Consider the following 57,671-nt stretch of genomic DNA (forward strand, 5'->3'; position numbering starts at 1 on the left):
TACAAGATAATTCAAGAATGATTATGTGCGTATCGTTAGCTCAAGAAATTAATCGAGTTTCTTGATGTGGGGAATAGCCCCTAACATCCGAATAAACACACCGGAGTTGTGTTTATTTACAATATAGGTTTTCCTCTTTTACATCACAAGATAGGGTATCAAATGGGCTCACTACCGACTGAATGTATCTTTGGCTTACGTGCGTATAGATTTCCGTAGTTTTGACGCTGTTGTGACCCAATAATACCTGGATCATCCTTAAGTCGGTTCCGGATTCTAGCAGGTGGGTCGCGTAGCTATGACGAAGCGTATGGACAGTGGCTTTTTTCTGAATTCCCACTGCTTTTTTGGCTCTTCTGAAGATCTGCTGAATGCTACTTTTACTGTAGGCCCCTCCCTTTTCACCCTCAAACAGGTAATCCTTGGGTTGATACTCCTGATAGTAAGTACGGAGTTCTTGCAGGAGATGCTTGGAAAGCGGCACCTGGCGGTCCTTTTTACCTTTACCTTGTCTTACCACTAATACCATCCGTTTGGAGTCTATATCCTTGATTTTAAGCCTTATTACTTCTGAGATTCTTAAACCAGAGGCATAAATGGTGGACAGAATTGCATGATGTTTTCTATTCCTTACCTGCTTCAGTATAGCTCCAACTTCATGCTTGGATAAGACCACCGGTAAACGGTATTCTTTTCTGGGGCGATCTATCTGATAATAAGTCCGGGGACGTTTTAGGATTTGCTCGTAATAATATCCGGTGTGGAGCACTTTATAGAATTGATGAGCTGGTTCTGATAGGAAAGTGATTTACCCTGACAGGATTCTACCAAAAACGCCCTGATCTGCTCTTCTTCCAAACTCCTTAAATCCTGGCTTGGAAAATAGCCCAGAAATAGCCTTAACATGCCTATATAGGTCTTCTTCGTACTTGGGCTATAGTTCATCTGCTCCAATCTTAATGCTACCTGAGACAGTATCTGATCCATAACCACTAAACTAAGCACTTAAAACCATTGCTGAATCATAGCTTTCGATTAGATACGACTATAAATGTTTGTAAACGTTTGTAAGCGTATAGCCTTTTAAACGTATATTTCGCTATACGTTTACAAACGACTAATAATTGGCTGTATCCAAGACTTGTGCCATCTGCCATAAACCTATCCAAGGCAGAGCGGATAAGAAATTCTGTTCTGACGCCTGTAGGGCCAATTTTCATAATCATCACAAAGTCGCTAGAAATGCTTTGATCAGAAAAGTCAATCAACAGCTGCTCACTAACCATAGAGTGCTGCTTTCTTTCATAAAAGATGATCCTCAAACTTTTCCGGTGATAGATAAGCAAATGCTGCTGCAAAAAGGCTTTGATGCTCAGTATCATACTTCCCGAAGGATCATATCAGGCAAAGCCTTCTACTTTTGTTATGATGTGGGCTATTCAGTACTCAATGCCGATCAGGTAATCCTGAGACTACTCCCCTCCTATCCAATGAATGATGGGATTGACGCACAAGTAGAAGAGCAGATAGTTGAGTATGGCTTTTGACATGTGGGATTGTAGGGTTAAAAGCCTAATGTATTTGAGTAAGAATTACGTAAAGTGCAATAATCGCTTATATGTTAACCAACCTCTACCCTATCCCTAAATGCGTTAAATTACTAATTAAGATCTCATTTCTCCTGTTGACCTAATATATTCTGGTAGAGGAATGGATTTCATAATAAATATTTTAGGAGCGGTAATGACAGTTAATTATTAATTTTTTAGACTGTATTCTACTTCACCTCAATTTCAGACTTAACGTACTTTTTTTCAAAGTCATTTAACTTACTCCTTAATTCTCTTGCTATATCTTCATAATCCGGTTCATCTATAATATTATGCTCCTCAAGGGAGTCTGCTCCTATCTTATAAAGTTGTTCAACCACAGGATGATTTTCGTGGTATCTGATATACTTATACTCAGGTGTGATGACAAATTTTGAGCGTATGGATTGATATTCTTCCGGATGTTCTACTTCTGTTGCAATTGGATAATTATCATCATAATTATTTTCACCATAAACCGCATCATGAATTGTGTGCTGTTCCTGGTGCACGATAGGCATGAAGCTGGTTCCAGGATAATTTTCAGGAATTTTAATTCCGGCTATATCCAGTATTGAAGGAGCAATGTCAACGTGAGAAATAAGTCCGTTTTCTCTTCTTAGCTCATCCTTTTTTGGTAAAGCAGGGTCAAATACTATCATAGGGGCTTTGACCGATTCTTCATAAAGTAATGCTTTTCCCATCAGTTGCCTGGAACCAGCAAAAAAACCATTGTCAGAGGTGTAAATGATAATGGTATTTTGGTCCAAACCTAATTGTTTGAGTTCAGCGCGTATTCTACCTACTGTATTATCAATACCTGAGATAAGCGCGTAATAGTTTTTAATAAATTCCTGGTATATACTGTCTACTTCAATGTGCCAATCATGCCGGTAGCCTACATGCTGACCGTAATAATCTTCGGTCCTCCCAAAATACCAGCGGGCATTGCGGCTTTTTTCTTTCACTACTTCAGGCAATTTTGCATAGTATTCAGGTACATCATTTACCATTCGGGGAATTTTCTTGCCATTATACTTTTTTCTGAATTCTTCAGCAGGACTAAAGGGAGCATGGGGAGCTTTAAAACTTATGGACAGACAAAAAGGCTTTCCGCTATCTTGTGCTTTTCTAAAAAACTCTATTGCCTGATACCCCATAAACTCTGTCAGATGTGAAGCATTCCACTGGTTTTGATAACCATTAAACTTGCCACCTTTGGGGTAATAGCTTCCCTGTCCCGGAAAACCGTTCCAAACATCAAAGTGATGGGTAGGCATATACTCCGGTTCATCCTGAAAATTCTGATTTTTAATCTTCTCCTCTTTCCCTACCGCAAAACCAAATTTTCCGATAAATCCGGTATAATACCCATGCTCACGTAAAAGTGCCGGATAAGTGCTGCTAAATTCATCCTCAGTGATGATATAATTGGTTGGGCGATCAAACCCCGACCGGTGAGTACCTAAATATTGCCCAGTCATCACTGAAGAACGGCTAGGCATACAAATAGGAGCCACATGATATGCGTTTTCAAACACTAAACCATCTGATGCCAAACTGTCTAAGTTTGGGGTAATAACATGTGGGTTACCCATAAACCCAAAAGCATCTGCCCGTTGGTCATCCGCCATCAAGAATACGATATTCGGCCTTTTCTTATTTTCTACGGTCTCGGACTGACAGGCATATAAGAAAAGGGACAATACAAATGACAAAAAGAGGGGAAAATTTCTCCCCAACAAGGCACTACGCAATCCAAAAAAACTAGTATTCATCAATTTTTTCAATGTAAACGTAATATGAAGGATACAATCTGCCCACTTCATCTCTAAGCATGGCTGTCATATCATATTTTCCAGCAGGTATATACTTTTCAAATGTGATTTCTTCTTCCTGCCCCTCAATCGGTTTACTTTCACTAATATCAGCCAGATAAAGGATAGCTTCTTCTATGTTAATCTCATTATTGCTGGCTGGCATGGGCTGATTAATTTCTAGAGAACCTTCTTTTGCAGGAACATTTTGGTTGATAGCCAGACCACTTTCGCGAGGATAACGCCTAAGACTTATTCTATATGTGCCTTTAGTAATAATCTCAAGTTTTAAGATCCCGGTACCACTTACCGCCTCCAGAGCCCCATGCTGGTGCCAGGCATTTTTGTAAGGATAGATGTGCATATCATGAGCACTTATACGAAGCGGGTTTTCAAACGAACTTCCGGCCTTTATGTACGCATAGCGTTGATTGATTTTTTGCTCTTGCAATGAGGTCCACCATGCATTATAACTTTCCCGAAGACGGGCTACCACTTCAGGATTTTCAGTAGCTACATTATTTTTTTGACCTAAGTCTTTACGAATATTATAAAGCTCTTCTCCGTTCACCAGCCGCCAGTTTTCATCCATCACTGCTGATTTTCTCCATTTCACAAGGTTGAGAGTGCGCTGAGAGTCAACAATCAATGTGCGCTGATTCCAGTCTTTTTCCTCTCCACGCAGTAATGGAGCAAAGCTTTTACCATCTATCTCCTTAGTTTCTGTCCAGGAAAGGCCAGCCAGGTCCACAAGTGTAGGTAAAAGATCTATATGGGCAAGTAATTGGTCAATTTCTTGGTTGCCCTCAATACCTCCTCCCTTCCAACGGATAGCAAAAGGCACTCTATGTCCCCCATCATACTCACTTCCTTTGGTGCCTCGGAGTCCTGCATTATAACCGTACTCCTGCCCATCTCTTGTTGAATAACCTGCTGCAGTACCATTGTCGGTCATGAAGATTAATATTGTATTATCATACAATTCCAGTTCGTTAAGCTTCTGTTCCAAACGCTTCAGGTTATCATCAACATTTGTGATCATGCCATAAAAACGTTTTTGCCTTTCCAGCAGCTGTCCTTCATCCTTATACATATTATAATACTCCTCAGGTACATGGAAAGGGCCATGTGCAGCATTAAGAGCAATATAGCTGAAAAATGGTTGACCCTGATTAGCCTCAATAAACTTCATGCTTTCATCAAAAAACACATCGGTACAGTAGCCTTCATACTTTTGTAGCTCACCATTATGCCAGTAGGTATCGTCAAAGTAGTTATTGCCCCAGTAGTCTGGCCCTTGGGTGATCCCTCCTCCCCCGTGCCTTACCACTTCCTGGAACCCCCGGTCCTCGGGTCTGAATGGATAATTATCTCCGAGGTGCCATTTTCCAAACATGCCGGTAGCATAGCCATTTTCAGCAAAAATCTGGGATAGTATTTTTTCATCTTCAAAAAGGAAACTTCTGCCGGCAATTGTATGCCAGGGACCCACCCGGTTGGTATAGCGTCCCGTCATAAGGGCTCCGCGCGTAGGTGAGCAGGTTGGTGACACATGAAAGTTACTCGCATATACCGATTTCTGAAAAAATTGGTCTATTGTAGGTGTTTTAATAGTTTCATTACCGTGAAAACCAATGTCACCATAGCCCTGATCATCTGTGATGATGATAATCACATTAGGTTTGTCAGAAGATTTGGGAGGAGTAAGCTCCCCTCCACTTGCTGTGTTCGTAATAAAAAAAAGTATTGCTAAAGCAGTGAATACTGCGCTGTGTAATTTCATAGGCTTTGAGAATTAATTAGCGTAAGGATGCTGTTAATATCCAAGGTTTTGTTCAAGATTAGGATTGTTTCTTATTTCAGGCGTAGGTATCGGGAATAAGAGGTCGCGCTCTTCTAAAACCTTATCATCTACAAAAGCATGTCCTACGTAGTCATTAAACTGTCCGTTGACATAGTCAAATGCTTTTCTGGTTCGTACCATGTCAAACCATATCTCGCCTTCAAAATACTGTTCGTGCCAACGTTCTTTCCATAATGCCTCTCTAAAGCTGGCTTGATCTAGCCCTGCAAGCGCGGGAATGCCAGCCCTTCTCCTGATTTGGTTCACTACCTCGTAGGCTTCGGGTGTAGGACCGGATAATTCATTAGAAGCTTCCGCATAATCCAGCAGCACATCTGCATAGCGAATGATTTGCCAGTTAAGTCCTGACTGAGCCGTGTTGAGGTGAGCATTCTCGTCAAAGAACTTATAGTTGTAGTAGTTTCCAAACTCTACAGTATCAGTTCTGCTTGATTCTGAGGTGTATTTTGTAAAGAAGAATACGCCTTCTTCAGCCCGCTGATCTCCGTTTTCATATGACTCAACAAATTCCGGTTGTGCATAAGTAAAACCCTGCTCTGAAGAATAGGCAGACACGCCCAGTTTAAAGGGAGGCAGGCCAATCTGTAGCGCGTCAGAAGGCTGATCCAGTTCATCAAATTGTACCATAAAAATATACTCCCCGGTGTTGTCATAGGCCTTCTGTCGGAAAGCATCATACGAATCAAATAAAGAATATTCCTGAGCGTCAATGACTTCTTTGGCCTTATCTCTGGCCAATGTATAGTATTCCGCTCCCATCTGAAGGGGATAACCCGCCATCGTTATATACACATCTGTCATTAAAGATTTTACTGCTCCTAAAGTAACCTTACCACTGTCATCATTAAAGGGCAATCCCGATTCTTCGGCCATTGTCAAGTCCTCTACTATTAATTCATAAACTTCTTCTACGGATGCGCGGCTCGGATTCAAATCAGGACTACTCAAATCAACGGGTTGCAAGATTAAAGGAACGTCTCCAAAAATTCTTGCCAGGTTAAAATAAAAGTAGGCTCGTAAAAAATGTGCTTCACCTAATAACCTACTTTTCTGAGTTTCATCCATCGTGATGCCGGGAATACGTAAAATTGCCATATTAGCATTGCCAATTCCCTGATAATGGCTATCCCAGATATTCTCAACCGAAGGATGGTCCGCACTCATATCCAGGCTCCTTACAATCTGAAAACTGGGAAATCCACCGTTTGCTGAAAAAGAAGAATTGGCTGCCCCTGTACGTAATTCTGTGATTAGCCAGGATTGTCCAGTATGCACCGGATACAGACTCTGGTAGGTAGCATAGACGATAGACTCCGCATGCGAAGCTTTGGTGAAATAATTATCAGTATTAAAATTAGAAGGGTCGTTTTCGCTGAGAAAACTTTCACAGGCTGTCCCAGTAAGCAACATTCCGCAAAGTAGCCACAGATTTGTAAACTTTGATATTTCCATGATTTTATAGCTTTAGAATTGAGTAAGAAATTAGAGGCCTATATTGAGTCCTAACTGAAAAACCCTTGGCTTAGGGTAGCTGTATAAATCTACCCCCTGAGCAAAATTCTCAGTTGAAGACGATACTTCTGGATCATAGCCAGGATAATCTGTGATTACGAAAAAGTTCTGTAGTGAAGCCTGAACTCTTACACTGCTAAGCCCCCATCTGTTTATTGTGTTGGAAGGGATACTATAGGCCAGCATCAGATTGCGACCTCTGATGAAGGATCCGTCATAAATCCTTCCTGTAGAGGTCTGGCGATCACGATAGGCAGCTGTGGGCCTGATTTCAGGTACAAAGGTATCCTGGTTATCTGGTGTCCAGGCATTCAATACTTCGGCAAACACGTTGGTAATACCTGTTCGGTCCTGAGAAGTAGCTTTAGTTCCGTAGGACACATCATTTCCGTACATGAACTGTATATCCAACATTAATTCAAAGTTTTTGTAATTTAAAGTATTGATAAAGGCCCCGTATCCATCGGGCAGACCGTTACCAATAATGACCCGATCCTGCTCGTTGATTGCTCCATCATTGTTGATGTCCTGATATCTGATATCACCAGGAAGGCGATTATAAGAGGCTGCTTCATCAGTTTGGTCAGTGTTCCAAGTACCTAGCTGAACAAAGCCATAAAAAGAGTTGATAGGCTCTCCTTCTCGGATAATTCGGTTGCCCGTCACTGGGTTACCTCCCTGGATTATGTCCTGACCTCCGGTAAGGTTCAACACTTTATTTCGGTTCATTGAAATATTAAAGATCGTGCTCCAGCTAAAATCGTCTTTTACAATATTGGATGTTCTTAAAGCAAACTCAACCCCACGATTCTCCATACTTCCAATATTACGGATGACAGTATTATAGGCGCTCGTTGCTGGTACAGGAGCATTCAGCAACATATCATCAGCCCGTTTGTAGTAGATATCCCCTTCAATTGATATCCTTCCATTCAACAAACCCACTTCAATACCAAAATCAAACTGACTATTCTTTTCCCATTTGAGATCAGGATTGGCCATTCTATCCAAACCAATGCCCGATACGCGTTCGCCGTTGATGATATAGGAGTAGTTACCCAAACCAGCCACCGTACGATAATTGGGTATTTCCGAGTTTCCAGTTATCCCATAACTTGAGCGCAACTTCAGATTAGAAATGAATGAAACGTTTTGCATAAAATTTTCCTCTGATATTCTCCAACCTATGGCACCAGAGGGGAAAAAAGCATATTGATTATCTTCCGAGAAGCGAGAAGAACCGTCCATCCGACCAGTAAGGGTAAAGAGATACTTACTATCTATGGTATAGTTTAATCTGGCAAAATAGGAGTTGAGGCTGTATGCGCTCGCATTGGAAGCTGGAGGTCTGGGATTTGAAGCGATCCCTAAATTGTTAAACTCAAAGTAGTCATCTATAAAATTCTCGGCGGATGCAGAAGTGGAGAAGGTATTAACTCGTTGCCAGGATGTACCTAACAAACCTGTTAGAGAATGTTTATCTGCTAAATGAGTGTTATATGTCAGATAATTTTCAAACTGCCAGGAAGTATGTCGTTCATCTGATGTTGAGGCAGTGCCATTTTCTGAAATAAATTGAAGGTCATGGCCAGCATAGTAGTTTACCTCCTGGTCAATAAGACTAACCCCTACCGTAGACCTAAGCTCCAGCCCTTCTGCCAGCTTAATATTAGTATATGCGTTTCCAACGGTATTGACACCATTCAGTAGCCGCTTGGTTTCATTGACCAATCGTACCGGCTGGGCTCCTCCTTCCATACCCGGGTAATCCAATGTTCTTCCAAAACTTCCATCAGGATATCTTACCGGAGTGATCGGAAGGGCTTGTAATACCGATCGGGTAGGACTAATTCCTCCTGAACCTACTGCTCTGGGCTGACTTTCATTCTGCACACTAATATTAACGGATGCCCCGGTTGTCAACCACTCTTTGATCTCAGTGTCAACCATCAAGCGTCCTGAAAAACGTTTCAAAGAAGATGTCAGCAGTATACCCTCCTGATTACGATAGCCAAGGCTCACCGCGAATGTATTGGTCTCATCTCCACCCGAATAGGATAAGTTGTGGCTATTACTAATGGCTGTTCGGAATCCTTCTTCCTGCCAGTCTGTATCATATAAAGGGTTGCCGGCGGCATCAAAAAGTCGTGGGTCTGTTCTTTTGGTAGCAGGGTCTACTGCGCTGGCTACTAATCCGTACTTTTCAGCATTCAGGTAGGCAATATCTTCAACCATTAAAAATTCTTCGGCGTTTAATAAATCTAGTTTGGAGCGCAATTTACCAACGCTGAATGTACCATCATACGTAAGCCTGCTCGTACCCCGATTAGCTGATCTGGTAGTTACCAAGACTACCCCATTGGCAGCACGTGCTCCATAAATAGCAGTAGCCGAAGCATCTTTAAGCACTTCAACAGATTCAATATTCCCGGGATCTAAAAAATCAATGGGGGAAGTGCCATTGGATAGATTAGTAACCGGTAAGATAACACCATCAATTACATAGAGAGGATCGTTTGAACCGGTGATTGAGGAATTTCCACGGATTCTGATCGTAGGTCTGCCTCCCGGACGACCGGAATTTTGCGTAACATTGACCCCAGATACTCTTCCTGCCAGTCCTTGCTGGAGGTTGGTCGGAGAAAGTTTCTGAAATACTTCTTTATCAACAGATCCTACAGATCCTGTCATATCAGATTTCTGTTGTGTACCGTATCCAACGACTACTATCTCGTCTAATGATTGCACATCCGGCATCAAAGATACGTTGATAGTTGCTCGCTCATTGATCTCTACCTCTTCAGATAAATATCCGATAGATGAAAAGACCAGCGTAGTCACATCATCACCTACTGAAAGCCTATAGTTTCCATTAATATCAGTGACGGTTCCCGAAGTAGTACCTTTAGCAAGAACATTAACTCCGGGGAGCGGCTCTCCGCTCTCTCCATCTTCAACTTTGCCACTTATGGTTTGTTCCACAACTTTTATTGATTCCAGCATGGATAATTGCTTTCTACCTATTCTTTCCAAAACCTCGGAATTTTCTGGTTCCTTGGTCTTCATTTTTGGAAGAATATGTTCTTCATTTTTTTGCCTGATGACATAAGATGCATCATCTAATTTTTTAAAAACCAATTCCAGTGGAGTTAAAAGAGAGGTGAGTTTAGTTTCCAGATCAGCTTTTTCCAACTGTGAATTTGCCGTTTTACCTTCAAGAAGTGTGGGATCAAAGTAAAAACGAACTTCATATTCATGCTCCAGTTCTTTAAGCACAAGTTTGAGGTCTTGTTTCTTGCCTTGTTCAGGAGCAAATGCGAATACTTTTATGTTAGATAGCTCATCGGAATCTCCTGCTGCGTCCTGAGCCTGTACAAATCCTCCTTCAAAAATCAATAGACAAAGAAGTATCATCATGCCAGGAAGATATAGCTTTCCCCTGGCACCTTGTGTAATAAGGTGAATCATAGTTTTAGGTTGTTAGATTATTGGATATTTATTTTTTAAATGTCAATGTATCATCTTGTTGAGTAATTTGGATTTGATGCGTTTCAGACAATGCTTCTAACAACAGGTTAATTTTTTGGGCACTGATCGTACCACTAAACAGCAAGGCTTCTATGCTTTCTTCTTCAAATATGACCTGATAACCATAATTGTCTTCCAGCAAAATTGCTATTTCTGACAATGGTGTAGCCTCAAAAATTAACTCATTATTTCTCCATGAGGTAAGCAGTTCAGGATTAACTATCTTCTTCTCAATCTGCCTGGAATTTGTATCATAGCTGACCTGCTCACCCGGCTCCATCAATACTTTCTCCTCTTGTACATGTAGCGCTACTTTCCCTGAACTCAATATCACTTCAGTACTACCCCTTCTTTCAGAAACATTGAACCGGGTTCCCAATACTTCTACAGCTGCTTGCGAGGTATGTACAATAAACTTTTGCCCATTACGGTGAGAAACATCAAAGAAACCCTCCCCTTCTATCCATACTGCTCTATTTTTCCCAGCCTCCTGCCAATCGGAAATATAGGAGAGACTGGAATTGGCATTCAGTGTAACTGAAGTACTATCCGGAAGTATGATACTGCGTGTTTCTCCAAAACCTGTAGAAACATACACTTTCTCCTCTTGTTGTCGTAATGTCCAATATCCCAACGCAGCAAGGATGATCAGTGCAATGCTTGCCGCTGCGTAGTACCACTTGAATGTAACTTGCTTTCTTTCCGTGCTTTCAGCTTGTGACACCGAGTGTTGGATCTTTCCCCAAATTTCTGCTTGATCCTGATGATCGGCGAGATCTTTCTCGCTGGAAAGCATACTTAGTATTTCAGCTGCTTTCTCTATCTCTTCCTGCTTCTCTGGATGTGTAATCATCCACTCCTCCCAAAAGTGACTTGCAGCAGGATCTTTTTTCTGAATCCAGCTTTGGAATGATTCATCCATCACAAAATCCTTGGCTTCGTAATGCTGATAATTGTTCATGCTTTTAAGCGCTATAAAAGGTGATCCTTTCTCTTTTATGATCAATACTGGAGAAGCACTCTTTTCTCACCATTATTTTTCAACTATTTTATCACTTTTTCAATCATTACAAGAAAATGAATTGATAGTTGAAAAATATCTAACAAAAGGAGAAATACATTAATACTAAGCTATGGGAATAAGGAAATGAATTAGCTCATTAGGGAAAAGAGTAGCATAAGATTTACATAAGGGGTGTTCTTTCTCAACACTTCAATAGCCTTTGAGATCAGATTATAGACTGAGTTTACTGTCAATGACATCGCAGACGAGACTTCATCGTAAGAAAGGTTTTCAAAAAATTTAAGATAAATAGCTTCCCGCTGCCTTTTTGTTAAAGTACTGATCGCTTTCCTGAGTTGCTGATGTTGTACATCTGAGATGTTTTCTTGAATCAGCAAAAATTCACTGGCTTGTTCTGAAAAATTAGTATCCCCAGCATCCAAAGCCTTGTAGCAGATATCGGTCTTAAAGTGATCCAGCAGAATATTCCTCAATGACTTGATAAGATAGTGGCGCACCGATACCGGTGTACTTAGTTTTTCTTTATGATCCCAGAGTTTAACGAACAGCTGATGTACTGCATCTTTGGCCTGTGGTGAGTTTCCGCAAAACCTGAAGCCATAGTTGTAAAGGGAAGAAAAATGAGTGTTGTAGATCTGCTCAAACGCTTTTCTGTCCCCTTCTTTGAAGCGGTCCCAAATTTCATGCTCTGCGTTTGGCAACATATTCATTTTAAAATTTAACAAAAATATGTCTTAATACAGCATGCAGTTTACAATCTGTTTGGTTAAATAGCAATATGAATATACAAACATGGAATAGATCAGAAAATTATAATCAGCTCTAATTGCAATTTTTCAAATCTAATTGTCCAAAGGCAGTAATCGCTTAAATGTTAAGAAGGAAGTTGGTTATTGTGGGATGACGTATAAAAATTATAACTAGCGGTTTAATGAATGCCCCTCCCCTAGCTATGAAATTTTTAAAAAATAAAGATACAGGATTTAAAGAAAATGTAACATCTTTATCACTTAACTATCTGACCTTCCCTTTTTTAAGAGTACGCCTTGATACGAGAATGAGGTAGATTGACTAATAATACTCCTCCTGCTTCCCCTGCCTCAGCGCTCTTTTCACTTTAAAAGTATTAATCCTATCAATAGTTACAAGTGAGAGAATTGGGATAAAAAATACTATCCATATTAGATTTATGGTATTGATAAGCTCCATTCAAAGGTTAGTATTGGAGTTAGCAGTGTATGTGCAAATTAAAAAAATATAATAATAAACTGGAATAGTTATTCATTACTCTTTTTTTCCAAAAGTTTGAGTATTAATGGCTAACGCTTTCTCCTTGCCTTAATCCACTCATCTTAAGCCAGTAAGTTTTTAATTAGTACTTGTTACAAAAAGGAAAAGTATTATGAGGTAGTCTTAAAACTTTAAGCAGTTATGAGAAATTTACTACACTACTAATCTCTTATAGTCTCCTTTAGAAATAAATCTTCTTGGGGAATTTTTATATCTGACTACTATTATCTCAATTCTTCTTTCACCTAATAATTCTATCAAACTATCTATCGTTTTAACCTTAAGCTTTCCACTTTCTAAGATTTCGGTAAGCAGCACATGACTGGATAAGAAGTTATTAAATTTAACATGATCCAAAATCCTTTGAGCATCATTATCTGAGAATTCATACAGGTATTTTACTATTCTAGGGTTTATTGTATTTGCCTCATTTGGCAGATTATGAAGCACTTTTTGAATGAATTTTGCTATATGGCTTGACTCTTCTTTACCAGGCTCTCGTATTCCAAACTTTTCGGACTGCTTGATAAAGAAATTCCTAATATAAAGGTCTCTCTCAGATTTATTTATTATCAGTAAGTGATGGCCTATCAATTTAGCTGCGTTATCAATATTTATACAGTCTTCTGGAAATAGACCTTCTACAAAAATATGAAACTGCTCTACTAACTTAAATACTCTAATCATTCCTGATAGACTTCGTGATTTTTTCTAAAAAAATAACCCTCATCAAATAAGATATAAATATACTTCGGAAAATTGTTAAGCATATAAGTTTATCACACTACACAAATATCAATGATTCAGTCAGATTTTGACGTAAGAGCCTTTGGTGCCATGATTAGAGAAATGCGTAATGATGTAGGTTTTTCGCAAGGTGATAATGCCAATGAAATAAGACTTAGTAGTGGAAAATATCGCTAAAGTGATAGATCATTCCACAATGAAGCATTCCTGATCATACTCCACGAAATATGCCTCAAAACTATTGCATAAAAATTTCTGCTTTCCGGTATGAGCTTACACCTCCCTACATGATTAGTCATTGGTATTCGGCAGTGTTGACATTCAATTATAGAGTTAGTATGACGCTACTCGCTATATGCCAGAAAGCCAAGTAGTTACATGCGGTTTTTTCGTAACGAGTTGCTAATCTTCTGTATTGCTAGGCTTTGTTATAGAAACGTTCAACTTTGTTACGGTCAGCATATAAATTTTCGTCATATTTCCGCTGTTTCACTCGGTTAGCCTTCGGGGGAATCACCGCCTCTGCTCCCATTTGAACGATCAAGGACAGAAACTCGTCGCTGTCATAGGCTTTATCAGCAATCACTGCCTCGGTAGCTTCTCCACTAATTAAAGCCGGAGCGGTACGCACATCATGAGCTTATCCCGGTGTCAAAATAAGCCGCCGAGGATTCCCTAACGCGTCTACACTAGCGTATACTTTAGTACTTTTACCTCCTTTGCTCTTCCCTATAGCTTCGTCTCCCTGTCGGCTACTTTTTTTGGCCGGCTGAATGGTGATGGAAACGCACCACAGTACTATCAGTCATAATCCAATCTAAATCAGGCTCTTGTAATTCTTCAAACACCTGCTTCCACACTCCTTTCTTAGCCCATCGGTTAAAACGCACATATACGCTGTTCCATTCAACGTACCGCTCAGGCAAATCTCGCCATGGTGCCCCACTACGTGCAATCCAAAGAACTGCATGAACAAAGAGGTGAATATCAGCCATTCTGCCAGGATCAGTTTCTTTACCCGGTAAAAGGGGAGCAATCTTTAGCCATTGATCTTCGAGTAACTCATATCTCCGCATACACTTTCTAGTCAAAGTTCTTAACTTTAACACTATATGTCAACACGGCCTAGAAGCGATTTCTGTGTTGAACAAAAATAATCTAAATTAATAAAATCTAAGAGTTTAAAGGCAGGATATTTATCCTGCTGCACTCCTAGCATAGTATTTTAGAATATTTTGTAGTATAACCATTTAAGCTGATCCTTGTATTTCATAAGAGTCATCATCGTTATCAATATTTAATTTTGCCTCTAATTTACCCATATCCTCACTGAGTTTCTGTTCTACTACTTTTGCGTATACCTGAGTCGTACGTAGACTAGTATGCCCTAACATTTTACTCACAGACTCTATAGGAACACCATTGGCTAAAGTCACAGTGGTGGCAAAAGTATGGCGAGCCAAATGAAAAGTGAGGTTCTTTTTAACCTGACACAAAACTGCAATCTCTTTAAGGTAAGCATTTGTCTTTTGGTTTGTATAAACTGGTAGAACTTTTCCAGTTACCCTCGTCATTGGATGATCCTGATACTTTTCCACAATGCCTTTTGCAATAGGTAATAAAGGCACTTTATATTGTTCGCCGGACTTCTTCCGTTTTCCGTGTATCCATAACTTCCTATCCAATCCTATCACAATACTTTGTGATGTTAAATGATATGCATCTGCATATGATAAACCAGTGTAACAACAAAAGATAAATATATCACGCGTCTGCTCTAGTCGTTCAATATTGAAATGCTTATTTGCAATCCTAAGTAGCTCTGCTTGTGATAAAAACCCTCTTTCTTTCTTTTCAAATTTGAGTTTAAACTTTATAAAAGGATCTTTATCTAACCATTCTTCTTTGACTGCAAGATTGACCATTTTTTTTAACCTTTCAATATGTTTCATTGCCCCGTTTTGAGTACAGGGTTTTTGATGACCATCCGGAATCCGATTTTTAATGTACTTTTCAAAATCCTTAATGAATTTGTAATTTAACTCATCAAGATACAGGTCTGAGGTATTTAATTTTTTCATAAGAAATTCATAAACATATCGTTGAGTGGTGTAATAGTTTTTCCGAGTGCCCCAAGCTAGCTCATCCTTCATTTCTTCATTATGATATTCAATTAATTCTTTCAGTGTTTTACCTCTTTCATCGCGCCCGATATAACGATTTTTAATAGCCTCAGCAGTAAGTAGCTTCCTTTCTTTTTCAATTTGATGATGGCAATCGAACAATTGGTTTCTTACTTGTTCTAAATAGATATTCAAGCTTTTAATGTCTTGTTTATTTCCTTTGGCTAGCCCCCTTCTTTCATCCCAGCGATCCAATAATACTTTTCTTTTGATTGACAAATCTACACGGTTACCATTCACTGTGATACGTACATAAATGGGAACCTCTCCCTTAGAAACACGGTGTTTCTTTACGAAAAATAAGATACTGAAGGTGTTTTGAGAACGCATAGTTAATATAGTTTAAAGTAAATTGAATTGAATTATGATTTCCTTATAAAAATAGACACATTTCATTAGCTAAAAAGCATCAAAAAAAAGCAAAAGATATTAGGTTAAAACATTGAATATCAACATTATATATATGTTTTTGTGTCCAAAATGTAGTTAGAAAAAATGGACCATGAAATGGACACATTTTCTTTGCTTTTATTTAGATATATTAGGAGGGTAAAAAACAAAAAACCCCTCAAATCCTGCGATTTAAGGGGTTCTGATGAAATTTGAATGTAAAACTGTCGGGATGACTGGATTCGAACCTGTAAATAAAACTTATAAAAATTTTTTTTTCTGATAACTAAAATCCTTTTAAATCCTCCTAAAAAGCTTATTCAGGAGGATTTTTGATAAAATAAGTATATTATAATTTTTATCCTGACAAGAAAATGTTTCTACATTGTTTCTACTTTTCTTTTCTTTGTAGAAACAGTAAGCATTTTTTACATCAATAAATGGCAACAGTAAAGTTTACACTATTAAGACCATATAAGAGGTCTACCGTAAAGGAACCGGAAAAAGCGAAAGCAGAGAATAAGAAGATTAAGGAGAAGATAAAGGAAAGGAAGAAACAGGGAAAATCTATTGATAGTCTCCTCAACCCTTTTGAAACCCGAATTTATGTGCACCTTATTCTAGACCGTTCGCACATGGTAAAGCATAAGACAGATGAAAAAATTCTGCCTAAAAAATGGGACTTTGGGAAAAGCAGAGCAAAAAACTTCCCTGGCAGTATAGAACTAAATCAAAACCTAGATTTACTCCAACACAATATTCTAAATGCCTACCGCCAAAGGAAACTTGATAATAAAGATGTCACCTGGGAAGAAATACAAGAATTATTCCTCCAGATAGTAAAAGAAGGAAAGCCCAAGACCCGCAAAAAAGACTTTTTCTCCTACTATCATGACTTTATAGAAGCAAAGTCAATGACTAACAAGAAAGGTACCTTAAGAGAATATAAGAATGTGTTAAGGGCATTGAATGAATTTAATGAGATGCATAACTATAAGCTCACTTTTGAAAAGGTAGACATGAGCTTTTATCAAAAGTTTCTAAAGTATTTAACTGAAGAAAGGCAAAATATGCAATCCGGTGAGATAGGCTTAAGGAATGATACAATTGGCAAGTACATAGCCACCATCAAAATGTTTATGCAGTGGGCTTATGAAATGAACTACCATAAGAATACCATTTACCAGAATAAAAGCTTTAACCCCTACCCTTTTAAGAAGGATAGAAATGAACGGCAACAAAACGGTAAAAAGGAAATAGTTACCATCACTAAAATAGAGATAAATCAGCTAGAAAAGACAGACTTCTCAAACAGTAAGCGAATGGAAAGGGTAAGAGACCTTTTTCTATTTGGATGCTTCACCGGCCAACGCTGGTCAGATATTGAAAACTACAGGCCTGAGGATATTAAAAATAATGCCTGGGAATTTGAAGCTCATAAGACCGGCAAATTTACTAGAGTTCCTTTTGTTGGGTATTGCGCTCCGGCTTTAAACGTCTTAAAAAAGTATGAGTTTGAACTACCTAAAATTACCAACCAAGAATTTAATAGGGTTATCAAACAAGTCTTTGCTAAAGCAGGCCTTGACCGTGAGGTAATTGTTAAAAGATATATCGGTAAAAAAGAAATTAAGCTTACTAAACCCTTATATGGTTTTGCATCATCACATATGGCAAGAAGAACGGCAGTGACCATGTTATTAGAATCAGGCATGAGCATGCTAATGGTTATGAAACTTACCAATCATTCTGATACCCGAACCCTGCTTAAGTATGAAAATGCCGGACATGACGCATTGGAAAAAGCTTTAAGTAATTATGAAAAACCTGATAGGAATACAAAGAATTTAATAACTAAAGTTAGTTGAAATGGGAAAAGAGCAGTTTGTAGAATGGTATAGTAAACTCACAGCGGAAGATTGCATTGAAAAGTTAACATTAATTCAAAATAAACTAAAAGAAATACAATTTCATCTCCCGGTTAGTTTAGAGGCAAAAACTATATACTTGCGCTATTTAAAGGAATTATTCAAACATGAAAATGAAAAAATAAGCACCCCTAAAAAGAAGGGATTTAGAGAATTAATGCTTGAAAAAATTAAAGAGTCTAACAAATCTGAAGAAGAAAAAAATGAGTTACTTAAATTTCATGCTCCAGAAGAAACAAATATAAATGACTTACAAGACATTTTTTTTAAAATGCTGAGTGAAGAGGCTAATGGGATGAGTGATGAAGAAAAAAACACTACTCATCAACTAACATTTGATATTATAATTCTTCTTAAATCGTATGATTTTTATCTTGAAGCCTGGATTAAAAAGGGGGGCATCAGGTTAAATAACAGAGCACGTAGCAAATTAATTAACGATTTAGCTCATTCAATAGATGCTTCAAAAACTTGGTCACGTTTGACAGGTGATAAGAACGACTATAGAGACTTAGATGATATCTTAAGTCATCTCACCACAGCGAAGCCTAAAGAAAAATATGAAGACAATAGATCAATAGTAGAAAAATACACTGACCTGTGGAAACCCGGAGCAATGATCAAAATCCATAACATACTTGGGAAGAAATTAAATGTAGATGATAAGCCTCTTTCAGAACCAAGTAGAAGGTCATTTCATGGATTTACTGGAAGCAGGTCCGAATTGGTTACTGCATACCTTATCATTAAAGAAAAAGGATACTTTTTAGAGAATAATAATACCATTATAGGAGAATGTTTTTTTGAATACTACGGTAAAAAAAAATTTAATCAAACCAGTGAGTACAGCAAAAAAGCATCATTTAAATTAGTTGATGAGTATGAAAGGTTAATACCACCTTATCAATCTAGCATAGATTTATAATTTTTTTATCCCAAATATCTAAGTTTGGGATATTTGGGACGCCCCTCTTTTTTTCATCAATCATCTTTGTTTTAACATTAACATAAATGATTATGAAAAATTTATTTCACGTTAACCTTAACTTATCTGAGGAGTTTGATGAACTCAAAGCTCAGATACCCGCAATTATTAAGTCCAGTATTCAGGAGGCATTAGAAGATCATCTGCAAGCTTCTAAGGAAAGGCCACTCACTACCACTGAAGTTGCCCAGGAGCTTAAAGTTTCAAGAATTACCATTAACAATTGGGTGAAGGCCGGTCACATCCCTTCTAAAGTAATTGGTGGCCGGAGATACTTCATTTTGTCTGAAGTCATGAAACATGCACCTAATCCTAAAAGAAAGAAATCAGTAACCTCTTAATTATCTTAATGATGTACATAAAAAGCATGCAAGAGGTCATTGAAAGTCACTTTTGCCAAAGGTATCGTTGTGTTGAAAACAATTATTCTAAAGCTATTAGTATAGACGATGGTTTTTTTTGCAAGGAAATCAATATGGTTTATGAAAAAAATATAACCTATTTATATAACCAGGACAATAAATTAATTTCTACATTTAGGCTATTTGTAAATGAAGATTTTTATGAATTATGGATTGGTGAAACAAACCATTATGGTCAACCTTTAATCATTGGTTTAGTTCTGAATGATAAACAAAAACAGCTTATGTTAAATGGCATTGAAGGAGACTTATACTTAGGATTTTCAATGTCAGACCTTATAGATTACCTCTTATATTTCCACAAGGTATTGCAGTTATTTAATAAGTCTGTATAAAAAGAAAGCACTACACACCTACACCTATCTTTCAGCACGCTTTCTTAATTATTTGAACATGATCGATTTCTTAAAAATGAGGCTTGATCCTAGCCTTGAGGAACAACTATTGTCTAATCCTCTGCTTGATTTTAAAAGACCTATCTCAGAATTAACAGGCGAAATATTTTATCCTCAAGTTGCTAGATATGAGAACTTGATATTTGAGTTTAAAAGCAAAGATTTTATTCTTTTATCCGGCAGTATTCATAAATATTGGCAAGACAATAGAAATTACAAGGACTTTTATTATACAGATTTATGCAATGCCGTTGATGATATTTGCAATAAGTTTGATATTGATCCTAAGCAAGCAAGAATTAATAATATAGAGTATGGTGTTAATCTGCAAAACTTACCTATCAGAACGTATAAAATTCTTGATAACCTATTGCGCTACTCAACAAACTCATTCAACCCGATGAGGAATAATAAACATATCCCTTTATCGGGTAAGGACTGCGCTATGAATCAATTCACCATCAAAGTCTATGATAAGGCAAAACAGTATCACTTAGAGCATCAGATATGCCGGATTGAAGTCAAAGTAAAGAAAATGGAACATTTGTTCAAGAAAAAAATCTTCATTCATACACTTGATGACTTAGTAGATAAAAGTTATTTAAATATGCTGGGTGAAGATCTCGAGAATACTTGGAACAAAATTCTCATGTTTGATACTAACCTAAAAAAATTGAAAGTGACTAAAGTTGAAAGTGCAAAATTAAAAGATTATGGCAATCTAGCATATTGGGAAAGACTACATAGAATCTCTCCGAAAAGCCATAATTACCACCGTGATAGAATGCGTTATTTAATTAATTTATTACCTAATCCTATTCAAGGCCAAATTGGCAAAATGATTAATACTAAATGGTTAGAACTATCTAACTTTGAGCATCAAGAATTAGCCAAAATGACCAACTTTAAAAAACATGAATTTAGCCAAAATGACCGTTCAAGTAGTAGGTCATTTTGGACGAAAAGAATGTAGGGGCAAAATGATAGTTTGGGACAAAGTGACCTACTTATTACCCCAATGAAAATCATTAGTAACTATCCCAACTTTCACAAAATTATCTAGCAATACAATACATGGCTTATAAACACATTAGGCTTATGACTTGTCCTTTTTCTTTTTGTCTGGCTTCAAGGAGGTCCAGTATTGATCGGGCCTCTTAAAAATCCAGTAGATGATATGCAGTCCAATAAATATAGCTATCCAATTCATAGGCTAAATGTCTTTGTTTTTGCCTATTCTGCCATAAAAAATCACTACGCCCATAAAGGCAAGTAGTGCAAGGCCATCAAGAATTGCTAAAATGTGAATGATATCCATAATTAATACTTTTCTTTTGAATCTTTTCTCATGTGATACAGTACGAATAAACCAAAAAGCACAGGAGCGAAAAGACTTGACATTACTAAAATATCTAATATGTCCATATTATAAACCTTCTCTTTTCTGTCGTTTAAATTCAGCTCTAAAGAAGAAAAAGAACACTACTGAGATAACAAGCGTAAATCCTCCCGCCCAGAGCGCTAAAAAGGTAGGTGCATCCATATCTAAAACTCATTTATCAACCTTAACCTAAGATAATAAAATAACAGTAGCCTGCAAGGCAGAGCTAAAGAACATACCTTCGGTATCCTAAACCTGATAGCAAAGAAGTCAATTCCCATAGCATACATCATTTAAAGTTAATATAGCTTTAATAGTTCGGCAATGGCATATCAAAGTTCTCATTCTTGAGTATACTCACATTGGGCAAATATTGTTATTATAAGAAAAATTATCAGTACCTATCCATTACAAAATCAGGCTTCTAAATACTTTCAAGCTAGGTTTTAGGCTTACTTACAGTACCCATTCCAAATTTTTTATAACTTTTAGTATAATTCCATTTATTAAAAACAGACCGTCCCGGTTTAGCGAAGTGGTTTCGGAAGGCTTAGGTAAAGGGGCCTGTATTATTACTAAGTCCATATAGGTAAATACATTCCATAAGAAATTGTGGTTCAGCTTTTTAACCGTAAAAGTGTATTAGATAAGTCCTGTATAAGGTATACCCCCCAAGTTTTTTAACATATCAAAAAGAGTATAATTTACTTGATGTATCAATTAAAATTGATAAATATTTATATATGCTATTTCAACATAACTCCCTCACCTTATTCGTAACAATATCATAAGATTCCATCTATATATTTTCTTAGATGTGAACCAGCTGGGGTCACAACTGTGTGCTGATTTTCAGGGAGTTATAATTTATAGCTTATCAGTGATAAAGAAGGCATATAAACCATCGTCTGGTATTGAGCCTCCACATACTTCTTTCACTCTTATTCTTCTTTATTTTTTCCAGTTAGTAATCTTTTGATGCTTTTATTATAAGTGTTTCTCTTGACCAGTATATTAGTTATATGCATTCTTTTGTAGAAAGAAGAGGAAAAGTTAATTCGCTTTTCAGCTACCTGTCATATCAGAGAATTTAATTAAAGCTACTGTTGATACCCCCAACGATCCTGAGTGGGATAATACTTTAAGTTTGTAGTAGCCTGTTCTTCTATTTTCTTTTTGGTTATCAATATCTCTAGCTTTTCACTTTCTTTCAGTGCTTTATCTCCATAGGTCTTATGCCATTTTAGACGTTGTCCTATAATTTCATTAAAGAGCAAAAAAGTATAGTGGAGATATGTTCTCAATTCATCAAATTTCAAAACATTCAAATCATCTCCTGGATTCGTACCATAATTCATAAAGTGAATTGTACTTCCGATAAAGTAATATAATGAGTGGGCTATAGCATTTCTAAGCTGTGGTTTATATGAATTTCTGAGAAGATCATAGAATAAAGGAGAAATGCTCTGTAGCCTATTTCTAATTTTTACCCTTACTGTTTTCTGCCTACTCTTTTCCTCATCAAAATTAAGGTGCCAATCGTAAGGTTCTCCACATGCCAAATTAGTAAGTTGATAAAAGTGCCGGATAATATAATCTGACTCCCAAAATTTGAGATAAGCATACAACCCTAATTGAATAGCGATGGATTCCTGTTCTTCCCACTCTCTTATCTGCTTAGTATCTCCAGATTTGGTATTACTTTTTATTATATCATTATCAACTATATAACTATCTTCATAGCTTTTTAAATAGTCATAAATTGCTTTGTAAGCCCAACCTATACCTTGAGGACCAATTACATATGGAGAAAGCCTTAATGAGTTACCTTCCAAGCTCTTATCATATGCTGCGTTTTCAATTGCAAGTAGCAAATCTTGTTCATGCTGCTGGTTTTCATAAGCCTTTTGAAAGAGCTGTGCTACTGCTGCTTCAACCTCAGGATGTAGACGATTTAGTTCTTCAACGATAAGCATGTCAGGTGCTATTTTATTGTCATCACCTTTGTACTCTCTTCCCCAAACTGGCTGATCACGCGGACGGCGATGCGCTGGTGCTCCTTCTTAACCTCTATGGGATGAGATTGGAAGCCGTAGATGCGGTCAAAGGCTTCATCGTCTATCTCAATCTTTAGAGTCTTTTCTGCGTTGCGCTTGGTAGATTGACGGGCCAAGTCGCTGAGCCCTTTCTCCCACTTTTGGAATTCCTTTTTATCGCCACCACAGAAGAAGACTTGCTTCACTACGAAGTTGCTGCCATCGTAATCATCATCTACCATCCAGTAGGCAATATCGGCCCGGCTGCGGGCTTTTACTTGGTCTTTGATGGGATCATATATATCCAGGCCAAGGATTTCTAGCTGTACGCTATCTTCTTTCTTGTGTAGCTTGATATCCGGCTCACCTATGGTAACAAAGGATGCGGCTTTTTTGTCTTTCTTCATCAGCCCCTCCTGCATGAGGTCATCGTTCATGCGGACTTTTGTGACCTCAAAACTGCCGACACTGGTGGTAACGTTCTGGTTTTGGATATCACTTTCAAAGCTAAAGCCTAGTATGATGAGCCAGTCACCATCTCCACGCTGACGGCACTCTTTAACAGCTTCATTGACCGCCTGCTTGCTCACCGTACCGAATTTAGGGCCTATATGGATATAAGCTTTCTTTTCAATTTTATCTGCTTGATAAAAACCCTCTGCATGAAGATAGCCACTGCTGAGCGGGTCTATGCGGACAAAGACCGCTTGCTCATTTCGGATACCATTTTTAACACCGGCAGATTTGAGGTGCTCAAAAACAGTTTCTTCAAAATTACCATCTCCCTGACTTTCTTTGGTGTTTTCAAAGATGGTATCATCCAAGCTTTCAGGAGGTAAAGGCTCAAAGTTTTGTAGTGTTTCTACTGTGAAAGGACCGGCAACTCGCATTTTCTTTTTATCCTCGTAGGGCTGATCGTAGAGGGTCTCGGTATCAAAAGGCTCATCATTGGCCAGGGCCTTAAGGGTAATATGGGGTACTTCTTCATACACAAACCCCTGCCGCATATCGCCTATTTGTTCTGACTCAGGCTTTGGGACAACTTTCTTTTTGATCTTACCCTCCTTTTCTTCACGCTGAACATCAACATCTGAATACAGATGGTAATACGGAAAAACGGCTGTCATCATGCGGGTTTTGGCGATATTGAGAGCAATTCGGGAGGTATCTATTGTGATCCACCGTCTACCCCATTGTTCAGATACATAGGCAGTTGTACCACTACCGCATGTAGGATCAAGAACAAGGTCACCTGGATCTGTAGACATTAAAATACATCGTGTAATTAGTTCCCTATTTGTTTGAACGACATATAACGATTCTGAGGCTCCCTGAAAACTGTCCCATAAATTATGAATTGGTTTTACAGGAAAATCATTAAAATATCGTATATAATTGGGAACTGTTTTAGGCTTAATCACTCTTCCTTTTTCTATCAGTCGCTTCATTCCACTTTTATTAGTACTCCAGCTTTTCTTCTGCGCTTTAATTATTTCACCGTTTAGTTCGAAGTCATAAAAGCACGACTCTGTATAACCGGAGGAGGTTAGTTTGTCCAACCTGAAAACATTTGATTTTTTAGGAATGGAATTAGGATTAGCCTTTTCTTCATCAGTCATTCTTCTATAGTTACCATCTTCATCCATCACCATTGAGTATGGAGAATTATTACCGAAAGTTTTATAATCATATAATTGTCTATATTTGTACGTATTATCTCCTTTGTTTTTCCCATACCAGATAATATAATCTGATACACCTGCTAAGCCATAACTCCCCAGAGGCAAAGTCTTCCGTACTGTAATCAAGCTTAAAAAGTTATCACTACCAAATACCTCATCCATAAGACTACGAACCAGATGCACATTTTCATCACTAATTTGTACAAAGCAAGAACCGCTTTCAGTAAGTAATTCTTTGGCTACTAGCAGGCGATCCCTCATATAGCTGAGGTAGGAGTGTATGCCCAGTTCCCAGGTATCCCTAAAAGCTTTAATCATTTCCGGTTCTCCACTTAAGTGGTCATCGGAACCATCTTTTACATTACGGTCGTTGAGCTTCATCTGCCAGTTAGATCCGTATTTAATTCCATAAGGCGGGTCAATGTAGATACACTGTACTTGTCCTGCCATACCTTCCCGCTCCAAGAGAGAACTCATCACCAGTAGGCTGTCTCCCTGAATCATGCGGTTACTCCAGCCATCCTGGTGGGTATAGTAGTCACTCACCTTCTCCAGTTCATCCCTTTCCAATGCATTGCCAAACAGTTCATTGGTTGAAAAGAGATCCATCTGATCTGGATTTTTCTTTTCTTCTACAATCCGATATAAGCCTTTGATAAGTGATTCAGGTGGTATATGCTCATGCCGGTAGAGGGAACGAATATCCACTTTCAGTCGGTCATCCTGCTCATCTACCCCGTACTTATTCATCCAAAAAAGTTCAGGGTCTTGTCCTCGGTTAACTACCGGGTTTTTGGGTACATTTAACTGTTGCTTTCCTCCACTTACCTTGGGGCTGGCACTTTCGTAACCCGCTTCTTCCTTGGAAGGTATATGGGCTCTTTTGTCGGCGGTATGTTTGTATGACTCTGACATTATGCTATGGCTGTTTGAGAAGTTGAGTTAATGATGTTTTTAATCTGATTTTTAATATCCCGCAAATCATTGGCTACCTCAATAAACACCCAGGGATCATACTCGTACTTATCCTTGACCGCATTGACAGCAGGTAGCCAACGGTTTTCTACAAACCACTTTTTGAGGGATTTATCAGTTTTATTGGCTCCAGTGATTTCAATAATGAGATTGATCATTTGCCCATCAGGGGCCTTGCAACGAGTGATAAAATCCGGGTAGTAGCGTCTTTCTTCAGCATCTTTGGTGTAGGGAATTGTAAAGCCCAAAAACTCATTTTTGACATAGCTTTTTACCTCATCTAATTCTTCAAGGGTCTTAGCAGCAATCTGCTCCCAACTATCCGTATCGGCTACCACATAGTTGACGTGGCTTTTTTGCGTAGGATATATCTCTTTAGTGGTATTGCCATTTACATAGCGGGTACTGCTAAAAGGATTGTAATAGTTGAAAACCGGCCGGATATATTCAGAAGTATTGATATGGGTATTGACTCCGCGAGCTATATGCTCGCAAATTGATTTGGGGGATTCAAAGTATACCAGTCGCTTATGCGTACCGGGATAATTCAGTACCTGAAGACGGGTATGGTACCATTCGCTGACGATGTCCCGTACCTGACGAAAACGCTGAATTGGAAAGCCATCAATATCACCAAACTGATGTCTAAGGAATTCTCTGGCTATTTGGTAAATAATCTCCTGATCCCGCATTTCCAGTACCGATTTCACTTCCAACTTTTCGTTACCTGGCACAAAAGCCGTTTCCATAATGGTCTCTGTCGGAAACTTTGAACCATCTATCTGGTAGCTTTCTAGATTAGAAAAGTCATATGCTATCTTTCCATCCTTGTTCTCTATGCGGTAGCTGTCAATATTTGGGAAAGTGATCTCATACTCTTCTTCTCGATCCGGTAAGGCACGAATATGGGTATAGTCCGGTGGATCACTAATCACAGTTTTGCCACTCTTGAACATTTTGAAGGGTACACCAATGATGTGAGCATATTCCGGGGGGAATTTCCATACTATATCTTTGGTTCTGCGAGTATTCTGCGGCAGTTGCTGCCCTGTTTTAGGATCATAAGGAACCAGATTATACCTTTTTCTTCGTAGGGCACGTCCTGCTACCTGTTCACAAAGGAGGTTAGAATTGAATGCCCTTAAACCCATGATATGAGTTACTGTATTGGCATCCCATCCCTCTGTGAGCATAGAAACTGAAACTACACAGCGGATATGTGAGCCCAGCTTACCAGGTTTGCCTACCGTGTTGACTACTTCCCGTAGAATTTCCGCATCAGAAATGTTTTCAGCGGAAGCTGATCCCTTTTGCCGTGCGTATTCCTTCCGGAACTCGGCAATTTCACTGGCAAAGATTTTCTTAAAGTCATCGTTTACCTGATCTGAGTTTTCTAGTGCATCGCTGTCAATAAGCAGAGTAGGAGCTTTTCGTTTTGGCAGAACAGTACCAGTTCTATCATCATAATTAGAAAGTAGAGGGTAATGGCCAGTAATACTTTGAATTATATTTCCCTCTTTGTCTGTCTTTTCATAACCAGCTACGAATTTATAGACTTCTTTGGAAACAGAGGTATTATTACATACTACAATGAATACTGGTGGCTCCGAGAAGAGGTCCATTTTTTCCTCAGCCTTCTTCTTTTCACCATCAAAGTAGTGCTCGTAGTGGTTGTAAAACTGATCCAATGCCCCTTTGACTAAAGGAGGTATTTTAGGAGGAGCTTCTATTCCTATCATTTCGCCCTTTTTCTTAGCTTCCTTCTTTTTACCTCTTTGCCCTTTACGTGGTAATTCTTCCTTTACATGATCATAAAGATTCCGAAGTTTTGCTCCTTCCAAATCCTGTGTATTATCACTTTCAGGTAAGAAGGGAATCTTTACCAATCCTGACTCAATGGCTTCAATTAATCCGAAATCAGACACTACCCAACCAAATAATTTGTATGATTGGTAACCAGACCCCTGTAGATAATAGGGTGTAGCAGAAAGGTCATAGACTGCCATGAGCTTAAATCTCTTACCAATCTCGGTAAGTCCAGTGTACCAGACCGCTGCTCTCTCATTTTCCTCTTGGGAATTATCTTCATCTGTCTTTTTACCTTTAGCTTTAGGTAGATAACAATGATGAGCCTCATCATTAAGCACCAGTAAACGCCCTCCCTGTTTAAAGTTGCCCATTAGACGTTTAATCACCAAGCTATAGTCTTCCTTTGCCTCCTGTTTTTTCCCTGAAGCATCCTTTTTCCCATCAAATGGACTTTTTTTGTTACCCTGGAGCGTTTTAGGCTCAAAGGCATGGTAATTAGTAATCACAATGCGGGAATTAAGATTGAGCAGTTGCCTCACATAATGATCTGGAACTAATCCTCTTTCTCGGTAGTAATCTTTTATATCCTGGGCGTTTTTATTTTCAGTATCTACCCTGAGCACTCCCAGACGGTCCCTAATCGTTACGCCAGGAGCCACCAAAAGAAAATAATCAGCGAAACGAGTATCATTACGATATTCTTGCCTATTGAAGAAGTGGTACAAGATTAACGCTCCCATCACCACAGTCTTTCCAGTACCAGTAGCCATTTTAAACGCGTAGCGTGGGAGATGCATAGAAGGATCATTACTCACAGCCTTACAATTCTTCTCTAGCCGATTGATTACATTCTGCCCTGCATTTGATTTACCAGCGACTTCATTCAGCCAGATAGCTGTTTCAATGGCTTCCCTCTGAGCAAAGAATAGGTTTTTGGTAACTAGTCTATCAGGATTTTTAAACCAGAATGTCAGAAGTTCTTTGGTAACACGGGTAGTATTGGTATATCCCCCATCACGCCATTGCTTTACCTCTTTTCGTACCAGATTAATCAATTCAGTCTCATACTGAGCAGCCAGATCATTGACCTCAAAGATTTTTCCCTGTGGTCCTTGTTTGGTAGGGATAGAATGAATGTCAGGAGCAAAGATTCTTCGTCCTTCCCTGATATCCTGGTAATTCAGCGCACCATTTTGATCAGTAGCATAGTGATATTTAGGTTCTTCGTAGGGACTGTTGAGTATTGGGTTGTTGTTTGACATTTATAAAATCTAATTATACATTAAAGCCGTTTAAATGAATATCCACTAAATACTTGGTTAATACTCTATTTGCCTAAATGGCAGATGAGTTAAATAAACGGATCATTTATAATAATTTCTAAAATTAGTAGATGACTTATTAGAAGTTAACCGAGTGAGGAATTAGAATCTGCCAATACTTCTTCTCTCTCACCTTCAAATGCAAATATTTCAACAATTTTGTCAATCATATACCTTGTTCTCGCATTGATTGTCTCGTGATTCCAGTAACTAATATTTGCTAAAGAACTTTTACCCCCTTTTATCTTAAATTGTAAATTATTTAATGATAACCCATTTCTATAGCCAATAAACAGTTCTTCTCCAAGTACATTTTTATGTGCTTTACTCTGCTTTTCAGAAAAAGATTTATTGGATAGATTAGAGTTGTAAGCAGATAGAGTCAAATTTCCTAATTTGTGTACCCATTCATATTGAATTGCTTGTGCCTTTTCCTTATCTCCACTTGCAATCATTTCAACCCAGCTGTTAGGAATATTTTGTCCTTGTGGTAAAATGTGCTCAATCGTCCAAATGTAATTATCATTATTTGGATTCCTTTTCCATAAATCCGGTGAATACTCTCTATTATGACTAATGCTATCTAACTTCCATAACAAATACCTTGTCATACCGGCATTATTAATGAAGATATCGTCTTCTAGCCATTCCTTGAGATCCTGTAATGTTGAAGGTTGCCCTTTCGCACTATTCATTTGCCATCCGATAATATCTTGGGAAGAAACCTTCTTAGAACTCTCTATCTTTTCTGCACACTTTTCTACAACTTCTATATTAATAGCATCAAGGTCTCTTGTGTTTGGATAATCAGTAATATTCCTTCGTGCATAATACTTAATTAGAAAGCCTAAAATTTCTTCTAGGGTTGAGTCTTTTTCTAGATATTGCTCGTTACTAAATAAAAACAATAATAAGGTAAATGAAGATGCTGCCTCTACTCTATTGAGCTCTGCAAGAAGGCTAGCAACATTAGATCTAGGTTCTTCAGTTATCTCAATAAACTTTCCATAGGTTTTACCCTTTGTCAAGAACTCATTCAAGGTAAATTGTACATCTTTCTTTATCAACCTTTCATATATTTGTAAAATATTGCTTCGCGTTGCTTTTGATATCCTGTCATGCTTAACTTCTTGATTTACTTTGAATGCATTATAGTATTGGCGTAAGAAACGAATCTGATTATCAAAATCTGGGATAAAGCTTAAGAGATCTTGCCATTTATCATAAGTTTCATCTATACCTTGCTTTTGCTGCTTTTCCATCTCAGCCAAAAGACTGTTTTTGATAATATCAATTGGAGAAAGAGGAACACCCCGATTATTTAGTGTCTCAAATAGGGTAAAAGCATCAGCTTGTGAATTAACAGATATATGTATAAAAATGAGTCTATTAAGTTTATCTAATAATGCATCTAAATCTTCTTTAGATTCAGGCAATTCATTATAGAAGTAGTCATATGCTTTATAAAACCTCCTATTTCCGGCAAATTTTGGTTGTTTTACATCTTTTAATATCCCGCAATCATAAAATATATACTTATAGTCATCTAAGTTATTATTTTGAGTAGAAGGCTGCACCCTTAAAAAGCAAGTGTACTTACCATCCTTAAAACTTCCTTCTTCATCTTTATAAACCTCATTTTTTTTCTTAATGAGTTTTTTCATTATGCTATCAAGCTTGATAGTAATATCTCTTAATTCTTCCTCATCCTCTTCCTTTTGATACTCATTGTATAATTCCTTATATCTATAATAAATTGCAGCGAGAAAAATACTTAAAGTGGTAAGCCTTTGCTGACCATCAACCACTTGATATATTTTTTCTTCTCCAGGCCTTAAGTTATTTGAGTGGTTTACAACTATTACTGAACCTATAAAATAATCAGGATCATTTTCTAATATATCTGTTAACAAAGTTTCCCAATGACCTCTGCCCCACACATATTCACGTTGATATTTTGGAATATGATAATGTTCTAAATTTCCTTCTATTTTTAATATCTCTGCAAAAGTTAATTTTACCGCGTTCATACCCTAGATTAAATCAATAAACATAAAGGCCAATAAAACGAAGACCACTTAGAGTAAGTACAATCACCCTCTTTATTTCTTCATTTTGCCTTCCAATATAGTGAAGAAAATGTGTTAAAAAATATTAGAAAATTTATTTTTCATAAACGTGGTGTAAGCCATATTCAGATATATATAAAGTATGGAGAATTTTGACCTGCAATACTGGAAGAAGTAAAACAAATTACATATATATTAAACAAAAGAATGCGCTTTATTTTTATCAGCCCTTTTTGCCATAAAGACTTTTTTATTCTTTGTACTCGGATGCATCCATATTTCTTCTAAGGAGGTCGTACACTTCCATTTGGAGGATTTTAAGCCATAATAGGATTCGTTTTTTCTTCCTCAATTCAGAATTATCGCGTGATGAGCGCAGTACAATAAATTGAAATTTTTGAATTAGCCTTTTAACTTAAATACAAAATTGATGCTCCTCCAAAATTTGTAATATATCACTTGAATTGTCAACTTAGTCATTTCAAATTGACGGAATGAATTATAGTAAATTAAGTGGTAGATCTAATCTACAATGCCTAATAGGGCACTAGGCTATATATGGTTTTTTTAAACCACGACGGAAAAGTATTAGGACGATCCCAATCACAAAGTATCACTAAAGGCATAAAAAACAACTGTACCAATGTAAACAGTATGCTTGCCAACAGAAATATTTTGCTATCAAATAGCAAGTAAAGCGCACAAAAGGTTGAAACTAAAATTACCAGATAGATAAGGGTTCGGTTAAAACTAGCCAGTGGCCAATAAACGACCTTTCTAACTTCATTAACCCAATTGTCATAGTTGCTTACCAGATAGTAAATTCCTTTCCCCACATTATAAAAAAGCAAAGGTGGTTTTAATACCTCGTGATTGTGGTCATCAAAAGATCGGGATGGGCCCAATAAACGATAATCATATGATGATAAGGGGCTTTCTAAATAATTATTTTTATGAATTAAAGATTGGTTTTGCTGAAAAGCATTCAAATCATCAAGGAAAGAGTCTTTGTGCTTACCCTTAAAATATGAAGTACTCAGAAATTTAAGTCCATAAGTTTGGGCAACAGCTTTAATATCATCTTCCAGGTATAATTTCTCTGGATTGTTTTTCCCAAATTGGATTAACAGTTTTAATGAAATTTTACCTAAGTCGTCAACAATTGATTCTGGAGCAAAACCTGCCTGACGAAGTGTTTGATAGTTAGTTTGGCTTGTTTCAGAAAGTTGATCATAACGATCCATTCGGGATAAATTGAGCGAGTTGAATAATGACTGGTAAGCTTCTAGGTTTTTTTCTTTTTGTTGTTCTAATTTATGCAGAAGAGATACTTCACTCATAGGTTTTAGGAGGTTAGTGGATAACGATTACTATTTGTAGACCGTTTTTACTTCATATAAGTAGCTTAATATGAAATCAATTAATAACATTTTCGTAGATACCGATATAATTTTGCTTCTCGCCCTCTATCTTTTGTTCTTTTTTGACTTTAGTGTACTGAGTTGGATAGTTATTTCTCTATTATCTATCACTATAGGCTTTGAGCTTTTTGTAAGCTGGTACAACTATCAGCTTGAAAAGCTAAACCAAGAGATCATACTAAAAAACGAGAAGAATAAATAAGTAACACGATTTAACTGTATATCAGTGCAGTATGATCTTTAAAGGTAAGAATCATAGGTGCTCACCAGGTAATAAATATTTGCACCAATATTGTAGAATAATAAAGGTGGTTTAGAGGAAGAAATACCCTTTCCTTCAAAGGTCTGAGGTAAACTAAATAGATAAAACCTTGATGAGTGAAGTAATTGAAAGACACGGCTTACACCACCATTTTTATCTTCTAATGAAGCCAAAAAATGAAGGAAACTCTTTATATCATTTATAAATATGCTTTTTTGGTCCCCCTGGAAATCACTCGTTTTTAAAAACTTAAGTCCATATGATAATGCTACTTCCTTGATATCTTCCTCTAAATAAAACTTTGCAGGGCTTTCTTTTTCCAAGGCTATTAATATGGATGAAGAATTTTTGCCTAATCTTTCTAAAATAGAATCTGGTTTAAACCCAGCATATAATAAAGCCTGTTCATCACTCATATCTTCATCTCCGGTCCATGATCCTTCATAGAGGGTCTTATCCTGTTCTATTGCTTGGTAAATTTCTTGGTAGGCATCTTGATTAGCTTCTTTCTGCTTATTCAAAAGCGATAAAATAGATATCTCCTTCATGGCCGCTAGGTTGGTTTATAATACGTTTGTTTTCTTTATCTCAAAAAGCCTTTATTCATATCTGCTTTATTTGCATGTATAACTACTTAATATAGTAAAGAAATCGTGTTGAAAAATATTGGAAAATTTATTTTTCCAAAAGCTGCGTAAGCCGCGTTTAGCTATCTATAAAATAAGGAGCGTTTTAATCTGCAATATTGATAAGAAGCAGAAACAAACTACAGCGAATTCTTAATATATGAAATCGCTGTAATTTTTTTTTCTCTCCTTATTGTCATAAAGACTTTTTATTCTTTAATGGTCTTCCCCTTTTTATACGCCTCTTCTTTACTATATCCGGCCTAGGTTTTGGATCTATTTGTTCTATATAAGCCTCAACCGCTATACGAAGGATATCATATACAGGAAATCCTGAATGGTATGATAAATCTAATATGCGTTCATGCTTTTCCAAAGAGATCCCAGTTCGTATACCTACAACTTTATTGGGTTTTTTTGGAATAGACGTAGGAAAACTCATTTCCTTAATGTTAGTATTAAAGGACCTTTTCTTCTCATTTTCCCTTAAATTTTTTTCTTGATTTTCAATGATTACATCAAGGCTTAGCCCTATCTGCTTAATATTTTCTTCAAGTTGCTGGCCATTTTTATGATGTTGTTCCATCATAATATTTAGCATTTGGATGTTGTGTTTGATTTTTTTTAGTTCTTCGTCCATAGTTGCGTTTTTATTCTTGATCATTTATACTCCCTATTTTAATAACTGTGGAGTAAAAACCCTCAAGTATATCTATTTTTTTCTACTTCTTATTTGATTTATAAGTGTTAGCAGAACGAAGTATTTGAAACCGTAAATAAATTTTAGGGGATATCTGAAAATTAATTTCTATGTATTTGAAATGATATTGTAGCTGGCACTAATATTCTATTAAAAATGATATGTTACTGTCAGCAGGCATCACAATAGTTATGAGGAAGAGTAAAGTGTCAGAATTTATTCATCAACACAAAAATGAAATCCATAGCGTGTTGTAAATCAAACTATTATTGAGTGTTTGGGTGACTAAAGAACCCAAGCTTGTAGTAGTTATTATAAAGAGCATTTATAAAGCGTATGAGGTCAGAGATAGTATTTGAAGAAATCACTAAACACTAAAATTAATATGAATGATACTATAGTAATTCCACAATTGAGTAACAGCATTATTGCTAAAGTTAGCAAACAGGGCATAACAAAGATTGGTGAAATAGATATACCATTTGATTCAAAGAGCATAGTTACTAAAAATGACTTAGTTGTTTCATTATGTTTTGAAACACAAACCCTGACTGTCCATGATACTGCCGGCTCATTATTGTTAGAGAAAGGAGATAGTCAATACAAGGCAATCAATGTAAAAGGTAACATAGTATATCTAGGGGGAGAATATAGAAGTAGGTACCCTTTTAAAGGTGAGATGTTTTCCGTATTAAATCTTGAAGATGTAAACCTCAGCCCTACTACTATGGATTTGCCCATAAAAGTAGTAGAGGGTAAATCTATTGATGATATTTTAATAAAAGGAAGCGATTTAATTCTTGTAGACAATGTTGTGTATCCCAAGTATCTGATTAAGTACGATATATCTACTCCTGAACATCCAACCCACCTTGAAACTATACAACTTCCTAGTGGTGCGCCCAATGACCACATCATCAAAGGAGATATCAATGAAGACTGGACAGTATTATTCTCCTCAGCTAGTTATCATGGAGGTAATAGCCAAAATATTTCAGTGAGTGGAAAAACAGAAGGGTATCTACACTTAAATAAATCTTGGTTGTCTATTATATCTGATGATCCTTATAGCAAGATATCGTACATAGACTTTTCTTTAGTCAATAATTATCTCTATGTCTTGAGGTCGGATGGCTTAGGATATATTGATCTAAACAAGAAGATATCCAATGAGGATTTTATCCCTATAAAAACTGAAAACTCAAACTTTTCAAGACTAATCAAATCTAGGTCTAACAGGCTTGTTGCAGTATATGGAAGAGGGTATGAGTTAATAGATACCCGATAGTATAGTAGGAATACTGTAAGCATATACTTTTTTAGTTATCAGCAATTTTGTTTCTACTATGTTTCTACCAATGCATAAAAAAAGCCCTATACTAATTGTATAAAGCTTTTTTTGTCGGGATGACTGGATTCGAACCAGCGACCCCCACGTCCCTAACGTGGTGCGCTAACCGGGCTGCGCTACATCCCGTCATAAGGTATCTTCAAACACCTTGTGATTTTTGGAGTTGCAAAGATAAGGCTTTCTCAAAATTTGCCAAACCTTTCATATTATCTTCTGATATTAATTCCTTAAAACCCTGATCAGTTAGGTAAAATTATTGCTCATCTTTTTTTACGATATTGGCAAAAAATATAGTTCTGATACATGAAAAAACATTTACTATTTATATTTCTGTTCTTTTTTTTAATTTCTGCATGTAACAGCAGCAAACAGGCATTAAAATTTCTGCAAAAACAAAAATTTGCTGAAGTAAAGCATACGCTGGATAAAGCTATTGCAAAAGATACCCTCAACGCTGACCTTTATTATGTGTACTCCCTTCTCTATACTGATACTTCTTACTCAGCATACAACATTGACTCATCTTTTTATTTTATCAGAAAAGCCATAGAAGACTATCAGGCTTCAGATGTTAAAAGCAAAGAGAAGCTGCAAAAACAAGGAATTGATAGCCTGGCCCTTGTGCAGCAAAAACTTTACAATGATACGCTTGCTTTTGAAAGAGCTCAAAACCTGCACGAAGTACAGTCTTACCAAAATTTTTTAGACACCCACCCTGATGCTCCTCAGGTTCAAATTCAGGAAGCTATACAAAATAGAAATCATCTAGCCTATAGGGCAGCGAACAACCTGGACACCTACGAGGCTTACAAAGAATTTATGGATACTTACCCTCAGGCTAAAGAATTTAACCTGGCCAAAGAAAGATATAATACTCTTGTATTTCGGGAAAAGACGCGCTCCGGAGATTTACAGAGCTACATTGATTTTTTAGAAGCATTTCCAGACTCACCGTTTCGCCCTCAGGCGGAAGAGCAAATCCTTCAAATAACTACTGCTTCAAATCAACTCAATTCCTATGAAAATTTTATAAAAAACTACCCCTCCAGCCAGCATATCCGCCTGGCTGTAAATTTATTTTACCACTTATACGTCGCTGCACATGATAAAGAAAGTTTTTTCAAAAGTTATAAAAATTACCCTCTTACAGATTCTTTAAAAAAAGCAGCCCAGTTTAGTGAACGTATGCTTGCGCCAATTTTTGAAAATCAGCATTATGGTCTATTAGATAGTAAAGGTAAGTATATCGTTGATACTCAATATAATCTGATTCCAACCCACTATTTTTGTGAAGGTGTTACTGACGAAATAATCCATCTGGCAACTGCCGATAAAGATTATGTTTTTCACAGTTTGTTATCCAAAGCGGGTGAGACAATATATGAGTACCAACTTCCCCGAAACAATATTGAATCTTCTGGAAATTTATTTAGTCAGAAGGTCTATGGTATGCAGGCTGGTTTGATGCTCATTGAAAATGAAGAGGGAAATTATCAATTAATGCACCAGGCAGGCCTTCCTATTTATCCCAAAGTAGACTGGACTTATCCCTTAGATACTGCGTTGTTAATACCCGCTATGCCTTCAGAAGCTGTACCTTTTCAATTTATCAAAATTGAAGAAAATGGTTTATGGGGACTTATCAGTTTTAGTGGGCGGGTACTCTTAGAACCAGTCTACGAGGAAATAGAAGAATATGGAAACTTCATCGTACTGAGTAAGCAGGGCCTAAAAGCTATTACAACCAGAGAAAAAATTATCAATTCTGCCGATCAAAACGGATTGGAATTATCTTTTCGCTATGAAGATGCTGCTTTACTTGACCAGCAACATATTGTTGCCTTTTCTGATCAATATGAAACAGTGCTAGATGTTAATCTCAACACTGCCGTTCCCCTTGCCAGACAAAATATTATACGCCTGATCAATGGAAGTGAGAGCCCGAACAAAAAGTGGTTGTTAAGAGAGAACAGAACTGAAGCTTATGTCAAAAATGACACCTTACTCAACCGAAATACTGCCGTATACTACCTTTATGATAAACAGAATCTTTCTGATCAGCCTGAAATTACTTATCAAAAAGCTTATTTTAATAAACGCTGGTTGGCATTGAAGAATAAGCAGGGATTTCATTTGTTTGATTCACAGACAGATAATGAAAAAAACGTATATGACTCTGTCAAACTAGTTGGCGAAAGCTTTGCTCTATTGTTTGAAAGTTTTCAGGATGCCAAAGACAGTGTAAAAGTATTATTTCAGAATGGTGGTAAGCTTGCATTAGTATCACCTGAAAGGATTACTTTTTTGTTGCTTAGGCCAGGTAGCACTACCAATGAAAAAGAAAATGAATACCTGCTGATATCTCCAAAAAATGGCCCTAAAGAAGTCTGGAGTCAGTCTGGTAAACGCATTCTGACTGGTAATTTTTCTAACCTTAACCTCTACCCTTCGGGCTTATTTGTGGTGGAAGAAAGAGGTAAAAAAGGTCTACTGGATAGTTTGGGTAACGAACTTGTTCCTATACGTTATCAGGGAATTAGTAATTACAAAGACAGTACTCTAGCCATTTTTCAAAACAAAAGATTTGGTATCTACCGGTATCCCAGCAAAACGATGATTGAACCCCGATATGAAGCTATGCTTCAGTCTTATGGGTCGCCAGTATATCAAAAAGGAGACTCTTCATTCTACGAAATTTTTATAGCCAGAAAAGATGATGCTTATGGGCTAATTAATCAAAATAATGTCCAATTAACAGACTTTACTTTTGATGAGGTCAGGTATTGGAATGATACATCTGCTTTTGTAAAATCCGAGGATGAATGGATGATCTACCGCTTCTCCCCCTCTGAAGAGTTTGACGATGAGAAAGAGTATATTTTATACGATGGAATTAGTGACTTTGACATAGTACAATCAGACGCTCAGGAAAAAGTCATCAAAATATATAAAGATGGAGGCTATGGGATTCTTAGTAACCAAAGAGGGGAGATTCTCGCCCCAACTTATGATGATATACGCCTTTTTGGAAGTATTACAAATCAGGAGGACATTATTTACTATTCAGAAAAGTATGTGCCTGAAGCTGATCTTTACATCATTATCCACCTGGATTATAAAGGTAACATTATCAAGCGTCAGGCACTTACCTCAGAGCAGTACGATATGGTTTTCTGCGAAGAATGAATGCTAGTCGTAAACTTCAATCTTACCCTTCTTGATCCTCGTCAAGAATGACTGCATATCCTTTTTGACCAGTGGTAGAAGTATATAACACCCTATAAGATTGGGCAGTGACATTGCTATGAGAATACCATCAGAGAAAGCTAAAACACTAGCCAGATTGGTTGAAGCTCCAATTACAATAAAAGCACAAAAAATTACCTTATAGCTGGTAACTGAAATATTACCTTCTCCAAACAGATATGTCCAAGCCTTTAGGCCATAATAGGACCATGAGATAATCGTAGAAAAAGCAAAGAGAAGCACGGCAATAGCAAGTAAGAAAGGAAACCAGTCAATAACGGTTGAGAATGCAGTAGAAGTGAGGGCAATTCCATCAGCAATGCTCTCGTCTTTATAGGCACCGGAAATAACAATAACTAAGGCAGTCATTGTACATACGATTACAGTATCTACAAAAGGCTCTAAAGATGCAACGAAGCCCTCAGTTACCGGCTCGCTAGTTTTTACAGCAGAGTGGGCAATCGCAGCAGAACCCACACCAGCTTCGTTAGAGAAGGTTGCACGCCTAAGTCCCCATACTAAAGTACCTATTAATCCACCACCCGCAGCTTTTCCATTAATAGCACCGTCAATAATGGCAGCAAAAGCATCGGGCACCTGTTCAAGATTAATCAGAATCACTACAATAGAAGTGAGCAGATATAAGCCGCACATAAAAGGAACAATTTTTTCGGTAACGTTGGCAATACTTTTAATTCCCCCTATAATCACCATCGCTACCAGTATGGCTAAGATAAGTCCGAAAACCCAGGTATTTTGAGCAATGAAAGAATCACTGCCACCGGAGATGTTGATAAACTGTTGGGCAGCTTGGTTAACCTGAAACATATTTCCTCCTCCAAAAGAGGCAAAAATAGCCATGAAGGCAAATAAGGCAGCCAGAAATATACCCATTCTTCCTAACCCTTTTTCTGCAAGACCTTTTCTCAGGTAATACATAGGGCCACCGGATACACTGCCATCAGCATGAACATTTCTATAACGTACAGCTAAAGCACATTCTACAAACTTAGCAGACATACCAAATAGGCCAAAAGTAATCATCCAGAAAGTAGCCCCAGGTCCGCCAACTGAAATCGCTACAGCAACCCCCGCGATATTCCCCAAACCTACTGTCCCTGAAAGTGCAGTAGCAAGTGCCTGAAAATGCGTTACTTCCCCAGGGTCACCTTCATGTGTATATTTTCCTTTTACGATGTCAAATGCTGTACCAAAGCCTCTTAGATTGATGAAGTTCAGATAAAAAGTGAAGATAATAGCGGCAGTGATCAGCCAGGCTACAATAAAAGGAACTTCCACCCCTTGTATTGTAATTAGCGGAAAGAAAAACACAGTACTAATAAAATCGGCTGCTGGCGCAAATATACTGTCAATGATCTGGTCTATACTTTTCTCTTCTATATTTTGATCCTGGGCTAAGGCAGGAAATGTTCCCCAAAGAAACATCATACAAAGAAGTAGAGGCTTACGCATAATTTGATTATTACTTAATGATTGATTCAGATTGTAAAAGACAAAATAAAGGTGCTTCATTTTAAATAAAGCACCTACAAATTAGGGTAATTATTAAAGATATGCTAATTAATATTTTTTAAGTCTTTCAACAAACCAATTAATCATGAAGCAGAAATTTTCTCAGTTTTTTTTAAATGTTTTTCCAGGTAAGCCAAGCCTTCTTTAAAGGTATGAGGTTGGTATCCAAGCTCTTTTTTCGCTTTTTCAATAATAAAACCAGTTTTAGGGGGGCGTCTGGCTGGCTGCTTAAATTCACTAGAATCAGTTCTACTAATTAGAGACTTGTCAAGGTTAAAATGCTCAGCCACCATAATTGCCAGTTCGTAGGGAGTAAAGACTTCTTCATCTGAAATATGAAAAATTCCCTGGGCTTTCTTTTGAGCAATTAACCAGCAGGCTTGCGCCAGATCTTCTGCTAGTGTAGGTGTTCTGTATTGATCATCAACTACCTTTATACTTTTTCCATTCTCCAAACTTTCTTTTACCCAAAGTACAATATTACTTCTGCTCATACTTGGTGCTACTCCATACACCAGTGCAGTTCTTACTATAGCATGTTTAACCTCACTTTGCTGTACCAGCAGTTCTGCTTCTACTTTAGATTTGCCATAGTAATTCACTGGAGCTGGACTCTCATCTTCCGCTAAAGGCCCATTAGAACCAGAAAATACAAAATCAGTAGAGAGATGAATAAAAAAAGCATTAATTTCCTTTGCCGCCTCCAACAACCATTCAACTGCCACCACATTAACTTCCCAACACTCACTCTGATTTTGTTCGCAGGCGTCTACATTGGTCATTGCAGCAGTATGAACAATTACGTCAGGTTTTTCTTCCTCTATTATCTGATTTACCTGTTCTCTGTCTGTAATATCCAATGAGCGAAAATGATACTCAGGAAGATCATAATAGTTTACATTTTCACCTCTTGAAGTAGCAACTACTTCAATACCTTTAGCATGAGTAAGTAGAGCAATTAGTTTTTGCCCCAAAAGTCCATTTGCACCGGTTATTAATATTTTCATAGTGACGAATTTAAAAAAGTCTAATCTGTTGATGGATACTGATATCCGTATTTCTTTGTAATCGCTTTCTTGGATAACTCTTCAACATCCACTGTCATGTAAATTTCCTTTGTAGGCTTATCCATTGCACCTGTAGGTTGAGCAGCGATTGAATCTACGATGCTTAACCCATCAATAACCTCACCAAAAACTGTATAAGTATCATCCAAATGAGGAGCGCCGCCGATAGTGGTATATGCCTTTAAACGTTCTTTTGGATACTTTCGGTCCACTTCAATATTTAATTCTTCTTCTACTAACGGTTTCAACTCAACCATCTTTCTGGTATAAGCTTCAAAATCACCACTCTGATATAAGCCAATAAGCTCTTCCCCTACCTCTTTATAACCATCATTTTTAATCAATTGCTGTATACCTTTACCGAGCTTGTTCATATCGGTAAGTAATTCATCCTCTGAATATACAGTGCCCTGAACAATATAAAACTGACTGCCACTGGATGCCCGCTCAGGGTTGATCTGATCTCCCTGTCTTGCTGCTGCTAAAGCTCCTTTTTTATGAAAAAGAGTATCCACAAATTCAGCAGGTATGGTATAATCAATGGAATCTTCTTCAGCATTATAGCCTGGGCTAGTACTCAAATCTCCTCCCTGTACCATAAAATTTTTAATTACACGGTGAAAAGTAGTACTATCGTACTTACCCTGTTGTGCTAACTCAATGAAATTTTCTTTATGCTCGGGAGTTGAATCATAGAGAACAGCATGCATATCTCCGTAAGGTGTATGGATGGTCACTAAGTAATCTTTCTCTGCACTACAGGCACTTATTATCCATATCAGACATAAAAAACAGACGAAAATATATTTCCTCATTAATAAAAATGTAACAGCTATTTAAAATACAAACCTAACAAATATTCATTTGTTTTTTAATTTTTTCAAGAACTAAGTCTCCTCCATTCTCAAGAATTTTTACTGCAAGTTGTTTCCCCAGCACCACAGCATCCTCTGCTTTTCCGCCAACACTATGTTTTATTAATTCTTGTCCATTCAGGCTAATAACACCACCAGTAAGCTGTAACAAGCCCTTTTCAAGATTTGCAAGTGCAAACACCGGGATACTACATCCTCCCCGGAGAGTCTTGAGAAATGATCGCTCTGCCACTAATCTTGATTCTGCTTCAGGGTGACTTACAAGTTTTTTTATAAGGTGCTTTTTTTCATTTTCCATGCCAGACAAAACTTCCACAGCTACACTTCCCTGCCCTACTGCTGGTATAAAGACTTCAGTGTCAAATTCATAAACTATATGGTTATGGTAATTCATTCTGTGTACACCTGCGTATGCCAGTAACATAGCGTCACATGCACCTGACTCCATTTTAGAGAATCTTGTCTGCAAGTTGCCCCTTATTTCCACAGTTCTGACATGGGGATAATAGTGTTTTAGCAAGGCTTTTCTACGTGCTGAAGATGTACCGACAACCCATTCTTTCTTATCATTTGCTAAATCCACTGGCTGATGACTTACCAGTACATCATGTACTCTCTCTCTTTCAGTAAAAGCCACAAGCTCAAATTCTTTCGGTAACTCAGATTGCATATCCTTAGCACTATGTACTGCAATATCAATTACTCCATCAAGAAGCTGTTGCTCAATTTCCTGAGTAAACACTCCTTTTTCTCCGATTTCAGCAATAGTAACATCAAGCTTCTTATCTCCTTTGGTATCAATTGTTATTATTTCAGTTTCCACACCGCCCTGCTGAAGCTTATTTGCTACATAATAGGCTTGCCACAAAGCCAGCTTACTTCCTCTAGTACCTATTTTTAACTTCATATCTTCTAATTTTTTAACGCCAAATTGTCTTCACTCTACCGCAGTATTTGGCCTATCTTCAGCGAAATATCCAGAAATACAATTTTTGGATTAGCGTTTCTCATCAGATGATAGTATCCCTGATTGAAGAGTTGCGTTATTTTTTCAATCTTATCAAACGTCATCACTTTACTAAAATTGGTAATGAACTTAAGTTCCTCTCCCTGCAACCTAATCAACACTTTATCTTTTTTGAGCATTACTTCATCATTACTATCATCGGGAGGACCTTCGGTGGCTATTACCATGAGTGTTTCACGAAGCATACCCAAACCATATTGCATCAAGCCTTTTTGAGCCTCTTTACCCATTTTTTGCACCTGATCCATCATATGGGTTAGTTTGCTGTAATCCTGAACATAACAAATACGCATCCAATCTCTGAAAAACTGATGACTATCCTCTTCTACTTCTCCTAAAAGCTTAAGCGCCTGATTTAAGTTTCCATCAGCCAATGTGGCAATCTGCCTTAACTGCAACATTCTTTTATCCTGAGGTTCTTCAATGCCCTCTCGCTTGGCTAAACTCAGCATTAGCTCTTCATCCGTAAAAGCTCTGATATTTACAATCTGAGTACGTGACAGGATGGTTGGTAGTATCTTTTCTACATCTTGGGCTACCAAAAAAAAGAGCGTATTGTCCGGAGGCTCTTCCAGTATCTTCAGAATTCCGTTGGCTGCAGAAGGGTGTAAAAGCTCCGGAAGCCAAAGGATGACTATCTTATATTTCCCTTCAAAAGACTTTAAAGAAAGTTTTCTGATGATATTTCGGCTTTCTTCTTTAGAAATATTGAGCTGTTTGTTTTCTGCTCCAAAATATGAGCTCCAGTCTACTGCATCTCCATAGGGGTTTTCAGCCAGGAAAGTACGCCACTCTTTGATGTAGCTATCGCTCACCACATCCTTCCCTGAAATATTTTTGGTTGCACTGACTGGAAAAACAAAGTGTACATCCGGATGAATAAATTTGTTGAGTTTTTCAAAACTGGGCTTGTCCACGCTTAGCTTATTCACTTCCTCAGAAAACATTCCGCCATCAGCAGAAGTCAGAGTGTGACTGTTAAGATAAGTAGCAAAAGCTACTGCCATTGCCAGATTAGCACTACCCTCCGGGCCTAAAAACAGCTGAGCATGCGCCACATGACCTTCTTGTGCTGAATGTATCAGACTCTCTTTGATTTCTTTCAGGCCACTAATATCTGAAAACTGCATATTGAAGGTGTAAAACTTAAATTCCGAAATTAATAAACAAGTACTAATTCAAGAACCATTTAAGAAATAAAAAAAGTCTTCAGATAACTGAAGACTTTAAAATTTGATGACGTTTAATACTAACTCTTGTCGCGCTTATAACGCTTGTTAAATTTCTCTACACGGCCTGCAGTATCAACATACAATTTCTTACCAGTATAGAAGGGGTGAGAAGCAGAGCTTACTTCAACCTTCACTACGGGATACTCATTACCATCTTCCCACTTTACAGTTTCCTCTGAGTTCATGGTAGAACGAGTGATAAATTTAAAATCGCTGGACGTATCATGAAATACGACCTTTCTGTATTCTGGGTGGATATCTTTTTTCATAGCCTTCGTTTTTTCTATGGTTTTAACGGATTTTGCCGTTATCAAAGTTCATTTTCTCAAAAGAGTTGCAAATATAAAAACTTTTATTCGGCAATCATAAGTATCTCCCTAATGGTTTTATCAATTTTTGGTGAAAATTTTCATCTCCCTTATGGGATATTCATAAACTTATGCACCTGCAACGAAATTCTCCATTGGGGATGGGCTTTTACATAGTTAATAATTTGAGGAAGTACTTTGTCTGACTTGCTCCATTCCGGTTGGAGATACAACTGACAGTCAGGACGCATCTTTTCAGCAAATTGCTCGGCCCACTGAAAATCACTTTTGTTATAAATGATGATCTTCAGTTCATCCGCTTTTTGATAGATTTCCGGCAAAGGTGCTTTAAATTTCTTAGGAGAAAGACATATCCAATCCAGATCACCACTTAGGGGATGTGCTCCTGAAGTTTCAATATTAATGGTAAAACCTGCTTGATGCAATGCATCACACAGTGGACCAAGATTGTGCATAAGCGGCTCTCCTCCGGTGATCACTGCCAAACGGCCAGGGTACTGAGTTGCTTCTTTTACTATATTTTCAACAGAGATTTGGGGATGCGCAGCTGCATCCCACGATTCTTTTACATCGCACCAGACACATCCTACATCACAGCCTCCCAAACGGATAAAGTAAGCGGATTTGCCCTGATGGAATCCTTCTCCTTGTACGGTATAGAAAGCTTCCATCACCGGCAAAATGTCTACTTTAATATTTTTACTAACATCAATCATGGTCTCACCTTACCTTCAAACTCTCAAATCAGACTTGAACTTACTAATAAACTTGCTTCTTCGCTGCCAGCATGGTGTTATAAAGGAGAGAAGCTCTCGTCATTGGACCAACGCCACCGGGTACGGGTGTGATATAACTGCATTTTTCAGCTACTTCATCAAACTTGACATCACCTTTCAACCCAAAGCCTGATTTTTTGGAAGAGTCTTCTACCCTGCTGGTTCCCACATCAATTACCACCGCGCCTTCTTTTACCATATCCGCAGTAATAAACTCAGGTTTACCCAGGGCAGCAATCAGTATATCAGCCTGTCTGGTAATCTCAGGAATATTAGGTGTACGGCTATGACACACGGTTACCGTCGCATTTCCGGGATAAGCTTTTCTTGACATCAGAATACTGACTGGCGTACCCACAATATCACTTCTTCCCACTACTACGCAATGTTTGCCTTCAGTAGGGATTTTGTAGCGCTTGATCAACTCCAGTACACCATGAGGGGTAGCACAAACATAGGCTGGTAAGCCTTTAGTCATTCTACCGATATTGATAGGATGAAAGCCGTCTACATCTTTTTCAGGACGGATAGCAAAAGTAATTTTTTCTGCTGCGATATGGTCAGGAAGAGGAAGTTGTACAATCAACCCATCAATATCATCATCATTATTGATCTCTTCCACTTTTGCCAGAAGCTCTGCTTCAGAAATATCTGCATCGTAACGAATGAGGGTGGATTTGTAGCCAATCTGCTCACAGTCTTTGACCTTCATGCGCACATAAGTATCGCTGGCAGGATCTTCACCCACAAGTATTGCCGCCAGATGGGGGATTTTCCCTCCTTCTTTTTTGATTTTTTCTACATCTTCGGCAAGTTCCTGCCTGATTTGCTGAGCGGTCTGCTTACCGTCAATTAAAGTCATATAATTAGGTTAGTTTATAGTTTCGGCTAGTCAAGCTTAAGTACTGCCATAAAAGCTTCCTGGGGAATTTCAACATTTCCTACCTGACGCATGCGCTTTTTGCCTTTCTTCTGCTTTTCCAGGAGTTTACGCTTACGGGTAATGTCACCGCCATAACATTTGGCAAGCACGTTTTTCCGCATGGCTTTTACCGTTTCTCGGGCAATAACCTTTTGACCAATCGCTGCCTGAACGGCAATTTCAAACATCTGACGAGGTATCAGTTCTTTAAGTTTTTCACACAAACGTTTTCCCCATTCGTAAGCTTTATCGCGGTGTACTATGGCAGAAAGCGCATCTACTTTATCTCCATTGAGCATGATATCCAGCTTCACCATATTAGACTGGCGATAGCCAATTGGATGATAATCCAGCGAAGCATAGCCTCGGGAAAGTGTCTTCAGTTTATCAAAGAAGTCAAAAACAATCTCTGCAAGAGGAAGCTCAAAAGTGAGTTCAACCCTATCCTGAGTTAAGAAGACCTGGTTTTTGATCATGCCCCGCTTATCCATACACAGTTCCATAATATTACCAATGTACTCTGACTTGGTAATAATCTGTGCTCTGATGTAGGGTTCTTCTATGTGTGAAAGCTCAATAGGGTCGGGCATTTCAGAAGGGGCACTTACCTGCCTCATCTCACCATCTTTCATGACTGCATGAAAACGTACAGAAGGCACAGTAGTAATGACTGTCATATCAAATTCTCGCTCCAAACGCTCCTGTACGATCTCCATATGAAGCATGCCCAGAAAGCCACAGCGGAAACCGAAGCCCAAGGCAGCAGAAGTTTCAGGTTCCCACACCAACGAAGCATCGTTAAGCTGAAGCTTTTCCATGGAAGCACGTAACTCTTCAAACTCAGAAGTATCTACCGGATAGATACCAGCAAATACCATCGGCTTTACATTCTCAAAACCACTGATTGCTTTATCACAAGGTTTATTGACATGGGTGATAGTATCCCCAACTTTAACTTCCTTGGCCACTTTAATGCCCGAAATAAGATAGCCTACGTTTCCTGCACCTATTGTATCAGCGGGTTGCTGCAGAAGCTTCAGCACGCCAATCTCATCAGCTTCGTAGGTCTTGCCGGTATTTACAAATTTTACTTTATCGCCTTTGCTGATCTGGCCATTGAAAATTCTAAAGTATACTTCTACGCCACGGAAAGGGTTATAAACCGAATCAAATATCATGGCCTGTAAAGGGGCTTCGGGGTCACCTTTAGGATGAGGCACTCGCTCAACAATAGCTTCCAGGATTTCTTTTATGCCGACTCCCTCTTTAGCGCTGGCCTGTATGATATCTTCTCTCTCACAACCTATCAGGTCAATGATTTGATCTCCTACCTCTTCCACCATTGCTCCGGGCAAATCAATTTTGTTCAGTACAGGAATTATTTCTAAGTCATGTTCTAAGGCCAGGTAAAGGTTGGAAATGGTCTGAGCCTGCACACCCTGGGCAGCATCAACAATCAGCAATGCACCTTCACAGGCAGCAATAGAACGAGATACTTCGTATGAAAAGTCTACGTGACCAGGAGTATCAATCAGGTTGAAGATGAATTGCTCTTCTTTCTGTCCTTCCTTTTGATATTTGTAATTCATCTGAATGGCGTGGCTCTTAATGGTGATACCCCGCTCGCGCTCCAGATCCATATTATCAAGTAATTGCTCCTGCTTCTCCCGCTCAGTGATAGAGCCGGTAAATTCAAGCAGACGGTCAGCCAGGGTACTTTTCCCATGGTCAATATGTGCTATAATGCAAAAGTTTCTGATGTTCTTCATGTACAATTCGCCACTGTTAAGATTTACAAAAATAGCAATAATTTATTCCTGTAATAATGCGGATCAGGAGTTAATTGAATTTGCCTTAAAATAGTTCAACAGCGAATGAGGAGGGCTTGTTCCAGCGAAAAATAACTCTCGCTCATATGATGTAGATATTTAATCTTTTCGGTTTCAAATTATTCAACCAAAACGTATGAATTGACGTATAATCTAAAAGTAGTTAAGCAGTGAGATAGATTGAGGCGAGAGATTTAACGTTGGAGTAAGTTAGGTTTAGTTGTTTAGTAGTTTTAGCACGCCGTTCCCACGGCGTGCTTTTTTCATTTCATGTACTGCTTCCACCAGTGCTGAAACACCAATAGAGCCCACAAAGTAGCATGCACGTCCCCTGGATCTTTAGAAAAAAGTTTTTGCTTAAGCGATTTAATGCCTTCCAGGTCAAATACGTTCTGCTCAGCGATAAAATCGTCTGATAATAAATCTTCAATCGTACTTCTCAATTCTGTGCGGAACCAGCGGAGCAAAGGCACTTCAAATCCATGTTTGGGCCTGCGGTAAAGTTCTGAAGGCAGTAAATCACGAAAAGTATCCTGTACGATGCGCTTTTTCATCTGCCGATTAATTTTTGAATCTTCGGGAAGACTGAAAGCATACTCCACCACACGATGATCCAAGAAAGGAACGCGCACTTCCAGTCCATGTGCCATGGACATCAAATCTACCTTGGTGAGCATGTCATTGGGCAACACCAACTGCACATCTGTATAAAGCCACTGATTTAGCGTTTCGTTTTGATCATTAATGGCCTGTGTCAAGGTGGCTGTACGAGCATCGTGCTTTTCAAAATCCAGCTTTTCCAATACACTGCTGCTCAGCAATTGCGCTGCTGCTTCTCCCTGCAGGTAAGTTGCCCATTTCAGGTATCGCTCTTTTGGACTAAGCTTTAAGCCTTCGGCAAAACGTTCCAGTTGACGGACTTTGTTGGCAATGGGATTGTTGCGGGATTTAGGAAGGTTTTTCCAAAAACTCTCCAAACCTCCCACCATTTTCTCTGCCATACCCGCATGCATTACTCTCCAGGCAGCGTGATGTTTATTATAACCGGAAAACACTTCGTCAGCCCCATCACCCGAAAGCGCTACGGTTACTTTCTTTTTTGTCTCTTTGCTCAAAATATAGACCGGGATAGCAGACGAATCGCCAAAGGGTTCATCTATATGATCCAGAATATCAAAGAGATGGCTGTAGAGATCGTAATTACTTAGAGAAAAAACCGAGTGGTTGGTTTGATATTTATCCGCTACCAGTTGGGCGTATTTTGTTTCGTCAAAAAAAGGCTCATCCCGGTAGCCAATGGAAAAAGTATTGAGCTTTTCTACATGCCGACTCGCCAGTGCTGTAATGACTGAAGAATCAATACCCCCACTCAAAAAAGAGCCAAGAGGTACATCGGCTACCAGTCTTCGCTGCACAGAAGCATCCATGAGTTCGTACAGCTTTTTCTGCTGCTGCTCATAGGTCAGTTTCTCTGGATTCAGACGGCTTTCATCAAAAGGAATTTGGTAATACTTTCCTTCCTGTACTCTTGGCTCATGGGCCTTGGAGACTTCCAGATAATGACCCGGTAGCAGCTTCTGCACACCTTTCAGCATGGTAGCCGGAGCATGGGTATAGTTAAACTGCAGATATTGATAGAGAGAATTTGTATCCAGCTCTTTTTCTATGCCGTAGGCCAGCAATGATTTCATCTCTGAAGCAAATATTACCTTATCCTCATCAGCATAATAAAGCAATGGCTTGATCCCTAAACGATCACGGGCAATGAAAAGATGATCACGCTGCTCATCATAGATAGCAAAAGCAAAGAAACCATTCAGCTTTTCCAAACAGGCTTTTCCCTCATGTATGTACAATTGCAAAAGTACTTCGGTATCGGTAGCCGACTGAAAATTCACACCTTTCTGTTCAAGCTCTTTCCGTAATTCTCGGTAGTTATAAATCTCACCGTTGAATACAATGGTAAAACGCTCGCTGCTATCTTTCATGGGCTGGTTTCCACTGGCGCTGGTATCAATAATGGAAAGACGCCGATGCCCTAATCCTACTCTATGCACTGAAGTACTTCTGCCAAAATCCGGTCCGCGCTTGCTTAGCTTATCCGTTGCTGCCGCCAGATTAATCATATGAAAACGCCCTATCTCATTGAAGGCATAAATGCCTGTGATTCCACACATAGTTTAAATTGAAGATTGCAGACTGAAAATTACAAATTGAAGATTGAGAATTGCAGATTGCAAATTACGCATTAAAAATTTCTAAGCCTATAATAAGATTGAGAGCAGATAGAATGATTTGTGTAAAGAGGATATTACTTAACAAGTGCTTTGGCAAGGCCACGGATAAAAGGTATTTTGGGCACGGAGTTGGCCACCAAAATTTCTTCCCAGAATTTTGTTTGTTCATCCAAAAATCTGAAAACTCGCTGAGGTGGATTATTGCGAAACAAATGTGTAAAAACATCACTTGATGGATGTAAACCAAGTGCCATCACGTTCAGTAAGGTACTGTCGTATACCATAAAACGCTGCTGCCAACTGTCAGCTTTTCGGTGTGGGCTTTTACCGTTTATCAATCGCTTCACTATCGCCTTGCTGTCCTGCTGTATGCGCATAAAAGTATAGCCGGTAGAAGGTTTGGTGACTCCCCCTGCTGTTCCAATATTGACAATATGCTTTCCTTTTGAAGATGGATAAGGCATATCTGTCATGGGGATAACGCCAAATTCCTCGTGCTCAATAGTGTAGTCATCTAGTTGATAATAGGTTCTTAAATAATCAATCAGAGCTTCATCGTAGCTTTCTTCTTTGAGCAGCTCATGAGAAAACAGTGTGTATTCTACCAAAGCAGTTTTGCTATCCGTAGGCAGCACATACACAAAACGGCAATCTCCCCGCTGAGCTACTCTGAAATCCATTAAAGTAGCTTTAGAAGTATCAAAAAAAGTGTAAGGAGTTTTGATGACCCAACCTTTGAAATGCTGTAAGAGATAATGGTAATCACTGGCATTTTTTTTCTCATCTTCAGACCGTATGCTACTGAAAATCCAGTTTGCGCTAAAGTCTCCACATTGGGTTCTAACGATTCCACCGTGCGCTTCATCTTCAATAGATAAAATTTCGCTCTGTAGAAAATGCACTTGCTCAAGCTGATTGGCTTCTTTTTTTACATACTCATAAAAATCTATGCCCCTGATCATTTTATAGGCATAAGGAGTAAGTTCAAGGGTTTTGGAAAAGTCTGAGCTGAAAAAATCCACCTGACTCCACTGGGAAAAGACAATACTTTCAAATGGGCCTTGCCCTTCCTCCCAAAAGCACCAGGTACGATCGTTACTATCCTTATCTGATCTATCAATTACCAGGAAAGATTTTGCTCTCAGGGGAGTTTGTAAGCAGTGGTAAAGCAAACTTAAACCGGCAGCTCCGCCACCGGCTATAATGTAATCATACTTGGATAAAAGATTCATGAGAAGTAAAATCCAGCTATTGGAACAAGGATTCGTTAAGCTTGTTATGTCAAACCTACTAAATTTTACCGCTTAAACATTTAACTATCTGCAAAAGGTAAACTATTCACAATATTTCTTAAGGAAAAAGTCTGCCCTATCATCTCCCAATGCCCTGGCCTGCTTCCAGTCGTTACAGGCATTTTCATCTCCTAACTGATAGTAAGCAGTGGCACGGCCTTTATAGTATTCTGCATTTTCAGCATCAAATTCTATCGCTTTACTAAAATCCTGAACTGCTCCTTCCACATCTTCCAGTAAAATTTTAATGTTGGCACGGTCATAATATGCAGCGGCATCATTGGGTGTATGCTCAATTACTTTGGTATAATCTTCCATGGCACCTTTATAATCCTCTAACTCTTCCTTTAGATAGGCACGGTTATAATACACGTTCACATTGGTGGGATCAATTTTCAGTGCTTTGTTGAAATCTGACAAAGCATTCTGAAATTCGTACATATAGGTATAAGCAGTCGCTCTATCAATGTATAACTGTGCGTCTTCTTTGTCCATCGTAAGGGCATTGGAAAAGTCAACACTGGCCTGCGTATAGTTTTCGCGCTTAAAATGAGCTTTCCCTTTACGGTAATACACTTCTTTTTCCTGGATTCCTCCTTCAATGACCAATTCATAATAACCGATCGCTATCGCGTATTGCTCAAGTTCAAAATAGGCATCTGCCATGTAATACAATATTCCGGTAGTAGCGGCTTCAGCCACTTCTACTTTGCGCAGATCATTTTTTGAAGCCTCAAAATTCCCCAGTTTAAAATGTGCAATACCTCTATTTTCATAAGCAAGCGTATATACACTATCCAAAGCTATGGCCTGATCAAAATCAGGAACCGCCTGTTCATATTGTTTTAGTAAAAATTTGGCTTTACCTCGGTTGTTAAAGATAACCGGATCGTTCACTCCATTTTGAATTGCTTTATCATAATCGCCCAAAGCAGCCTGATAATCTTTGAGCCTGAAACGGGTATTGGCTCGCACGGCATAGGCATCGCCAAAGTTCGCCTGTCTTTCTATCGCATTGTTCAGATCCTGCAGCGCCTCTTCAAATGCTCTATCTTCATAGCGTGCAAAGCCACGACGATAATAGGTAAGGGCATCATTAGCTCCCATTTCTACAGCTCTGTCCAAATCCACAATGGCTTCTTTATATTGCTTGAGAAAGAAACGGGCATTTCCCCTGCATGATAAAGCAGTTTCGTTCACTAATCCCTGCTCAATGGCTTTGTCAAGGTCGGCGATCACCAGCTCATAAGTTTTAGCTTTTTCTTCTTCGGTGATAGTTTCGGCCAGCTGATACTGACTTACACCCCGACTAAAAAATGTTCGGGCATCTGCCACATTATTTTCAACAGCAAGATTCAGTTCTACCAGCGCTTCTGCATAAGCTTGAGTTTCGTACAATGAAATTCCCACCAGCCTGGCAATATCCTGGTCCTGGCTATCCAGGCTGCGGGCTTTTTGCAGGTCGCTGATGGTTCCGGCATAGTCCTCCGTTACAAAGCGTGCGTACCCCCGGTTAACATAAGCTTTGACATAATCTGCCTCTCTGCTGATGGCCTGATCGTAGTCGGCAATCGCTGAGCTATAATCTTGGAGCATAGCTTTGGCCTTTCCCCTATTGTTGTAGATGACAGGCGCTTTTTCCTCATCTTCGCCTCCACCGTTAAGCAAAGCCTGATCGTAAGCAGCCACCGCACCTTGGTAATCATCAATCAGGAATTTGGCATTACCAAGATTGTAAAGACTAAGTAAATCTCTCGCCCCTTTTGTTACCGCCAGATCAAGATCTTTAACTGCGTCTTTGTAATTATCAGTGGCATAGTAGGCATTACCACGATCGCTATACACTTTAGCATCATCTGCCCCTTTTGCTATCGCCTGGGTAAGGTCCGCGATGGCTCTTTCATAATTGCCTAAAGCCGCATTAACGTAACCACTGAATTCAAAAGCTTTACGGGTGTCGGCACCTAGGCTAAAAGCTTTGCTTAGATCAGCCAAAGCCTCTTTGAATTCACTGCTATAATAATAAATCTCACCTCGGTAGAGATAAGCCTGGATTTCGCTTAAGCCCATTGTAATGGCTTCGGAAAGATCTTTTTCAGCCTGCTCATATTCGGCAATTTCAAAGTTGGCATACCCTAAATACTGATACAATCTCAGGTCGCTTACTCCCATCTCACTAGCCTTTTTCAGACTTTCAACGGCCTTATTTTGTTCCTTAAGCATATAATAGGCTACTCCTTTTTCCAGATGAGCCTCAGCAAAACGACTTTTCTTTTGAATAGCTTTTTCAAAATCAGGCAGTGCCTTAACTGCCTGTTGTGCTGCCAGATAGGCCTTTCCTCTTTTTAGATAAAGCTCCGCACTTGAAGCTCCGTAGCCAATAGCTTTTTCCAGATCTTCCAATGCCTGGTTGGTTTCTTTCTGTTGCAAACGAAGTGTAGCGCGGTTGATATAGGCCAGCGTATCTTTTGTTCCCAAACTGATCGCCTGATTAAGATCGTCTATGGCAGAAAGATCTTCTAGCGAAAATTTAGCGTTGCCTCTCATCAGGTATACTTTTTCGCTGCTTTCGCCCTGACTGATAGCTTCATCCAATGCATTGACTGCTGCCTGATAGTTTTTCAGTGCGTATTCTGCTTTTCCCAGATTAAAGTAGGTAGGGCCATCGCCCTTGCCTTGTTCAATAGCCTGCTTCAAATCCGGTAGTGCGGCACTGTATTCCTGCAGATAAACTTTGGCATTTCCCCGACAATAGTATAATTCCGGCTCTTTCTCACCTTTCTCAATAGCGGTTGAAAGCTCGGTAACAGCTTCTTTATATTGCTGTAGGTAATACTTGCTCTTCCCGATACCTGCATAGGTTTTGCCATTGTTATCTCCCAGAGACAGCACATTTTCATAATCCTGAAGCGCCTGCTGATATTTTTTCTGATCGTAATAAATATTTGCCCTTGCAAAGAACAGCGATGCTTCATTGATACCTCCGGTAATGGCCTTATTGAGATATAGAAGTGCGTTTTCCCAATCTTCTTTCTGATAATAAGCCCGTCCCAGCATACCCTCTACCTGCGGAGAGCTACTTGCTTTTGCCAAAGTACTGATGGCCTGATCAAACTGCTTTTCGGTAAAATAGGATGCTCCCAAAGCCAGAAAAACTTTTTCATCGGTAACCCCCAGTTCTATTGCTTTCTCCAGCGCAGTAATCGTATTCTGATGCTGTACTTTAGCAGCATAAGACAGACCTAAAAATTTATAGAAGTTTCCATCCAAAAGGGCTTCATTTCCTGTAGTTTCAACTTCTTTGAGATCCTTAATGGCCTGATCATATTGCTGCAATGTGAATCTGGCATAGCCTCTTTTCTGCAAAAGTGCAGGGTCATTTACACCTCCCTGCTTTGCCTGGTCCAGAGCTTTGATAGCCTCAGCATAGCTCTTTTTTTCATAAAGCGCTACCCCACGATACATTTCATGCTCCGGTTCCAAAATACCTAAGGCAGCAGCTTTGTTTAGATCGGCCACTACGCTTTCCCATTGTTGAAGTTGGTAATAAGCGGTAGCACGGTTAAGCCATGCTTTCTGGTAACTTTCTTTAATTTTAATGGCTTCACCAAAATCACTAAGTGAAGCTTGCGCATCTCCATCCAGCAATTTTGCCTTTCCCCGATTATTGTACACAATCTCATCCTTCTGCCCTTTGGCAATCGCCTGATCATAATCCTGTATAGCTTCAGGATACTTCTCATACATAAAGTAAATATTTGCCCGATGTACATAGGCTTTGGGGGCAGTTGTACCTTCATCAATTGCCTTGTTCAGGTCGCTTATGGCATCTTTATACTCCTGCTTCTCATACAGGCAGAGTGCCCGGAAGAGAAACACCTCCGCATTATAAGCTCTGAGTGTAACTGCTTTGTTCAGGTCTTCCAGCGCTGCATCTAATTTTTGAAGTTGATAATTGGCTATTCCCCTACCCTGATAGGCTTCAGGACTTTCTGAGCGGGCAATGATGTGCTGGGTAAAAGCCGTTTTGGCCTCAACAAACTGATGTGATTTTAGTAGCGAATTTCCCTGAGCCAGATAATCTACCGAATCCTGCAAGAGATGATAGGCTTGCAAAGGAGACAATATACCCTGAAAAACTACTGTAAATATGAGTGAAAAAAGAAAACGCTTAATCATAGCAAGAATTTATCCTTTGTTTCCTGTCAACGGTTAAGGTCAAATTTAATTTTTCAAATGCTCCCTCTTTGTGTAAAAAAGCGTTTTTCTGTGCCTCGTAAGTTTAATGATTGGATTAAGGGCTAAATACAAAAAGCCCTGACCATTACTGGTCAGGGCTTCTGAAATTTTGATACAGTTCGCTTGTGTTAAGCTTCTGCTACCGGATCTACGTGAACGTATGAACGGCTTTGTGATCCTTTTTTGAATACTACAGTACCGTTAGTCAAAGCAAATAATGTATGGTCTTTGCCTATTCCAACGTTTTTCCCAGGATGATGCTTGGTACCACGCTGTCTTACGATGATGTTACCAGCTACCACATCCTGACCACCAAATATTTTCACGCCTAAGCGTTTACTTTCTGAATCTCTACCGTTCTTCGAACTACCGGCTCCTTTTTTGTGTGCCATGGTATCGTGATTTTATGGTTAAACTTTTTATTATTTCATTAACTTCTTAGCCTGACCTACCCAGTCTTCACTTTTGATAAGTTCGACAGTCAAGCCATCAATGTCAGCCAGCTTTTCCATATCTTCTTCTGTCAGCTTACTGATTTGCTCAAAAGTTTTGTAACCTTTGGCATTAAGCTCTTTCTCAAATACGGGACCGATGCCACTGATTTCTTTCAGGTCATCTTTCGTCTGCTTGGTAGAAGGGTTCATCAGTGCTTTAGCCTGTCCCACCCAATCTTCACTCTTGATGAGGTCAGCAGTTACACCATCAATATCAGCCAGCTTTTCCATATCATCTTCGGTAAGCTTGCTGATTTGAGCAAAGGTAGTGTAACCTTTAGCGTTCAGCTCTTTTTCAAACACAGGGCCGATACCACTGATTTCTTTCAGGTCATCTTTGCCGCTGTCTTTGGCTTTGGTCTCCTTTTTAGGAGCTTCTTCTTTGGCAGGAGCAGGTTTAGACTCAGTTTTCTTGGCTGATGCTTTCTGACCTTTGGCAAGGATATCCTCAATCAAAATTTTGGTATATCCCTGGCGGTGACCCTGCGTCTTCTTGTATCCTTTTCTTCTTTTCTTCTTGAATACAATAACTTTGTCACCACGACCGTGATCCAGGATTGTTCCTGTTACTTTGGCACCACTTACAATGGGCGTACCCACTTCAATGCCATTATCATCTCCTAAAAGGAGGACACGATCAAACTCGACGGAAGCGCCAGTCTCTCCTGCCACTGATGGGGCATACACGAACTGGTCTTTTGCTACTTTAAATTGCTTTCCGGCTATATCAACAATTGCGTACATTATGATTTACTTTTTTCAATTGAGGCGCAAATATAGAAGTTAGTCTTTGTTAATACAAATCAAAGCTGGCTTTCGTTTAGCCTTTTTTGAAAAATAGTACAACATTTCTAAATTTCATAAGAGATATGCTTCCTATACTCGATCAAAAGTGTAAATTCTTCTTAGTTTGAGTTTTTCCAGACTATATCAATGACAATTGGCGGGCCATTGCCTCTGCTTCCTGCTTGGTGTACGCCAGTTCCTGGTACTTTACCATCAGATCTCTTTTTTTGACAGCCTCTCCCCTGGCTATGTAGCGAGGAGAAACCACATAAACCGATTGTGCTTTCTTACGAAGAAAATCTATCTCTAGTAAATAAGCAATCGTTTCTGAAATGGTTCTCTGACTTGTCTTCGTAAAATCCGCGATGTCGCGATACTTACCTATAAATAAATGCGTTTGCTGATCAATACTGTTAATAATGTATAAAAGTACCTTCTTTTTCCCTTTTCCAAATTCACGGGAAGCCTGCAAAAGGTCG

At 38.6% G+C, this 57,671-nt stretch carries 44 protein-coding genes, 1 tRNA gene and 1 pseudogene (1 of these 46 running past the window's edge); 10 read left to right on the top strand and 36 right to left on the bottom strand.

Annotated features, from left to right (window positions below):
* Positions 1-112: 112 nt before the first annotated feature.
* A complete protein-coding gene (locus WJR50_RS21515; RefSeq protein WP_341295388.1) occupies positions 113-769 on the bottom strand; it encodes a phage lytic cycle repressor MrpR family protein in 657 nt (218 codons plus the stop codon).
* Positions 733-987, bottom strand: coding sequence for a phage integrase N-terminal SAM-like domain-containing protein (locus WJR50_RS21520; protein WP_341295389.1), 255 nt, complete (start codon positions 985-987; stop codon positions 733-735). The genes WJR50_RS21515 and WJR50_RS21520 overlap by 37 nt, the downstream gene beginning before the upstream one ends.
* Positions 988-1,124: 137 nt before the next feature.
* Here WJR50_RS21520 and WJR50_RS21525 point away from each other — a divergent pair, with 137 nt between their 5' ends.
* Positions 1,125-1,547, top strand: coding sequence for a DUF2116 family Zn-ribbon domain-containing protein (locus tag WJR50_RS21525; protein WP_341295390.1), 423 nt, complete (start codon positions 1,125-1,127; stop codon positions 1,545-1,547).
* Positions 1,548-1,777: 230 nt separating this feature from the next.
* Here WJR50_RS21525 and WJR50_RS21530 read toward each other — a convergent pair whose 3' ends face one another.
* From WJR50_RS21530 to WJR50_RS21560, 7 genes are all read right to left on the bottom strand, one after another.
* Positions 1,778-3,367 (bottom strand): sulfatase-like hydrolase/transferase, encoded by a 1,590-nt coding sequence (locus WJR50_RS21530; RefSeq protein ID WP_341295391.1) that lies wholly within the window; start codon positions 3,365-3,367, stop codon positions 1,778-1,780.
* Complete coding sequence (locus WJR50_RS21535) at positions 3,357-5,189, bottom strand: arylsulfatase (RefSeq protein ID WP_341295392.1); 1,833 nt, start codon at positions 5,187-5,189, stop codon at positions 3,357-3,359. Before WJR50_RS21535 ends, WJR50_RS21530 begins: the two co-directional genes overlap by 11 nt.
* Positions 5,190-5,222: 33 nt before the next feature.
* Positions 5,223-6,722 carry a RagB/SusD family nutrient uptake outer membrane protein gene (locus tag WJR50_RS21540; protein WP_341295393.1) on the bottom strand — a complete coding sequence of 500 codons (1,500 nt, stop codon included), beginning with the start codon at positions 6,720-6,722 and terminating at the stop codon, positions 5,223-5,225.
* A gap of 30 nt (positions 6,723-6,752) precedes the next feature.
* The gene (locus WJR50_RS21545) at positions 6,753-10,250 is read right to left on the bottom strand and encodes a SusC/RagA family TonB-linked outer membrane protein (protein ID WP_341295394.1); all 3,498 of its coding nucleotides are present in this window, start codon (positions 10,248-10,250) and stop codon (positions 6,753-6,755) included.
* A 28-nt stretch (positions 10,251-10,278) separates the two neighbouring features.
* The gene (locus WJR50_RS21550) at positions 10,279-11,271 is read right to left on the bottom strand and encodes a FecR family protein (RefSeq protein WP_341295395.1); all 993 of its coding nucleotides are present in this window, start codon (positions 11,269-11,271) and stop codon (positions 10,279-10,281) included.
* A 191-nt stretch (positions 11,272-11,462) separates the two neighbouring features.
* On the bottom strand, positions 11,463-12,038 hold the full coding sequence (locus tag WJR50_RS21555; protein ID WP_341295396.1) for an RNA polymerase sigma factor: 576 nt from the start codon (positions 12,036-12,038) through the stop codon (positions 11,463-11,465).
* Positions 12,039-12,777: 739 nt separating this feature from the next.
* A complete protein-coding gene (locus tag WJR50_RS21560; RefSeq protein WP_341295397.1) occupies positions 12,778-13,311 on the bottom strand; it encodes a hypothetical protein in 534 nt (177 codons plus the stop codon).
* A 111-nt stretch (positions 13,312-13,422) separates the two neighbouring features.
* Between WJR50_RS21560 and WJR50_RS21565 the strand changes: the two genes are divergently transcribed.
* On the top strand, positions 13,423-13,548 hold the full coding sequence (locus WJR50_RS21565; protein ID WP_341295398.1) for a hypothetical protein: 126 nt from the start codon (positions 13,423-13,425) through the stop codon (positions 13,546-13,548).
* 241 nt (positions 13,549-13,789) lie between these two features.
* Here WJR50_RS21565 and WJR50_RS21570 read toward each other — a convergent pair whose 3' ends face one another.
* The 3 genes from WJR50_RS21570 to WJR50_RS21580 form a co-directional block, all read right to left on the bottom strand.
* A complete protein-coding gene (locus WJR50_RS21570) occupies positions 13,790-14,002 on the bottom strand; it encodes a hypothetical protein (RefSeq protein ID WP_341295399.1) in 213 nt (70 codons plus the stop codon).
* Between the two features lie 121 nt (positions 14,003-14,123).
* A complete protein-coding gene (locus WJR50_RS21575) occupies positions 14,124-14,462 on the bottom strand; it encodes an IS5 family transposase (RefSeq protein ID WP_341295400.1) in 339 nt (112 codons plus the stop codon).
* Positions 14,463-14,621: 159 nt separating this feature from the next.
* Complete coding sequence (locus WJR50_RS21580; RefSeq protein WP_341295401.1) at positions 14,622-15,884, bottom strand: site-specific integrase; 1,263 nt, start codon at positions 15,882-15,884, stop codon at positions 14,622-14,624.
* Positions 15,885-16,384: 500 nt separating this feature from the next.
* Between WJR50_RS21580 and WJR50_RS21585 the strand changes: the two genes are divergently transcribed.
* The 5 genes from WJR50_RS21585 to WJR50_RS21605 all read left to right on the top strand — a co-directional run bounded on the left by WJR50_RS21585 (position 16,385) and on the right by WJR50_RS21605 (position 20,647).
* Complete coding sequence (locus tag WJR50_RS21585) at positions 16,385-17,812, top strand: tyrosine-type recombinase/integrase (protein WP_341295402.1); 1,428 nt, start codon at positions 16,385-16,387, stop codon at positions 17,810-17,812.
* Between the two features lies 1 nt (position 17,813).
* On the top strand, positions 17,814-18,797 hold the full coding sequence (locus WJR50_RS21590) for a hypothetical protein (protein ID WP_341295403.1): 984 nt from the start codon (positions 17,814-17,816) through the stop codon (positions 18,795-18,797).
* Positions 18,798-18,889: 92 nt separating this feature from the next.
* Positions 18,890-19,198, top strand: coding sequence for a helix-turn-helix domain-containing protein (locus WJR50_RS21595; RefSeq protein WP_341295404.1), 309 nt, complete (start codon positions 18,890-18,892; stop codon positions 19,196-19,198).
* Positions 19,199-19,224: 26 nt separating this feature from the next.
* Entirely contained in the window at positions 19,225-19,614 is a 390-nt protein-coding gene (locus WJR50_RS21600; RefSeq protein ID WP_341295405.1) for a hypothetical protein, read from the top strand.
* 58 nt (positions 19,615-19,672) lie between these two features.
* Positions 19,673-20,647, top strand: a complete 975-nt coding sequence (locus tag WJR50_RS21605; protein WP_341295406.1) for a hypothetical protein — start codon at positions 19,673-19,675, stop codon at positions 20,645-20,647.
* Positions 20,648-22,155: 1,508 nt separating this feature from the next.
* On the opposite strand, the gene WJR50_RS21610 is transcribed toward WJR50_RS21605, so the two are convergent.
* From WJR50_RS21610 to WJR50_RS21630, 5 genes are all read right to left on the bottom strand, one after another.
* Positions 22,156-23,031, bottom strand: coding sequence for a hypothetical protein (locus WJR50_RS21610; protein ID WP_341295407.1), 876 nt, complete (start codon positions 23,029-23,031; stop codon positions 22,156-22,158).
* An 8-nt stretch (positions 23,032-23,039) separates the two neighbouring features.
* Positions 23,040-25,688 carry a site-specific DNA-methyltransferase gene (locus tag WJR50_RS21615; protein WP_341295408.1) on the bottom strand — a complete coding sequence of 883 codons (2,649 nt, stop codon included), beginning with the start codon at positions 25,686-25,688 and terminating at the stop codon, positions 23,040-23,042.
* Positions 25,688-28,819 carry a BPTD_3080 family restriction endonuclease gene (locus WJR50_RS21620; protein WP_341295409.1) on the bottom strand — a complete coding sequence of 1,044 codons (3,132 nt, stop codon included), beginning with the start codon at positions 28,817-28,819 and terminating at the stop codon, positions 25,688-25,690. The genes WJR50_RS21615 and WJR50_RS21620 overlap by 1 nt, the downstream gene beginning before the upstream one ends.
* 146 nt (positions 28,820-28,965) lie before the next feature.
* On the bottom strand, positions 28,966-30,909 hold the full coding sequence (locus tag WJR50_RS21625; RefSeq protein ID WP_341295410.1) for a DUF262 domain-containing protein: 1,944 nt from the start codon (positions 30,907-30,909) through the stop codon (positions 28,966-28,968).
* Between the two features lie 575 nt (positions 30,910-31,484).
* Positions 31,485-32,288 carry a hypothetical protein gene (locus WJR50_RS21630; RefSeq protein ID WP_341295411.1) on the bottom strand — a complete coding sequence of 268 codons (804 nt, stop codon included), beginning with the start codon at positions 32,286-32,288 and terminating at the stop codon, positions 31,485-31,487.
* Positions 32,289-32,358: 70 nt separating this feature from the next.
* Here WJR50_RS21630 and WJR50_RS21635 point away from each other — a divergent pair, with 70 nt between their 5' ends.
* Positions 32,359-32,571 (top strand): hypothetical protein, encoded by a 213-nt coding sequence (locus tag WJR50_RS21635; protein ID WP_341295412.1) that lies wholly within the window; start codon positions 32,359-32,361, stop codon positions 32,569-32,571.
* A gap of 38 nt (positions 32,572-32,609) precedes the next feature.
* Here the strand turns inward: WJR50_RS21635 and WJR50_RS21640 are convergent, their stop codons facing one another.
* Together WJR50_RS21640 and WJR50_RS21645 are read right to left on the bottom strand one after the other, a co-directional pair.
* On the bottom strand, positions 32,610-33,179 hold the full coding sequence (locus tag WJR50_RS21640; protein ID WP_341295413.1) for a hypothetical protein: 570 nt from the start codon (positions 33,177-33,179) through the stop codon (positions 32,610-32,612).
* A 274-nt stretch (positions 33,180-33,453) separates the two neighbouring features.
* The gene (locus tag WJR50_RS21645; RefSeq protein WP_341295414.1) at positions 33,454-33,897 is read right to left on the bottom strand and encodes a hypothetical protein; all 444 of its coding nucleotides are present in this window, start codon (positions 33,895-33,897) and stop codon (positions 33,454-33,456) included.
* A 445-nt stretch (positions 33,898-34,342) separates the two neighbouring features.
* Here WJR50_RS21645 and WJR50_RS21650 point away from each other — a divergent pair, with 445 nt between their 5' ends.
* Entirely contained in the window at positions 34,343-35,245 is a 903-nt protein-coding gene (locus WJR50_RS21650; RefSeq protein WP_341295415.1) for a hypothetical protein, read from the top strand.
* Positions 35,246-35,359: 114 nt separating this feature from the next.
* Here WJR50_RS21650 and WJR50_RS21655 read toward each other — a convergent pair.
* Positions 35,360-35,434: transfer RNA gene (locus tag WJR50_RS21655), tRNA-Pro, on the bottom strand.
* Between the two features lie 177 nt (positions 35,435-35,611).
* Between WJR50_RS21655 and WJR50_RS21660 the strand changes: the two genes are divergently transcribed.
* A complete protein-coding gene (locus WJR50_RS21660; protein ID WP_341295416.1) occupies positions 35,612-38,494 on the top strand; it encodes an outer membrane protein assembly factor BamD in 2,883 nt (960 codons plus the stop codon).
* Between the two features lie 3 nt (positions 38,495-38,497).
* On the opposite strand, the gene WJR50_RS21665 is transcribed toward WJR50_RS21660, so the two are convergent.
* The 16 genes and pseudogenes from WJR50_RS21665 to WJR50_RS21740 all read right to left on the bottom strand — a co-directional run.
* Entirely contained in the window at positions 38,498-40,027 is a 1,530-nt protein-coding gene (locus WJR50_RS21665) for an alanine/glycine:cation symporter family protein (protein ID WP_341295417.1), read from the bottom strand.
* 143 nt (positions 40,028-40,170) lie between these two features.
* Entirely contained in the window at positions 40,171-41,094 is a 924-nt protein-coding gene (gene rfbD / locus WJR50_RS21670; RefSeq protein WP_341295418.1) for a dTDP-4-dehydrorhamnose reductase, read from the bottom strand.
* Between the two features lie 20 nt (positions 41,095-41,114).
* Complete coding sequence (locus tag WJR50_RS21675) at positions 41,115-41,969, bottom strand: peptidylprolyl isomerase (RefSeq protein WP_341295419.1); 855 nt, start codon at positions 41,967-41,969, stop codon at positions 41,115-41,117.
* A gap of 34 nt (positions 41,970-42,003) precedes the next feature.
* A complete protein-coding gene (gene hemC, locus WJR50_RS21680) occupies positions 42,004-42,936 on the bottom strand; it encodes a hydroxymethylbilane synthase (RefSeq protein ID WP_341295420.1) in 933 nt (310 codons plus the stop codon).
* Positions 42,937-42,971: 35 nt separating this feature from the next.
* Positions 42,972-44,186, bottom strand: a complete 1,215-nt coding sequence (locus WJR50_RS21685) for a DNA polymerase III subunit (protein WP_341295421.1) — start codon at positions 44,184-44,186, stop codon at positions 42,972-42,974.
* A 119-nt stretch (positions 44,187-44,305) separates the two neighbouring features.
* Positions 44,306-44,557: a type B 50S ribosomal protein L31 gene (locus WJR50_RS21690; RefSeq protein ID WP_341295422.1), complete on the bottom strand. Its 252-nt coding sequence runs from the start codon at positions 44,555-44,557 to the stop codon at positions 44,306-44,308.
* A 149-nt stretch (positions 44,558-44,706) separates the two neighbouring features.
* The gene (locus WJR50_RS21695; RefSeq protein WP_341295423.1) at positions 44,707-45,333 is read right to left on the bottom strand and encodes a 7-carboxy-7-deazaguanine synthase QueE; all 627 of its coding nucleotides are present in this window, start codon (positions 45,331-45,333) and stop codon (positions 44,707-44,709) included.
* 43 nt (positions 45,334-45,376) lie between these two features.
* Positions 45,377-46,255 (bottom strand): bifunctional 5,10-methylenetetrahydrofolate dehydrogenase/5,10-methenyltetrahydrofolate cyclohydrolase, encoded by an 879-nt coding sequence (locus WJR50_RS21700; RefSeq protein ID WP_341295424.1) that lies wholly within the window; start codon positions 46,253-46,255, stop codon positions 45,377-45,379.
* 26 nt (positions 46,256-46,281) lie between these two features.
* The gene (gene lepA / locus WJR50_RS21705) at positions 46,282-48,084 is read right to left on the bottom strand and encodes a translation elongation factor 4 (protein ID WP_341295425.1); all 1,803 of its coding nucleotides are present in this window, start codon (positions 48,082-48,084) and stop codon (positions 46,282-46,284) included.
* A gap of 323 nt (positions 48,085-48,407) precedes the next feature.
* The gene (asnB, locus tag WJR50_RS21710) at positions 48,408-50,321 is read right to left on the bottom strand and encodes an asparagine synthase (glutamine-hydrolyzing) (RefSeq protein ID WP_341295426.1); all 1,914 of its coding nucleotides are present in this window, start codon (positions 50,319-50,321) and stop codon (positions 48,408-48,410) included.
* Between the two features lie 134 nt (positions 50,322-50,455).
* Complete coding sequence (locus tag WJR50_RS21715; RefSeq protein WP_341295427.1) at positions 50,456-51,613, bottom strand: lycopene cyclase family protein; 1,158 nt, start codon at positions 51,611-51,613, stop codon at positions 50,456-50,458.
* 102 nt (positions 51,614-51,715) lie between these two features.
* Positions 51,716-55,852, bottom strand: coding sequence for a tetratricopeptide repeat protein (locus tag WJR50_RS21720; protein ID WP_341295428.1), 4,137 nt, complete (start codon positions 55,850-55,852; stop codon positions 51,716-51,718).
* A 188-nt stretch (positions 55,853-56,040) separates the two neighbouring features.
* Positions 56,041-56,304, bottom strand: a complete 264-nt coding sequence (gene rpmA / locus WJR50_RS21725) for a 50S ribosomal protein L27 (RefSeq protein WP_341295429.1) — start codon at positions 56,302-56,304, stop codon at positions 56,041-56,043.
* A 30-nt stretch (positions 56,305-56,334) separates the two neighbouring features.
* Complete coding sequence (locus tag WJR50_RS21730; protein ID WP_341295481.1) at positions 56,335-56,862, bottom strand: DUF4332 domain-containing protein; 528 nt, start codon at positions 56,860-56,862, stop codon at positions 56,335-56,337.
* Positions 56,848-57,150, bottom strand: a pseudogene (gene rplU, locus WJR50_RS21735) (50S ribosomal protein L21); the annotation flags it as partial. The pseudogene rplU and the gene WJR50_RS21730, both read right to left, overlap by 15 nt.
* A gap of 181 nt (positions 57,151-57,331) precedes the next feature.
* Positions 57,332-57,671, bottom strand: the 3' portion of a protein-coding gene (locus WJR50_RS21740; protein ID WP_341295430.1) for a replication/maintenance protein RepL. Its footprint extends 158 nt past the window's final position; only the last 340 of its 498 coding nucleotides appear in the window; the start codon falls outside the window, past its right edge; it ends in the stop codon at positions 57,332-57,334.

Source organism: Catalinimonas locisalis (assembly GCF_038039535.1).
Classification (GTDB): domain Bacteria; phylum Bacteroidota; class Bacteroidia; order Cytophagales; family Cyclobacteriaceae; genus Catalinimonas.

Excerpts from the sequence above, each read along its gene's own strand:
- rpmA (WP_341295429.1), bottom strand. The coding sequence starts at position 56,304 with ATGGCACACAAAAAAGGAGCCGGTAGTTCGAAGAACGGTAGAGATTCA.
- lepA (WP_341295425.1), bottom strand. The coding sequence starts at position 48,084 with ATGAAGAACATCAGAAACTTTTGCATTATAGCACATATTGACCATGGG.
- WJR50_RS21580 (WP_341295401.1), bottom strand. The coding sequence starts at position 15,884 with ATGCGTTCTCAAAACACCTTCAGTATCTTATTTTTCGTAAAGAAACAC.
- WJR50_RS21610 (WP_341295407.1), bottom strand. The coding sequence starts at position 23,031 with ATGCTTATCGTTGAAGAACTAAATCGTCTACATCCTGAGGTTGAAGCA.
- WJR50_RS21595 (WP_341295404.1), top strand. The coding sequence starts at position 18,890 with ATGAAAAATTTATTTCACGTTAACCTTAACTTATCTGAGGAGTTTGAT.
- WJR50_RS21625 (WP_341295410.1), bottom strand. The coding sequence starts at position 30,909 with ATGAACGCGGTAAAATTAACTTTTGCAGAGATATTAAAAATAGAAGGA.
- WJR50_RS21615 (WP_341295408.1), bottom strand. The coding sequence starts at position 25,688 with ATGTCAGAGTCATACAAACATACCGCCGACAAAAGAGCCCATATACCT.
- WJR50_RS21555 (WP_341295396.1), bottom strand. The coding sequence starts at position 12,038 with ATGTTGCCAAACGCAGAGCATGAAATTTGGGACCGCTTCAAAGAAGGG.
- WJR50_RS21540 (WP_341295393.1), bottom strand. The coding sequence starts at position 6,722 with ATGGAAATATCAAAGTTTACAAATCTGTGGCTACTTTGCGGAATGTTG.
- WJR50_RS21645 (WP_341295414.1), bottom strand. The coding sequence starts at position 33,897 with ATGGACGAAGAACTAAAAAAAATCAAACACAACATCCAAATGCTAAAT.
- WJR50_RS21520 (WP_341295389.1), bottom strand. The coding sequence starts at position 987 with ATGGATCAGATACTGTCTCAGGTAGCATTAAGATTGGAGCAGATGAAC.
- WJR50_RS21545 (WP_341295394.1), bottom strand. The coding sequence starts at position 10,250 with ATGATTCACCTTATTACACAAGGTGCCAGGGGAAAGCTATATCTTCCT.
- WJR50_RS21535 (WP_341295392.1), bottom strand. The coding sequence starts at position 5,189 with ATGAAATTACACAGCGCAGTATTCACTGCTTTAGCAATACTTTTTTTT.
- WJR50_RS21550 (WP_341295395.1), bottom strand. The coding sequence starts at position 11,271 with ATGAACAATTATCAGCATTACGAAGCCAAGGATTTTGTGATGGATGAA.
- WJR50_RS21620 (WP_341295409.1), bottom strand. The coding sequence starts at position 28,819 with ATGTCAAACAACAACCCAATACTCAACAGTCCCTACGAAGAACCTAAA.
- WJR50_RS21690 (WP_341295422.1), bottom strand. The coding sequence starts at position 44,557 with ATGAAAAAAGATATCCACCCAGAATACAGAAAGGTCGTATTTCATGAT.
- rfbD (WP_341295418.1), bottom strand. The coding sequence starts at position 41,094 with ATGAAAATATTAATAACCGGTGCAAATGGACTTTTGGGGCAAAAACTA.
- WJR50_RS21720 (WP_341295428.1), bottom strand. The coding sequence starts at position 55,852 with ATGATTAAGCGTTTTCTTTTTTCACTCATATTTACAGTAGTTTTTCAG.
- WJR50_RS21530 (WP_341295391.1), bottom strand. The coding sequence starts at position 3,367 with ATGAATACTAGTTTTTTTGGATTGCGTAGTGCCTTGTTGGGGAGAAAT.
- WJR50_RS21585 (WP_341295402.1), top strand. The coding sequence starts at position 16,385 with ATGGCAACAGTAAAGTTTACACTATTAAGACCATATAAGAGGTCTACC.
- WJR50_RS21685 (WP_341295421.1), bottom strand. The coding sequence starts at position 44,186 with ATGCAGTTTTCAGATATTAGTGGCCTGAAAGAAATCAAAGAGAGTCTG.
- WJR50_RS21635 (WP_341295412.1), top strand. The coding sequence starts at position 32,359 with ATGAAATCAATTAATAACATTTTCGTAGATACCGATATAATTTTGCTT.
- WJR50_RS21560 (WP_341295397.1), bottom strand. The coding sequence starts at position 13,311 with ATGATTAGAGTATTTAAGTTAGTAGAGCAGTTTCATATTTTTGTAGAA.
- WJR50_RS21660 (WP_341295416.1), top strand. The coding sequence starts at position 35,612 with ATGAAAAAACATTTACTATTTATATTTCTGTTCTTTTTTTTAATTTCT.
- WJR50_RS21630 (WP_341295411.1), bottom strand. The coding sequence starts at position 32,288 with ATGAGTGAAGTATCTCTTCTGCATAAATTAGAACAACAAAAAGAAAAA.
- asnB (WP_341295426.1), bottom strand. The coding sequence starts at position 50,321 with ATGTGTGGAATCACAGGCATTTATGCCTTCAATGAGATAGGGCGTTTT.
- WJR50_RS21715 (WP_341295427.1), bottom strand. The coding sequence starts at position 51,613 with ATGAATCTTTTATCCAAGTATGATTACATTATAGCCGGTGGCGGAGCT.
- WJR50_RS21700 (WP_341295424.1), bottom strand. The coding sequence starts at position 46,255 with ATGACTTTAATTGACGGTAAGCAGACCGCTCAGCAAATCAGGCAGGAA.
- WJR50_RS21590 (WP_341295403.1), top strand. The coding sequence starts at position 17,814 with ATGGGAAAAGAGCAGTTTGTAGAATGGTATAGTAAACTCACAGCGGAA.
- WJR50_RS21675 (WP_341295419.1), bottom strand. The coding sequence starts at position 41,969 with ATGAGGAAATATATTTTCGTCTGTTTTTTATGTCTGATATGGATAATA.
- WJR50_RS21605 (WP_341295406.1), top strand. The coding sequence starts at position 19,673 with ATGATCGATTTCTTAAAAATGAGGCTTGATCCTAGCCTTGAGGAACAA.
- WJR50_RS21600 (WP_341295405.1), top strand. The coding sequence starts at position 19,225 with ATGCAAGAGGTCATTGAAAGTCACTTTTGCCAAAGGTATCGTTGTGTT.
- WJR50_RS21665 (WP_341295417.1), bottom strand. The coding sequence starts at position 40,027 with ATGCGTAAGCCTCTACTTCTTTGTATGATGTTTCTTTGGGGAACATTT.
- WJR50_RS21695 (WP_341295423.1), bottom strand. The coding sequence starts at position 45,333 with ATGATTGATGTTAGTAAAAATATTAAAGTAGACATTTTGCCGGTGATG.
- WJR50_RS21565 (WP_341295398.1), top strand. The coding sequence starts at position 13,423 with ATGATTCAGTCAGATTTTGACGTAAGAGCCTTTGGTGCCATGATTAGA.
- hemC (WP_341295420.1), bottom strand. The coding sequence starts at position 42,936 with ATGAAGTTAAAAATAGGTACTAGAGGAAGTAAGCTGGCTTTGTGGCAA.
- WJR50_RS21640 (WP_341295413.1), bottom strand. The coding sequence starts at position 33,179 with ATGAAGGAGATATCTATTTTATCGCTTTTGAATAAGCAGAAAGAAGCT.
- WJR50_RS21650 (WP_341295415.1), top strand. The coding sequence starts at position 34,343 with ATGAATGATACTATAGTAATTCCACAATTGAGTAACAGCATTATTGCT.